Annotated in this window: 55 protein-coding genes and 4 tRNA genes (1 of these 59 only partly in view); 25 read left to right on the top strand and 34 right to left on the bottom strand. The window is 60.3% G+C overall.

Features of this window, described 5'->3' with window-relative positions; translation table 11 throughout:
- The 10 genes from nuoG to ACP7E6_RS11925 form a co-directional block, all read right to left on the bottom strand.
- Positions 1-1,887: the 5' portion of an NADH-quinone oxidoreductase subunit NuoG gene (nuoG, locus tag ACP7E6_RS11970; RefSeq protein ID WP_426229997.1), read on the bottom strand. 195 nt of this gene lie to the left of the window's left edge; the window shows 1,887 of its 2,082 coding nt (coding positions 1-1,887); it begins with the start codon at positions 1,885-1,887; its stop codon lies beyond the left edge, outside the window.
- A gap of 109 nt (positions 1,888-1,996) precedes the next feature.
- Positions 1,997-2,683 carry a hypothetical protein gene (locus ACP7E6_RS11965; RefSeq protein ID WP_426229996.1) on the bottom strand — a complete coding sequence of 229 codons (687 nt, stop codon included), beginning with the start codon at positions 2,681-2,683 and terminating at the stop codon, positions 1,997-1,999.
- A 5-nt stretch (positions 2,684-2,688) separates the two neighbouring features.
- Positions 2,689-3,993: an NADH-quinone oxidoreductase subunit NuoF gene (gene nuoF, locus ACP7E6_RS11960; protein WP_060641218.1), complete on the bottom strand. Its 1,305-nt coding sequence runs from the start codon at positions 3,991-3,993 to the stop codon at positions 2,689-2,691.
- A gap of 12 nt (positions 3,994-4,005) precedes the next feature.
- The gene (locus ACP7E6_RS11955) at positions 4,006-5,130 is read right to left on the bottom strand and encodes an NADH-quinone oxidoreductase subunit E (protein ID WP_426229995.1); all 1,125 of its coding nucleotides are present in this window, start codon (positions 5,128-5,130) and stop codon (positions 4,006-4,008) included.
- A 15-nt stretch (positions 5,131-5,145) separates the two neighbouring features.
- Entirely contained in the window at positions 5,146-5,409 is a 264-nt protein-coding gene (locus ACP7E6_RS11950) for a hypothetical protein (RefSeq protein ID WP_426229994.1), read from the bottom strand.
- On the bottom strand, positions 5,409-6,599 hold the full coding sequence (locus tag ACP7E6_RS11945) for an NADH-quinone oxidoreductase subunit D (protein ID WP_426229993.1): 1,191 nt from the start codon (positions 6,597-6,599) through the stop codon (positions 5,409-5,411). Before ACP7E6_RS11945 ends, ACP7E6_RS11950 begins: the two co-directional genes overlap by 1 nt.
- A gap of 54 nt (positions 6,600-6,653) precedes the next feature.
- Positions 6,654-7,043, bottom strand: coding sequence for a four helix bundle protein (locus tag ACP7E6_RS11940; RefSeq protein ID WP_426230322.1), 390 nt, complete (start codon positions 7,041-7,043; stop codon positions 6,654-6,656).
- A 42-nt stretch (positions 7,044-7,085) separates the two neighbouring features.
- Positions 7,086-7,688, bottom strand: coding sequence for an NADH-quinone oxidoreductase subunit C (locus tag ACP7E6_RS11935; RefSeq protein WP_037107735.1), 603 nt, complete (start codon positions 7,686-7,688; stop codon positions 7,086-7,088).
- Positions 7,689-7,705: 17 nt separating this feature from the next.
- On the bottom strand, positions 7,706-8,284 hold the full coding sequence (locus ACP7E6_RS11930; protein WP_037107732.1) for a NuoB/complex I 20 kDa subunit family protein: 579 nt from the start codon (positions 8,282-8,284) through the stop codon (positions 7,706-7,708).
- On the bottom strand, positions 8,275-8,640 hold the full coding sequence (locus ACP7E6_RS11925) for an NADH-quinone oxidoreductase subunit A (protein WP_037107729.1): 366 nt from the start codon (positions 8,638-8,640) through the stop codon (positions 8,275-8,277). Before ACP7E6_RS11925 ends, ACP7E6_RS11930 begins: the two co-directional genes overlap by 10 nt.
- A gap of 543 nt (positions 8,641-9,183) precedes the next feature.
- Between ACP7E6_RS11925 and ACP7E6_RS11920 the strand changes: the two genes are divergently transcribed.
- Positions 9,184-9,447 (top strand): DUF982 domain-containing protein, encoded by a 264-nt coding sequence (locus ACP7E6_RS11920; protein WP_426229992.1) that lies wholly within the window; start codon positions 9,184-9,186, stop codon positions 9,445-9,447.
- A 214-nt stretch (positions 9,448-9,661) separates the two neighbouring features.
- Positions 9,662-9,886, top strand: coding sequence for a hypothetical protein (locus ACP7E6_RS11915; RefSeq protein WP_426229991.1), 225 nt, complete (start codon positions 9,662-9,664; stop codon positions 9,884-9,886).
- A gap of 87 nt (positions 9,887-9,973) precedes the next feature.
- On the opposite strand, the gene ACP7E6_RS11910 is transcribed toward ACP7E6_RS11915, so the two are convergent.
- Together ACP7E6_RS11910 and ACP7E6_RS11905 are read right to left on the bottom strand one after the other, a co-directional pair.
- Positions 9,974-10,050: transfer RNA gene (locus ACP7E6_RS11910), tRNA-Asp, on the bottom strand.
- Positions 10,051-10,102: 52 nt separating this feature from the next.
- Positions 10,103-10,179, bottom strand: a tRNA-Asp gene (locus tag ACP7E6_RS11905).
- A gap of 405 nt (positions 10,180-10,584) precedes the next feature.
- On the opposite strand from ACP7E6_RS11905, the gene ACP7E6_RS11900 reads away from it, so the two are divergent.
- Both ACP7E6_RS11900 and ACP7E6_RS11895 read left to right on the top strand, forming a co-directional pair.
- Positions 10,585-10,660 (top strand) — tRNA-Val (locus tag ACP7E6_RS11900).
- Between the two features lie 191 nt (positions 10,661-10,851).
- Positions 10,852-11,109, top strand: coding sequence for a hypothetical protein (locus tag ACP7E6_RS11895; RefSeq protein ID WP_426229990.1), 258 nt, complete (start codon positions 10,852-10,854; stop codon positions 11,107-11,109).
- A gap of 90 nt (positions 11,110-11,199) precedes the next feature.
- On the opposite strand, the gene ACP7E6_RS11890 is transcribed toward ACP7E6_RS11895, so the two are convergent.
- The 4 genes from ACP7E6_RS11890 to ACP7E6_RS11875 form a co-directional block, all read right to left on the bottom strand.
- On the bottom strand, positions 11,200-11,574 hold the full coding sequence (locus tag ACP7E6_RS11890) for a CAP-Gly domain protein (protein WP_426229989.1): 375 nt from the start codon (positions 11,572-11,574) through the stop codon (positions 11,200-11,202).
- A 143-nt stretch (positions 11,575-11,717) separates the two neighbouring features.
- The gene (locus ACP7E6_RS11885) at positions 11,718-12,116 is read right to left on the bottom strand and encodes a (R)-mandelonitrile lyase (RefSeq protein ID WP_426229988.1); all 399 of its coding nucleotides are present in this window, start codon (positions 12,114-12,116) and stop codon (positions 11,718-11,720) included.
- A gap of 124 nt (positions 12,117-12,240) precedes the next feature.
- Positions 12,241-15,714 (bottom strand): AAA family ATPase, encoded by a 3,474-nt coding sequence (locus ACP7E6_RS11880; RefSeq protein ID WP_426229987.1) that lies wholly within the window; start codon positions 15,712-15,714, stop codon positions 12,241-12,243.
- Positions 15,714-16,991 (bottom strand): metallophosphoesterase family protein, encoded by a 1,278-nt coding sequence (locus ACP7E6_RS11875; RefSeq protein ID WP_426229986.1) that lies wholly within the window; start codon positions 16,989-16,991, stop codon positions 15,714-15,716. Before ACP7E6_RS11875 ends, ACP7E6_RS11880 begins: the two co-directional genes overlap by 1 nt.
- A 196-nt stretch (positions 16,992-17,187) precedes the next feature.
- Here ACP7E6_RS11875 and ACP7E6_RS11870 point away from each other — a divergent pair, with 196 nt between their 5' ends.
- Entirely contained in the window at positions 17,188-17,658 is a 471-nt protein-coding gene (locus tag ACP7E6_RS11870) for a MarR family winged helix-turn-helix transcriptional regulator (protein WP_426229985.1), read from the top strand.
- 86 nt (positions 17,659-17,744) lie between these two features.
- Here the strand turns inward: ACP7E6_RS11870 and ACP7E6_RS11865 are convergent, their stop codons facing one another.
- From ACP7E6_RS11865 to ACP7E6_RS11835, 7 genes are all read right to left on the bottom strand, one after another.
- Complete coding sequence (locus tag ACP7E6_RS11865) at positions 17,745-19,940, bottom strand: esterase-like activity of phytase family protein (RefSeq protein ID WP_426229984.1); 2,196 nt, start codon at positions 19,938-19,940, stop codon at positions 17,745-17,747.
- 213 nt (positions 19,941-20,153) lie between these two features.
- Positions 20,154-20,426, bottom strand: a complete 273-nt coding sequence (gene hupB, locus ACP7E6_RS11860) for a DNA-binding protein HupB (RefSeq protein WP_037107702.1) — start codon at positions 20,424-20,426, stop codon at positions 20,154-20,156.
- Between the two features lie 230 nt (positions 20,427-20,656).
- Positions 20,657-23,077 (bottom strand): endopeptidase La, encoded by a 2,421-nt coding sequence (gene lon / locus ACP7E6_RS11855; protein WP_426229983.1) that lies wholly within the window; start codon positions 23,075-23,077, stop codon positions 20,657-20,659.
- Positions 23,078-23,546: 469 nt separating this feature from the next.
- A complete protein-coding gene (clpX, locus tag ACP7E6_RS11850; RefSeq protein ID WP_426229982.1) occupies positions 23,547-24,824 on the bottom strand; it encodes an ATP-dependent Clp protease ATP-binding subunit ClpX in 1,278 nt (425 codons plus the stop codon).
- A gap of 299 nt (positions 24,825-25,123) precedes the next feature.
- Positions 25,124-25,756, bottom strand: a complete 633-nt coding sequence (gene clpP, locus ACP7E6_RS11845; protein ID WP_426229981.1) for an ATP-dependent Clp endopeptidase proteolytic subunit ClpP — start codon at positions 25,754-25,756, stop codon at positions 25,124-25,126.
- 270 nt (positions 25,757-26,026) lie between these two features.
- The gene (locus ACP7E6_RS11840) at positions 26,027-27,586 is read right to left on the bottom strand and encodes a phospholipase D family protein (RefSeq protein WP_426229980.1); all 1,560 of its coding nucleotides are present in this window, start codon (positions 27,584-27,586) and stop codon (positions 26,027-26,029) included.
- A gap of 18 nt (positions 27,587-27,604) precedes the next feature.
- Positions 27,605-28,453 (bottom strand): endonuclease/exonuclease/phosphatase family protein, encoded by an 849-nt coding sequence (locus ACP7E6_RS11835; protein ID WP_426123600.1) that lies wholly within the window; start codon positions 28,451-28,453, stop codon positions 27,605-27,607.
- Positions 28,454-28,669: 216 nt separating this feature from the next.
- On the opposite strand from ACP7E6_RS11835, the gene ACP7E6_RS11830 reads away from it, so the two are divergent.
- Positions 28,670-29,917, top strand: a complete 1,248-nt coding sequence (locus ACP7E6_RS11830; RefSeq protein ID WP_426229979.1) for a cytochrome P450 — start codon at positions 28,670-28,672, stop codon at positions 29,915-29,917.
- 39 nt (positions 29,918-29,956) lie between these two features.
- Here ACP7E6_RS11830 and ACP7E6_RS11825 read toward each other — a convergent pair whose 3' ends face one another.
- The 4 genes from ACP7E6_RS11825 to ACP7E6_RS11810 all read right to left on the bottom strand — a co-directional run bounded on the left by ACP7E6_RS11825 (position 29,957) and on the right by ACP7E6_RS11810 (position 33,112).
- Positions 29,957-30,802, bottom strand: a complete 846-nt coding sequence (locus tag ACP7E6_RS11825) for an oxidoreductase (RefSeq protein ID WP_426229978.1) — start codon at positions 30,800-30,802, stop codon at positions 29,957-29,959.
- 69 nt (positions 30,803-30,871) lie between these two features.
- Positions 30,872-31,216, bottom strand: a complete 345-nt coding sequence (locus ACP7E6_RS11820; RefSeq protein ID WP_426229977.1) for a cupin domain-containing protein — start codon at positions 31,214-31,216, stop codon at positions 30,872-30,874.
- Between the two features lie 55 nt (positions 31,217-31,271).
- Positions 31,272-32,552: an O-acetylhomoserine aminocarboxypropyltransferase gene (locus tag ACP7E6_RS11815; protein WP_426229976.1), complete on the bottom strand. Its 1,281-nt coding sequence runs from the start codon at positions 32,550-32,552 to the stop codon at positions 31,272-31,274.
- A 131-nt stretch (positions 32,553-32,683) separates the two neighbouring features.
- Complete coding sequence (locus ACP7E6_RS11810) at positions 32,684-33,112, bottom strand: CoA-binding protein (RefSeq protein WP_426229975.1); 429 nt, start codon at positions 33,110-33,112, stop codon at positions 32,684-32,686.
- A 231-nt stretch (positions 33,113-33,343) separates the two neighbouring features.
- Here ACP7E6_RS11810 and ACP7E6_RS11805 point away from each other — a divergent pair, with 231 nt between their 5' ends.
- Genes ACP7E6_RS11805 through ACP7E6_RS11795 form a run of 3 tightly spaced genes read left to right on the top strand, consistent with a single transcriptional unit; the run spans position 33,344 to position 34,751 of the window.
- Positions 33,344-34,180: an EamA family transporter gene (locus tag ACP7E6_RS11805; RefSeq protein WP_426229974.1), complete on the top strand. Its 837-nt coding sequence runs from the start codon at positions 33,344-33,346 to the stop codon at positions 34,178-34,180.
- A 50-nt stretch (positions 34,181-34,230) separates the two neighbouring features.
- Positions 34,231-34,485, top strand: coding sequence for a type II toxin-antitoxin system Phd/YefM family antitoxin (locus ACP7E6_RS11800; protein ID WP_426229973.1), 255 nt, complete (start codon positions 34,231-34,233; stop codon positions 34,483-34,485).
- Positions 34,482-34,751: a Txe/YoeB family addiction module toxin gene (locus tag ACP7E6_RS11795; protein WP_426229972.1), complete on the top strand. Its 270-nt coding sequence runs from the start codon at positions 34,482-34,484 to the stop codon at positions 34,749-34,751. The genes ACP7E6_RS11800 and ACP7E6_RS11795 overlap by 4 nt, the downstream gene beginning before the upstream one ends.
- Positions 34,752-34,754: 3 nt before the next feature.
- On the opposite strand, the gene ACP7E6_RS11790 is transcribed toward ACP7E6_RS11795, so the two are convergent.
- Complete coding sequence (locus ACP7E6_RS11790) at positions 34,755-35,576, bottom strand: enoyl-CoA hydratase (RefSeq protein ID WP_426229971.1); 822 nt, start codon at positions 35,574-35,576, stop codon at positions 34,755-34,757.
- 163 nt (positions 35,577-35,739) lie between these two features.
- Here ACP7E6_RS11790 and ACP7E6_RS11785 point away from each other — a divergent pair, with 163 nt between their 5' ends.
- From ACP7E6_RS11785 to rpsI, 3 genes are all read left to right on the top strand, one after another.
- On the top strand, positions 35,740-36,171 hold the full coding sequence (locus tag ACP7E6_RS11785) for a PaaI family thioesterase (protein WP_426229970.1): 432 nt from the start codon (positions 35,740-35,742) through the stop codon (positions 36,169-36,171).
- Between the two features lie 226 nt (positions 36,172-36,397).
- Entirely contained in the window at positions 36,398-36,862 is a 465-nt protein-coding gene (gene rplM / locus ACP7E6_RS11780) for a 50S ribosomal protein L13 (RefSeq protein ID WP_060641245.1), read from the top strand.
- A 2-nt stretch (positions 36,863-36,864) separates the two neighbouring features.
- Positions 36,865-37,338 (top strand): 30S ribosomal protein S9, encoded by a 474-nt coding sequence (gene rpsI / locus ACP7E6_RS11775; RefSeq protein ID WP_426229969.1) that lies wholly within the window; start codon positions 36,865-36,867, stop codon positions 37,336-37,338.
- Positions 37,339-37,448: 110 nt separating this feature from the next.
- Here the strand turns inward: rpsI and ACP7E6_RS11770 are convergent, their stop codons facing one another.
- The gene (locus tag ACP7E6_RS11770) at positions 37,449-37,910 is read right to left on the bottom strand and encodes an Lrp/AsnC family transcriptional regulator (RefSeq protein WP_426229968.1); all 462 of its coding nucleotides are present in this window, start codon (positions 37,908-37,910) and stop codon (positions 37,449-37,451) included.
- Between the two features lie 122 nt (positions 37,911-38,032).
- On the opposite strand from ACP7E6_RS11770, the gene ACP7E6_RS11765 reads away from it, so the two are divergent.
- The 4 genes from ACP7E6_RS11765 (at position 38,033) to ACP7E6_RS11750 (ending at position 41,754) form a co-directional block, all read left to right on the top strand.
- Positions 38,033-38,824, top strand: coding sequence for a phenylalanine 4-monooxygenase (locus ACP7E6_RS11765; RefSeq protein ID WP_426229967.1), 792 nt, complete (start codon positions 38,033-38,035; stop codon positions 38,822-38,824).
- A gap of 90 nt (positions 38,825-38,914) precedes the next feature.
- Positions 38,915-39,871: an agmatinase gene (speB, locus tag ACP7E6_RS11760; RefSeq protein WP_426229966.1), complete on the top strand. Its 957-nt coding sequence runs from the start codon at positions 38,915-38,917 to the stop codon at positions 39,869-39,871.
- A 93-nt stretch (positions 39,872-39,964) separates the two neighbouring features.
- On the top strand, positions 39,965-40,897 hold the full coding sequence (argC, locus tag ACP7E6_RS11755; RefSeq protein WP_426229965.1) for an N-acetyl-gamma-glutamyl-phosphate reductase: 933 nt from the start codon (positions 39,965-39,967) through the stop codon (positions 40,895-40,897).
- Positions 40,898-40,962: 65 nt separating this feature from the next.
- Entirely contained in the window at positions 40,963-41,754 is a 792-nt protein-coding gene (locus tag ACP7E6_RS11750) for a sulfite exporter TauE/SafE family protein (RefSeq protein ID WP_426229964.1), read from the top strand.
- Here the strand turns inward: ACP7E6_RS11750 and ACP7E6_RS11745 are convergent, their stop codons facing one another.
- Positions 41,755-42,858 (bottom strand): COX15/CtaA family protein, encoded by a 1,104-nt coding sequence (locus ACP7E6_RS11745; protein WP_426229963.1) that lies wholly within the window; start codon positions 42,856-42,858, stop codon positions 41,755-41,757.
- 177 nt (positions 42,859-43,035) lie between these two features.
- On the opposite strand from ACP7E6_RS11745, the gene ACP7E6_RS11740 reads away from it, so the two are divergent.
- A complete protein-coding gene (locus ACP7E6_RS11740) occupies positions 43,036-43,248 on the top strand; it encodes a DUF2842 domain-containing protein (protein ID WP_060641252.1) in 213 nt (70 codons plus the stop codon).
- A 16-nt stretch (positions 43,249-43,264) separates the two neighbouring features.
- Positions 43,265-44,008, top strand: coding sequence for a metallophosphoesterase family protein (locus ACP7E6_RS11735; RefSeq protein WP_426229962.1), 744 nt, complete (start codon positions 43,265-43,267; stop codon positions 44,006-44,008).
- On the opposite strand, the gene ACP7E6_RS11730 is transcribed toward ACP7E6_RS11735, so the two are convergent.
- Positions 44,005-44,655, bottom strand: coding sequence for a CatB-related O-acetyltransferase (locus ACP7E6_RS11730; RefSeq protein WP_426229961.1), 651 nt, complete (start codon positions 44,653-44,655; stop codon positions 44,005-44,007). The genes ACP7E6_RS11735 and ACP7E6_RS11730 overlap by 4 nt on opposite strands.
- A gap of 321 nt (positions 44,656-44,976) precedes the next feature.
- Between ACP7E6_RS11730 and ACP7E6_RS11725 the strand changes: the two genes are divergently transcribed.
- A complete protein-coding gene (locus ACP7E6_RS11725; protein WP_426230321.1) occupies positions 44,977-46,248 on the top strand; it encodes a GNAT family N-acetyltransferase in 1,272 nt (423 codons plus the stop codon).
- A 15-nt stretch (positions 46,249-46,263) separates the two neighbouring features.
- Here ACP7E6_RS11725 and ACP7E6_RS11720 read toward each other — a convergent pair whose 3' ends face one another.
- Complete coding sequence (locus tag ACP7E6_RS11720) at positions 46,264-48,456, bottom strand: GumC family protein (RefSeq protein WP_426229960.1); 2,193 nt, start codon at positions 48,454-48,456, stop codon at positions 46,264-46,266.
- 230 nt (positions 48,457-48,686) lie between these two features.
- On the opposite strand from ACP7E6_RS11720, the gene ACP7E6_RS11715 reads away from it, so the two are divergent.
- The 5 genes from ACP7E6_RS11715 to ACP7E6_RS11695 all read left to right on the top strand — a co-directional run bounded on the left by ACP7E6_RS11715 (position 48,687) and on the right by ACP7E6_RS11695 (position 54,547).
- Positions 48,687-49,247, top strand: a complete 561-nt coding sequence (locus ACP7E6_RS11715) for a polysaccharide biosynthesis/export family protein (protein ID WP_426230320.1) — start codon at positions 48,687-48,689, stop codon at positions 49,245-49,247.
- Between the two features lie 4 nt (positions 49,248-49,251).
- Positions 49,252-50,427 (top strand): glycosyltransferase family 4 protein, encoded by a 1,176-nt coding sequence (locus tag ACP7E6_RS11710; RefSeq protein ID WP_426229959.1) that lies wholly within the window; start codon positions 49,252-49,254, stop codon positions 50,425-50,427.
- A gap of 57 nt (positions 50,428-50,484) precedes the next feature.
- A complete protein-coding gene (locus ACP7E6_RS11705; RefSeq protein WP_426229958.1) occupies positions 50,485-52,047 on the top strand; it encodes an undecaprenyl-phosphate glucose phosphotransferase in 1,563 nt (520 codons plus the stop codon).
- The gene (locus ACP7E6_RS11700; protein WP_426229957.1) at positions 52,044-53,315 is read left to right on the top strand and encodes an O-antigen ligase family protein; all 1,272 of its coding nucleotides are present in this window, start codon (positions 52,044-52,046) and stop codon (positions 53,313-53,315) included. Before ACP7E6_RS11705 ends, ACP7E6_RS11700 begins: the two co-directional genes overlap by 4 nt.
- Positions 53,316-53,380: 65 nt before the next feature.
- Positions 53,381-54,547 carry a glycosyltransferase family 4 protein gene (locus ACP7E6_RS11695; RefSeq protein ID WP_426229956.1) on the top strand — a complete coding sequence of 389 codons (1,167 nt, stop codon included), beginning with the start codon at positions 53,381-53,383 and terminating at the stop codon, positions 54,545-54,547.
- 115 nt (positions 54,548-54,662) lie between these two features.
- On the opposite strand, the gene ACP7E6_RS11690 is transcribed toward ACP7E6_RS11695, so the two are convergent.
- Entirely contained in the window at positions 54,663-55,340 is a 678-nt protein-coding gene (locus ACP7E6_RS11690) for a hypothetical protein (RefSeq protein ID WP_426229955.1), read from the bottom strand.
- Between the two features lie 205 nt (positions 55,341-55,545).
- On the opposite strand from ACP7E6_RS11690, the gene ACP7E6_RS11685 reads away from it, so the two are divergent.
- Positions 55,546-55,622 (top strand) — tRNA-Pro (locus ACP7E6_RS11685).
- Positions 55,623-55,713: 91 nt separating this feature from the next.
- Here the strand turns inward: ACP7E6_RS11685 and ACP7E6_RS11680 are convergent.
- The coding region (locus ACP7E6_RS11680; protein WP_426229954.1) for a transposase at positions 55,714-55,923 on the bottom strand (210 nt) is incomplete at its 5' end.

Raw genomic sequence — 55,923 nt, 5'->3', positions numbered from 1 at the left:
AGCGAGATGCGGGTGCGCCGCGTAAAGTTTTCCGCGCAATTCACTAAGCGAATCAAATGGCAGCTTCTTGCCGAGCACGTCGGAGAGAGCGCGAATGATCGCCCAGTCCTCCCGGGCGTCGCCCGGCGCAAAGCCTGCACGGTTGCCCATCTGGACGCGGCCTTCGGTATTGACCCAGAGGCCCGACTTCTCGGTATAGGTCGCGCCCGGCAGGATGACGTCGGCGCCGTGTGCACCTTCGTCGCCATGCGAACCGATATAGACGGTGAAGCCGGCGGTCTTGCCGGAGAAATCCATTTCGTCGGCGCCGAGCAGGAAAAGAACGTCCGTTCCGGTCAACATTTCGGCGGCAGTCTTGCCCCCCTCACCCGGCACGAAGCCAAGATCGAGACCGCCGACGCGCGACGCTGCGGTGTGAAGAACCGCAAAACCGTTCCAGTCTGCGGTGACGGCGCCAATGGCACCTGCGAGCTTGGCGGCGGCAGCCAGAACCGAAGCGCCATTCGCCCCGGAGATCGCACCCTGGCCGATGATGATCATCGGACGCTGTGCATTCTTCAGCACGCTGAGGAACTTGCCCTTGCCGGCAACCAGTTCGGCGAGCGTGTCCGTGCCTGCGCCGAGATAATCGTAGGAATAACGCAGTTCCGCCTGTTCGCCGATCACGCCGATCGGGAAATTGGCCATCCGGAAGCGCTTGCGTATCCGAGCGTTCAAAACAGAGGCTTCAAAGCGCGGGTTCGATCCGATGATCAAAAGCGCGTCGGCGCTTTCTATGCCCTGGATCGTCGGGTTGAACAGATAGCTTGCACGGCCGAACGACGGATCGAGCGCTGCGCCGTCCTGACGGCAGTCGATGTTCTTCGAGCCGAGCGAGGAAATCAGTTCCTTCAGCGCGTACATTTCCTCAACGGACGCCAGATCGCCGGCAATCGCGCCGATCCGATCGCCGCTGGTCTTGGCAATGGCTGATTTGATGGCGGCAAACGCTTCATTCCAGCTGGCAGGCTGCAGGCGGCCGTCCTTCTTCACGTAAGGACGGTCGAGACGCTGGGTCTTCAGGCCATCCCAGATGAAGCGGGTCTTGTCGGAAATCCACTCTTCGTTGATCTCTTCATTGACGCGCGGCATGACGCGCATGACTTCGCGTCCACGCGTATCGACGCGGATCGCCGAGCCGACGGCATCCATGACGTCGATCGATTCGGTCTTGCCGAGTTCCCACGGGCGGGCGTTGAAGGCGTAGGGCTTGGAGGTCAAAGCACCGACGGGGCAGAGATCGACGACATTGCCCTGAAGCTCCGAGGTCATCGCCTGCTCGAGATAGGTGGTGATCTCGGCATCTTCTCCACGGCCGATCAGGCCAAGTTCGGCGATGCCTGCGACTTCGGTGGTGAAGCGGACGCAGCGCGTGCAGTGAATGCAGCGGTTCATCACGGTCTTGACCAGCGGGCCGATATACTTGTCTTCGACGGCGCGCTTGTTCTCGTTATAGCGGGTCGAATCGACGCCGAAGGCCATTGCCTGGTCCTGCAGGTCGCATTCGCCACCCTGGTCGCAGATCGGGCAATCGAGCGGATGGTTGATCAGCAGGAATTCCATCACGCCTTCGCGGGCCTTCTTGACCATCGGCGTGGTCGTAAAGACTTCCGGCGTTTCTCCGTTCGGGCCGGGACGCAGGTCGCGCACGCCCATGGCGCAGGAGGCTGCCGGTTTCGGCGGCCCTCCCTTCACCTCTATCAGACACATGCGGCAGTTTCCGGCGACCGAAAGCCGCTCATGGAAACAGAAGCGCGGAACTTCGGCGCCGGCTTCTTCGCACGCCTGAAGCAGCGTGAAATGATCCGGGACCTCGATCTCTTTTCCGTCGACTTTCAGCTTTGCCATCTTCGTACTCAATCCTGTCGTTCATTCGCCAGCCAAAGCGGCGAACAGATATTATAAAGGCACGCAACCCGTTGAACGAAAACCACCGGCCCCCGCCCGAAACTCAATCTCAACCCTTCATCAGGGCCTTTGCCTGCTCGACCCAGCCGTCCCGCGCGATACGGCCGGCAAAACCCAGCTGGTCGTCGAAACGCTGCACGTCCTTATCGCTCCACAAAGCGACATCGGCATAACGCCGCACGCCCATTCCATTCAAAACCTGTTCCAGCTTCGGTCCGATGCCGGAAATCCGCTTCAGATCGTCCGCCTGCGTTTCAACAACGCGGGCAACCTTCTGCCTCTTCGGCTTTTCGGCCTTGACCGGCGCAACCGCAACCGGCTCGGCCGCCGCTGGCTTCGCCTTTGCCGGCCGGGGCTTGGCCGGAGCCTTGCCGGGCGCCTTCGCCTTCACTACCGGCTTAGCCTTTGCCGCTGCAACCGGTTCCACTAAAGGTTCGGCTTCTTCTGCCGCCTTCTTTTCATCCGCCACAACACCGGTCTTCTGCGCCGTTTGCGCCAGCCCCTGCATCGCCCCAAGCATGAAACCGGCGATCTGGCTGGTCATTCCGAAACCGATCGCCGTTGCCGCCGCCATGGCTGCCGCTGGATGCTGCATCAGCGGATGCAGCGCAACCTTGGGCATGTCCTTCAACCACTCGGCCATGCCGAACGGATCATTGCCGGCCGGAGGCACGGTCGAGGGTCCGGCAGGTTCTGCCTGCTTCCCCTTCCCCGTTTCGTGTCCCGGCCTTGCCATATCGGTTACTCCGCCGCAGCCAGCACCGCGCCATGCGATGATGAGTTGCGGGTGTATTCGTCGATGCGCGCTTCCATCTCAGGACGGAAGTTGCGGATCAGGCCCTGGATCGGCCAAGCCGCCGCGTCGCCGAGCGCGCAGATGGTGTGGCCTTCGACCTGCTTGGTAACATCGAACAGCATGTCGATTTCACGCTTCTGGGCGCGGCCCTGAACCATGCGTTCCATGACGCGCATCATCCAGCCGGTGCCTTCGCGGCACGGCGTGCACTGGCCGCAGCTCTCGTGCTTGTAGAAGGCCGCGAGGCGCCAGATGGCCTTGATGATATCGGTGGAGCGATCCATCACGATGATGGCGGCCGTACCGAACGACGACTTGACGTCGCGCATGCCGTCGAAATCCATCGGTGCGTCGATGATATCCTCGGCCTTGACCACCGGACAGGACGAGCCGCCCGGAATGACGGCCAGAAGATTGTCCCAACCGCCACGGATGCCACCACAATGACGTTCGATCATCTCGCGGAACGGCGTGCCCATCGCGTCTTCGAACGTGCACGGCTTGTTGACGTGACCAGACACCATGAACAGCTTGGTGCCGACATTGTTCGGACGGCCGATGGCCGAGAACCAGGAGGCGCCACGGCGCAGGATGGTCGGGGCGACGGCGATCGACTCGACGTTGTTGACCGTCGTCGGGCAGCCATAGAGGCCCATATTGGCCGGGAACGGCGGCTTCAGGCGCGGCTGGCCCTTCTTGCCTTCGAGGCTTTCCAGCAGAGCGGTTTCTTCGCCGCAGATATAGGCGCCGGCGCCGTGATGGACGTAGATGTCCATGTCCCAGCCGAGCTTGTTGTTGATGCCGAGAAGACCGGCGTCATAGCATTCGTCGATCGCCGCCTGCAGCGCTTCGCGCTCGCGGATATATTCGCCGCGCACATAAATATAGGCGACATGCGCGCCCATGGCGAAGCTCGCGATCACGCAGCCTTCGATCAGCGTATGCGGATCGTGGCGCATGATGTCGCGGTCCTTGCAGGTACCGGGCTCGGATTCGTCGGCGTTGACGACGAGATAATGCGGGCGGCCGTCGCTTTCCTTCGGCATGAAGGACCACTTGAGACCGGTCGGGAAGCCAGCGCCACCACGGCCACGAAGGCCGGAAGCCTTCATCTCGTTGATGATCCAGTCGCGGCCCTTTTCCAGGATCTGCTTGGTGCCATCCCAGTGACCACGGCCCATGGCGCCCTTGAGCGACTTGTCATGGATGCCGTAGATATTGGTAAAAATTCGATCTTTATCGTCGAGCATGGTTCACCTAACTTATCGCGGCTTCTTGCCGAAAACTTTGATGTATTCGGCTTCGCCGCCCTTGGCCAGCGCCTCGGCCTGCTTGACCCAGTCGTCACGTTCGATACGGCCCTTGAAGTTCAGATAGCCGTCCACCCATTCGCGCTCGACCAGCTTCCAGCCCGCGACCTGCGCGAAGGTGAAGATACCGAGTTCGTGCAGCGTGCCTTCGATTTTCGGGCCAACGCCGGAGATCAGCTTCAGGTCATCGACAGCATCCGGCTTGGCAATCCCGGCCGGACGGTTCTTGTCTTCGAGCGACGGCTTTGCGGCAGCAGCGGCAGGCTTGACGTCCGCGCCGCCTTCAGCCTTGGTCTCGCCGGAAACCTTGTCGTTGGCAGCGGATTCGGACTTTGCCGTCACCGGCGTCTTCAAGGTCGGATCGGCTTCCGGCGCGTCGGGCCTCGCCCGTCCGGCATTCGACGGCGCTAGGTTGACGGCAGCCTCGTCACTGACCTTTTTGGCGCGTGGTGCTGCCGGCTTTTTTTCCGGTGTCAGCAATGTACTCAGACCGCCAACGGGAGCCGAGAAGATACGGTCGATCTGCGGACCCGGCTTGACGTCGGCACCCTTGCCTGCGTCGAAACGGTCGATGATGTATTCCAGCTGCGGAACCGTCAGGTCTTCATAGGTATCCTTGAAGATCATCACCATCGGTGCGTTGACGCAGGTCCCCTGACACTCGACTTCTTCCCAGGACAGCGTGCCGGCTTCGTTCGGCGTCAGCGGATTGGGATGAATGCGCTTCTTGCACAGGTTGATCAGGTCTTCAGAGCCGCGCAGCATGCACGGCGTCGTGCCGCAGACCTGAACGTGGGCGCGCGTTCCGACCGGCTTCAACTGGAACTGGGTGTAGAAGGTGGCTACCTCAAGGGCGCGGATATACGGCATGGTCAGCATGTCGGCGATGCTTTCGATCGCCGCCTTGGTGACCCAGCCATCCTGCTCCTGCGCCCGCATCAACAGCGGAATGACCGCAGATTGCTCGCGGCCCTTCGGGTATTTATTGATCGTGGCCTTGGCCCATGCGGCATTATCCTTGCTGAACGCAAAGGCCGCTGGCTGGACGTTTTCTTCGGCTAGTCGACGAACGGACATTCTTCCCGCACCTTATCAGTTAATCGAACCGCACCGCGATGTCGTCAGTGTGACGAATTCGCAGGCATAGGCTGACTGGTCTTTTTGCAAAAATACGATGTAGCGCGTGCCGTTCGGCACTGCGGCCCTGATCTCGTAGCCCTGGCTCAGAAGCCTGCCCATGCCGCTGCCCGACGAACCGCTCATCGCAGGTTCATCGGATTTCGGTGCGGTTTCCTGCGCAAAGGCAGGAGCCGCAGCAAGCGTCGATGCCAAAACTGTCAGGGCCATCCCGCGCATCAGCGATCAACCTCGCCGAACACGATATCAAGTGAGCCGAGAATGGCGGAAACGTCCGCCAGCTGGTGGCCGCGACAGATATAATCCATGGCCTGAAGATGGGCGTAACCCGGCGCGCGGATCTTGCAGCGATACGGCTTGTTGGTGCCGTCGGAGATCAGATAGACGCCGAATTCGCCCTTCGGCGCTTCGACAGCCGCGTAAACCTCGCCCGCAGGCACGTGGTAGCCTTCGGTATAGAGCTTGAAATGGTGGATCAGCGCTTCCATCGACCGCTTCATCTCGCCACGCTTGGGCGGCACGATCTTGCCGTCAAGCGACGAAACCGGGCCGATCTTGGCGTCGCCCAAAAGGCGATCGACGCACTGGCGCATGATCTTGGCGGATTCGCGCATCTCGATCATGCGGATCAGGTAGCGATCGAAGCAGTCGCCGTTCTTGCCGATCGGAATGTCGAACTCCATGTCGGCATAGCATTCGTAAGGCTGCGATTTGCGCAGGTCCCAGGCGGCGCCCGAACCGCGCACCATGACGCCGGAAAAGCCCCAGGCCCAGGCATCGTCCAGCGTCACGACGCCGATATCGACGTTGCGCTGCTTGAAGATGCGGTTGCCGGTCAAAAGTTCGTCGATATCGTCGACGGTCTTCAGGAACGGCTCGATCCACTTGCCGATGTCTTCGACCAGTTCGTGCGGCAGGTCCTGATGGACGCCGCCCGGACGGAAATAGGCCGAGTGCATGCGCGCGCCACAGGCCCGCTCGTAAAACACCATCAGCTTTTCGCGCTCTTCAAAACCCCAGAGCGGCGGCGTCAGCGCGCCGACGTCCATGGCCTGCGTCGTGACGTTCAGGAGATGCGAGAGGATACGGCCGATTTCCGAATAGAGAACGCGGATCAGCTGGCCGCGGATCGGAACCTCGGTCGCGGTCAGCTTCTCGACGGCCAGCGCATAGGCATGCTCTTGGTTCATCGGCGCGACATAGTCGAGCCGGTCGAAATAGGGCACAGCCTGCAGATAGGTCTTGGTCTCGATCAGCTTTTCGGTGCCGCGATGCAAAAGGCCGATATGCGGATCCACGCGCTCGACGATCTCGCCGTCCAGTTCCAGCACGAGACGCAAAACGCCGTGCGCCGCCGGATGCTGCGGGCCGAAATTGATGTTAAAATTCCGGACGTTATGTTCGTTCATTTCATCGCGCTCCGCGCTTGCGGTGATTAGTGACCAGTGAGTAGTGATTAGTCATCATCCGCGAACCTGCTCATCGTCTTTCTTGCGCTGGACAGTCCGGATAAGAGCGCCCAGCATTTTTCCATTCTCATCGCACTTGTCCAACAATTCGCTTAAAACGGCCGAACGTATCAGATCGACCCTTCCGGCGATGATCAAGTGCGTCTCTAGCTCTTTCAACGACCCCTGCGCAATCCTTAGAAACTGGACAAACGAGCCTCTGTTTTCCCTTCCGTAGCCTTCAGCAATGTTTGCTGCGACCGATGCGGATGAGCGTCTGATCTGGCTCGTCAGCCCGTATATCTCTTCCCTCGGAAGGGTCTTCGTCACTTCATAACAGGCCACCGATATATCGATCGCCAATTGCCAGACCTTCAAATCACGGTAGGAACTGATTTTCCCAATCGTCACCGAAGACCTTTCTAATCACTACTGACTAATCACTAGTCACTGCTTTGCCTTCTCATCACCCGGCAGAACGTAGTCCGTTCCTTCCCAGGGCGACATGAAGTCGAAGTTTCGGAATTCCTGCTTCAGTTCGACGGGCTCATAGACGACACGCTTGACTTCGTCATTGTAACGAACCTCGACGAAACCGGTCGTCGGGAAGTCCTTGCGCAGCGGATAGCCCTCGAAACCGTAGTCGGTGAGGATGCGGCGCAGGTCCGGATGGCCGGTGAAGAGGATGCCGTACATGTCGTAGGCTTCCCGCTCGAACCAGTCGGCGCCCGGATAGACGGCACAGGCCGACGGCACCGGCTGATCTTCGCCGGTTGCGACCTTCACGCGGATGCGCAGGTTCTGCTTCGGCGACAGCATATGATAGACGACGTCGAAACGGTCCGGACGCTGCGGCCAGTCGACACCGCAAATATCCGTAAAGTTGATGAAACCGCAGCGGGCGTCATCGCGCAGGAACGTCAGGAGCGCGATCAGATTGTCGGCTGTCGACGTCAGCGTCAGTTCGCCATAGCTGATGACGGCATCCGAAATCAACGCACCGCGTGTCTCGCGGATGTAGGTAGCAAGTCCGTTCAGGGCTTCACTCATGTTCAGGTCCCCTGCCCTTACCGTTCGATCGTGCCTGTGCGGCGGATCTTCTTCTGCAGCAGGAGCACACCGTAAAGGAGCGCTTCTGCCGTGGGAGGACAGCCCGGCACATAGATATCGACCGGCACGACGCGGTCACAGCCGCGCACCACCGAATAGGAATAGTGATAGTAACCGCCGCCATTGGCGCAGGAGCCCATCGAGATGACGTAACGCGGCTCAGGCATCTGGTCATAAACCTTGCGCAGAGCCGGAGCCATCTTGTTGGTCAGCGTGCCGGCGACGATCATCACGTCGGACTGACGCGGTGAGGCGCGGGGTGCAAAGCCGAAACGCTCGGCGTCGTAACGCGGCATCGACATCTGCATCATTTCGACGGCGCAGCAGGCCAGACCAAAGGTCATCCACATCAGCGAACCGGTGCGGGCCCAGTTGATCAGCTCGTCCGTCGAGGTGACCAGAAAACCCTTGTCGGCGAGCTCATTGTTGATCTCGCCGAAATATTTGTCATTGCTGCCGATCAGCTGGCCGGTCGAGGGATCGACGATCCCCTTCGGCTTAGGCGCGACGAGCGTCGTGCTGGATGTCAGTTCCATTCCAGCGCTCCCTTCTTCCATTCATAGATAAAGCCGATGGTCAGCACGCCGAGGAACGACATCATCGAGAAGAAGCCGAACCAGCCCATGTCCTTGAACGATACCGCCCAGGGAAACAGGAACGCCACTTCGAGATCGAAGATGATGAAGAGAATCGACACGAGGTAGAATCGGATGTCGAATTTCATGCGGGCGTCGTCGAATGCGTTGAAGCCGCACTCATAGGCCGAAAGCTTTTCGTCGTCAGGCGCCTTGTAGGCAACGGCGAACGGCGCGATCAGCAGCGCCAGCCCGATAACCAGCGATATACCGATGAAAATCGCGATCGGGATGTAGGAGCCGAGAAGGTCTGTCATTGTATCCGTCCCTGCCTGCGAGGCGCGCTGAAGAAGCGCAAAACAAAGGCTCACAGGCCGAAAAATATGTTGCAACGCCAAAGTGGTTAGCGCAGCCAGCGCCGCTGTGCAAGCCTTGAGAACGGTTTTCACCCCCTTGTGTCGCGGGAATGAAGACCGGCCAAAAACTAGCATCTCCGCCGGGTAGGCGCAAATCCCGCAGAATCCCAGCCGCCCCATGCAAGACAGACGGCCAAGCCTCTGAGCGGCAACACCGGGGACATATGGTCGCGCTGGCTAAAATCGATTGAAATCCAAATGCAAAAACGCCGGAAAGTGGACATGGAGGCGTGCCCGCATGCTCACCGGAGCTGCAACAACAGCGCATGGCGCCTATCCGTGTTTTGCATGGGTCGCGATGCAGCCCATCCGGTTCCTTTCTAAAATCAGGGTCGAAAGCATGATACCGAAGGCTATCTTCGGCGAATTTCCCGACCGGCACGGACAAACACAACCTTCGCGCAAGCCCAGTTAGGTAATGTATTCCTAATAGAGGGTGAGCTCATGGATGATATTCCCTGGCATGAGAGTGTTTTACTCGAACTGAACGACCGCCAAGACGTGATCAGCGTCTCCAGCTCGCGGGAAGCCGCCGACCTGCTCCTCAATAACTGGCCGAAGAAACGCGGACCCAGTTACAAGCTTGCCGTCATGACCTGCCTGGATTCCTTTCGCGGCAAACAACCGCCCGAACTTGTCCGGCAGGATCTGATCGCAGCGGCGATCGAAGCGCATATCTATGTGAAGCCGCGCGCCATCAACATTTGACCCCACCGGCCTTCAGAACACGGGAATGACGGCCGGGTATCCGCCACCAAAGATGCCTGCCTCAGCAATTGCCTGCAACGGAACAGAGGAAGGTCTGTCTACCGTGAAAAAGATTGCGCATCATCGCTATCCCCTCTTTGCGGGGATGAGACCACCGGCAGTACGGCGGCACACGCCGGATATCCTTGAAGGCGACAGATGAGTCGGCCCATGCATGCCACACACCGTGCGGATCAGCCTGCTTTGCGAGGGGGAACGCTGTGGCGAAGTCAGACCACTGACTGCCGCTGACCTGCACGACATGCTTTCTTTTCGCTTCGGGCTGGATGAAACAACCTTGCGCTTCGTCTGCAAGCAGATGGAGGAAGGCGGCATCTGCGAACTGCGCGATGAGACCGGCACCTCCGGCTACCTGATCGAAAAAATCCTGCACGCCTGATGCAGCGGAAAAACGGCAAGAACCGACCGGGACCAGAGGTCCCGTCGGCTTTCAAATCAAACTTGCATTTGAAATCTTAGCGGAAAATGGCGCGAGTGACGGGGCTCGAACCCGCGACCTCCGGCGTGACAGGCCGGCACTCTAACCAACTGAGCTACACCCGCGCATTATGTTACAAACATCACCGGACATAAGCAGAAACTGCTAATCTTGAAATGGCGCGAGTGACGGGGCTCGAACCCGCGACCTCCGGCGTGACAGGCCGGCACTCTAACCAACTGAGCTACACCCGCGCATTTCATTTCAAGTCGTCCAGATGCTTTTGCATCCGCTCGAACCGGCTAGGCCGTTTCGATGAGCGGCTAACTACGAGGTTCGTCTTTGGGTGTCAAGCAGGTTTGGAGACAAAACCGTGACAGCCATCGAATTGTTTCCACAGGCATGAAAAAGCACCCACAAAATTCCACACCTCTCTGGGAAGCACTTCCCGCTACAGCATAATTTGCTCGCTCGGCCCTCCCCATTGCTGTCTCTCAACGCCCTGCCGGTTTTCCACATCCGATTTATCGGGCGACGGCCAGCGATCCTGGGGCTTTGCAAAAAAATCGAAAAAATCTTCCATTCCGCTCTTGCGGTTTCCTACCGATACGCATAGATCACGGCCACCGACGCGGCAGACACTGCTTCTGCTTCGCGAAGGGCGATTAGCTCAGTTGGTAGAGCGCCTCGTTTACACCGAGGATGTCGGCGGTTCGAGTCCGTCATCGCCCACCATTACCCTCCTCCTCAATTTCAGCATCTCAACTCGATTTCAAGGGTTTTTGCATGCTTTCTTAAACAGCGGCCTTGAAGGCTCTTGTCATGTGGCAGGCGCGTTGCCATCTGTTTGCCAGCAAATTCGCCGGTCCAGCGCCATAGAATAGAGAGCCGGGACCAGCGATCGGGGCGTGAAGGGGAAATGTCACATGAAGAAAGCAATCCTGGCAGCAACGCTTGCCGCAGGCCTTGCCGCCTGTTCGGCAATGCCGGAGATAAGCCCGATCCCCGGCAGCATCACCTATGGTGGCCAACCGAAGACCAAGCTGACCAAGGCTCCCGTCGGTAGCGTCGTTCATCATCAGTTGAATGACCAATACGGCAAGCCAGCCGAAGAAACCTACATCATCCAGCCAGACCGCTCCTTGCGGCTGGTGCGCAGGCATCAGATCATCGATCCCAACTGACCCGTTCCGCATTAGCGGAAGGCGCTTGTGCCGAGCATCAGAAGAACCGCAGCGCCGCGCGTCATTCGTGACGTGCGGCGCTGCCGTCGATTAGACCTCTTCCTTTTTCCGAACCGGTGCCTTGCGCTTGGGCTCTTCGGGAGCGTCGGGCGCATAGGGTTTTTCACCTTTCGGCGTCGGCGCCAGAAGGTTTTTCAGGGCCGACAGGCGATCCTTCAGCAGGGGGCGAAAGCGCGTGGCACGAAAGGGCATATCGGCTGCGCCATAGCCTTCCGGACCATCGTCATTGCCCCTGTCGATCTCCGCCAATTTCACGCCGATGAATTCGCCGTCGATATAATGCTTGTAGGGACCAACCCAGCGGATCGTATAGATCTGCCCCTTGCGGATGCCCTGATCGATCGAGACGTTCTTGAACTTGTCGTCGATACAGACGACCTTTTGTCCAACATGGAAATTGTACATCGGCGAAACCTTTAAGCGGCAGTCCGTGGGCAGATATCCCCGAGACGCAAACCTTCGCCTCAGATAACTGTGTTCCCCTGTCTATTGCAACGCGGAAACGGCAAGAATCATTGGCCCGGTTTCATGCGGCGCCTGCCAGACGCTTATCTTGCCAGATATTGGTCGTCGCTCACCTGTTCCATCCAATCAACCGCCTTGCCGTCCAGCGCTTCCTGGATGGCGATATGGGTCATGGCCGTTGTTTCCGTGGCGCCGTGCCAGTGTTTTTCACCCGGCGGAAACCACACGGTATCCCCTGCCCTGATGCCGCGAACCGGCTCGCCCCATGTTTGGGCAAGGCCGCTGCCGGCCGTGACGATCAGGGTCTGGCCGAGTGGATGGGTGTGCCAGGCGGTGCGAGCGCCGGGCTCGAAGGTGACCGAGGCGCAGCGCATGCGCGCGGGCTCCGGCGTGTCGTGGATCGGGTCCAGGCGGACGGTGCCGGTAAAATAATCTGCCGGCGGACGAACTGACGGACGTGATCCACAGGTCTTGATTTCCATGGTGATGGCTCCCTGGTGTTTGCCGCCAAGAGAGCGGCGGTCATTGCAAGGGGCAAACATAGTGCACTCAGGCCCAATGTCTCCCCCGTCATCCCGGACTCAGCCACCTTCGCCATTACGACAATCACAGCGCATGGATCGTCACGTCCGGGCAGGCCTTGCGGGCAAGATCGCAGAGATGCTGGTGGTGCGTCAGATAAATCACCTGTCCAACCCCGGCCATGTCGGCCATCAGGGAAAAAGCGTGCTCCGCGCGCCGATCGTCGAAGGTTTCCATGATGTCGTCGGCGATGAAGGGCAGCGATTCGCGGGTTGCGGCGATCTCGTGATAACCGGCCATGCGCAGCGCCAGGTAAAGCTGAAAGCGGGTCCCCTTGGAGAGATCCCGCGCCAGTTTCGATCCGCCGCCGGCGGCATTGGCGATCAGGAATTCCTCGCCCTTCTCTGCCTGGGTCGTCAGTCCCTCGTAATCGCCGCCGCTGATGACGCTGAAGGCAGCAGACGCCCGGCGCATCATCGCGCTGCGGTGACGCTCGCGATAGAGCCTGAGCGCCGTTTCGCCGGCCAGGATGCCCATCCGCAGCCGCAGATAGGCGGTCGCCCGCTCCTCGATCTCGGCCAGCACCGTGCGGCGCTTTTCCTCGATATGGGCGGCAGCATCGCCGCCGCCGATGGCAGCCAGCGCCTTTTCGGCATCACGCCGTTCGGCATGCAACTCGGCCCCGTCCTGGTCGGCTTGTTCAAGCCGGGACTGCAGCGCCGCCAGTTCCAGGCGCAGTCCATCCGCATCGACGGCACTCAGCAGCATTTCCGCCTCGTCGGCGCCGCCGACACCGAGCCGGGCGGCCAGATCGGTCTCCGCCTCGGCAATCCGTTCGCGCAGGCGCTGCCGCGCCTTGACCGTTGCCAGATGGGCTCCAACCTCCAGCAGCGAGCCGCTCTCAAACAGATCAAGCATCCCACGCTTCTGCGCGTCGTGCAGCGCTCGCGCTTCGCCCAACGCGCGCTTTTCGGCATTGCGGGCATCATTTTCATCGGAAAGACGCCGGAACAGCGCTTCCTGCCTTTCGGCATCGGCCAATCGATCGCGAATCGTCTGAATGGCAACGAGCGGTTCGTCCGGTGCTGCGATGGTTAGCTTTTCAGCAAGCGTCCGGACGGTGGCAGAAAAGGCCAGTTGATCCTTGCGCATGCCATCGATTCGATGGTCAAGGTCCGCCCTGCGCTGAATGAGCTTGTCCAGATCCTGAAGGATGGCCAGAACGGGGGCGATCTCTTGCGGTGACAGGGGCGTCGCAGCCTCGGCCAGCCAGGTCGCTGCGATAGCTTCCTGCCAGCGCGCAGTCCACTCCGCCATGTCAGCGTCGGCCGACGCCCAGGCGACCGTGCGTGTGCGCAGGGCGTTCCCTGCCCGCTCCAGTGTTTCCGCAGCCGCGACATGCGCCCGGTGGGCCGCCTGCAAATCGTCGATGATACGCCCGGCAAAGGCGATGGCATCTTCCAGCCGCGCCGGCATGCCATTGGCCACGCCGCTGTCCTGCAACGCCTGGGTCAGGCGCTCCAAGGCCTTGGTTTCATCCACTGCGGCAAGCCGCGCATCCTTTCGTGCCGTACGAAGCTGGTTGCGCACCTCCAGCACTGCCAGCCGTCGCCCAAGCCACGCCACAAGCTGGTTCAGCTTGGTATCCTCGGGCAATCCACAGGCAATGGCCGACGTCGAAATCTCCGAACGAAGGGCCGCAATCGCGGCATGCGCTGCCGCATGCTGCTGTCGGAATGCGACAAGCTTGCCGTTGCGTTCGGCGATCGACAGCGAAAGCCCGCGTGCCTGCGCAAGGTCCTGCGATCGCGCCAGCCTCAGCGCCGCCGCCTCGTCGTCCTTCTTGAGCACCGCTTCGAAAACGCGGGCGCTGTCGCTGTCCAGCTGTGCCGCATGCGCCTGCCACGCACGGTCGCGCTCCTGGCGCAGCGTCAAGGCCGCATCGTCGGCGGCAAAGCCCCCCGTCCGCGTCAGTTCCTGAAGCTTGGCCTCGTCCGCAGCCGTCAGCGCCATCTCTTCGGCGATCCGGTCATCGAGCCGCTTCAACTGTTCCGTCAGCGCCGTCCGCCGCGCCGTCCACTCGGCGATTTCGGTTTCATCGGGAATGGAAACGGCTGCCAGACTGTCCGCATCGAGTTGCGCTGGCGACAGCGTTGCAAGCTTGTCGGTCAGAGTGTCTTCCAGTTCTGCGATCTGGCGGTTGGCCGTTTGTTGCCGCAGCAGGCAATCATTTTGACGCAGCGTCCGCAGCACGTCAGCCAAAAGCGCCGGATCCCCGCCACGCGGGGAACCTTCGGAAGCCAATGCCGCCTGTACCCTGGCAGCCTCTGCGTTTTCCGCCTCAGCAAGCGTCTTTTCCCGCAAGGCAGCGTCCAGCCGCTCGCCCAGCGCGGCGTGTTTTTGGGCAAGATCCTGCAGCCTACCGGTAACGGCGGCCGGCAGGATGAGCGCAGCGGCGTCGGTCCCATCCGCCCGGTCAAGGCGGCCAACGCGCGCAGCAATGTCAGCGACGATCTTGGCACGCTCGTCAAGGCGGTTCGGCATATCGCTGGCAGCCGTCCGGTGGCGGGCCTCCAACCCGGAATTTTCCAGATCGCGGATAGCATCAGCCAACGCCAGCACCGCCTCATCCCGCTGAATGGCGGCGATTTCTGCAGATCTCCGGTCGATATCGGCTTCCAGCTGCGCGAGACGGGCATCGATCCCGGTTTCCTCGCGCTGCAACTGCGGCAAGAGAGCATGCCAGTCGGCCGGTGGCTCCGGCAGGTCGGCGAAACCGGCAAGCTCGGAGCGCAGGCCGCGCAACCGCGCCAGAAGCGGCAGCGCCTCGATGCGGGCGCGGGCATGATCGAGGGCAACGCGCAGTTCCGCCCGCGCCTTCACGGCAATCTCATGCCGCTCGGCAGCCGCGTCCCGCACCTTGCGCAGGCTGGCGAATTCGCGGGCGTTGACGTCGATGGCGTTTTTTTCGTCCTTCAGCGCCTCAAGCTCGGCCTTCAGCTCCGCCAGCTTATGCTTGCGGCCCTGCGGCTTGTAGAACGCGTCTGCCTGCGCCTTCAGCCCAGACAGGATGGCGCTGCTGTCCGGCAGGCCGGAACTTGCCGAAAACAATAGGGCACCTAGTTCGCCCTCGCTCTTCAAGATGCTTTCGCCACCCTTTTCGATACTGTCGTCGTCGAGCGAGAACATCATCTGATAGGTCGCCCGGTCGATCGACCCGAGCGCCGCCGAAAACAGGTTGTCCGGCAGCGGCTGATCGTCAGGCCCCAGCAGCGAATTCTGGTTGCGCTTTACCCGCGAGACGGAATGCACCCTGCCGCCGGTCTCGATGACACCGCCGACCCGCATCGTTGCGTAAGGGTGCAGGAAGCCATAACCGCTCAGCCGCTCGATGCCGAACAGCAGATCGAGGAAGGCGGAGAACAGCGTCGATTTTCCGGCCTCGTTCGGGCCGTAGACGAGGTGGAAATCTGCCTTTCCGGGGCGGGCCTCGCCGAAATCCAGGCTACGTCCGGTAAATTTTCCATAGCGAAGCAGATCGAGACGATTGAGCCGCATCAGCGATCCCCCTCTGCGTCGCCGCCATGCAGATAGGCGAGCACGTCATCGCTGCCGGCAAGCGCCATGGCCTCGGCCAACCGCCCGGCCGCCTGTTCATCGCCGGCCAGGCTTTCGCGCAATTCGCGCGGCAGCTGCAGCAACAGTTCATCGAGCACGGCACCCGCTTCCTGGCGAAAGGCGTGTGAGGCCAACACATCGGTGCGGATCAGGCTGGCCAGTTCCTCCACCGGGTCTGGGCCGCTCAAGGCCGTCCCCGCGTCGATACCCCGGCAATCGATATCGATCTTCTCGACCCAGCACCCGTTGAGCCCGGCGGCAAGATTGGTGATCTCGGCCAGCAGAAAATCGGGGTCGCGGCGAAGTTTCCACGCCAGCGGCGTTGTGCCGGTCAGCGCCACTCTGAGGATAAGATGGTCGGCACCCGCCTGATTTCGCAACGAGGCCAGCGTTTCGCCGACCCTCTCCAGCATCTGGCGCCAATCCTGTGCGCCGCTGAGATCGATGGTCACGCGCTCGAATACCGCCTGTCCGATCTGATGCTCAAGATGGCCCAGCACACCATCATCGCCGACAGTGACCAGCGTCACCGTCTTTGGCCCTGCCTCGTTGATGTCGCGCCCCTGCGGCATGCCTGGCATGACGATCAACGGGCTCTCGGAGTGAACCTGGCGCAGATGGACATGGCCGAGAGCCCAATAGTCAAAACCGTGCCGTGCAAGCTCGGCGACACTGGTCGGCGCATAGGGATCATGGCCTGGGGTACCGGCAAGGCTGGTGTGCAGCATGCCGATATTGACCGCATCGGCGACGGGTGGGTGAAAGGACGGCAACAGGCTGTCGGGCGCGTGCGGATTGGCAAAGCTGATACCGTGGATATGGACTTCCCGTCCATTGCCGAGAGCTTTGGCACGCACCGGCTTTGCCCGGCCGGCAAACACATGCACATTGGCCGGGAATGTCAGCTCGCGCGTCATTGCCGACTGCGAATCATGATTGCCGCGGATCAGGAACACGCCGATCCCGGCCGCTTCCAACCGGCGCAATTCGCTCGAGAGATAGAGTGCCGTGTTCATCGAGGTCTGCGATCCGTCGTAAAGGTCGCCCGCAATCAGCAGCGCATCGACACTCTCTGCGAGGCACAGATCGACAATCCTTGCGAGCGCAGTCCGGGTCGCGCCGCGCACCAGCTCGGCAAGTTCCGGATTTTTCAGTGCAAGACTGCGCAAGGGGGAATCGAGATGAAGGTCGGCGGTATGGACGAAACGAAAGGGCATAACCGACCATGGCCCGGCGTCCGGCCTCGCGTCAATGCCGTGGGTGGCTTGGTCCAATGTCTATTCAGCGCTTTCATCCCTGCAACATTATTGGGGGGATGCGGGACCTTGGCGCATGGGTCCGGAATTAGACTTGACTAGGCTACCAACAATACCGTCATTTGACATGGCCCCTCATAATATCCATATAAACATCATGAAATCCACATTCGAAGTCTCCGACAAGCTCTTTGAGCTCTACCATCGCGTTCACCGCCTCATCAACGAATCGATGACGGAGGAAGGCGTGTCGTTGGCGCGTAGCAAGTTCCTGTTTTTCCTGAGCAAGCTAGGTCCCTGCCGGTCGACCGATATTGCCTGTGCCCTGAATTTTGCGCCGCGAACGGTGACGGAAGCCATCGACGGGCTGGAGCGAGACAAGCTGGTGGTGCGCAAGCCCGATCCGGAAGACCGCCGTGCCAAGATCGTTTCGATCACCGATGTCGGCCGCGTCGTTCTCGAAGCCGCCGAACATCCGCGCAAACAGCTGATCGAGGAAATCTTCTCTGCACTCGACGATCAGCAGCTCGACCAGATGCACGACATCGTCAGCCGGCTGGTGGCCAAGGCAGATGAAATCCGCAAACGCAAGGAAGCGGAAGGAAACGGCGAAACTGCAGCCGAATAGCGCGTCTTTCGCCGACCTCAACAGGTACAAATGGAAAAGGCCGGAACATCATGTTCCGGCCTTTTCCGCTCTCAATACCGACGCAATCACATTGCGTTCATTGTACCGATCGAGAAGAACAGGGTTTCGCCCGAGGAGCCGTCGACACCGTCGTTGTCGGTAACGACATAGCCATTGCCGGCTGCATCGACGGTGAAGCCTTCGACCTTGTCGACGACGTAGCCATTGGTGGCTGACTTCAGGTCGGGAACGAGGTCGCGGACCTCTTCCTTCTTGACGACAGGCAGGTCACCGCCGAGCTTGGCCGGCTTCAGCTCGGCAAGCGCGACGCGGTAGAGCTTCTTGAGCTTGGCGGCATCGCCGACCAGGTTGTCCCGCTCGATGATGTAGGCGTAATCGCCGCTGGCGGTGATTTCGGAAAGACCGACCCAGCCTTCTTCGGTCTTTTCGAGCGGATAGCGCACGGCGCCCCATTCCTTCGAGGACGGCTTGTAGGAAACGAGCTTCACAAAGCCCTTTTCGTCATCGCCCCATTCGCGCTGCATGGCCATCCACAGAACCTGGTCATCGCCTTCGCCAACGCTGGTGATGCCTTCGAAGCCAAAGCGCTTCTCGCCGGCGCGCAGCTCGGCGGGAATGGCGATTTCCTTCTCGATCTCACCCTTCTTGTTCACGTGAATGATGGCGTGACCGACGAGCTTGTCGGCATCGCCTTCATTGGCGAGCCAGAAGCCGCCCTCGCCGTCCGGCGTCAGACCTTCGCTGTCAAGCTTCTGTGCGGCAGCGCCGTTGCGCGTGATGCGCAGGGCATCGACGATTTTCGCCGGCTTTGCGGTTGCGTCGATCGTGAAGATCGTCGGCTGCGAGGCGTAGAACGAATCGTTGACGGCGTAGAGCATGCCCGGCTTGTCCTTGACCGGAGCAAGGCCGGAAAGCGCGCCGAAGCCGATCAGTTCGCCGTCCTTCTCGGTGGAGACGATCTGCGGATAGGCAGCTTCGCCTTCCGCACGCTCATAGATCATGACGTGCGAACGGGCGCCGCCATCTTCGACGAGGTCGGTTTCGTTGGCGGTCACGAACAGGTTGCGGCTCGCAATGGCAACGGCACCTTCAGGGCCGATGCCCGACGGCAGAAGCTGGAGAAGCTCCGGCTCGGCGCCAGTGTCCTTGTAGACGCCGACGACGGACGCACGCTCGGCAAGCACGAACAACAGATTATCGTCGCCGAACTTGGCGGCTTCCAGGCCTTCCGGTTCGACGCCCTTCTTGTTGCGCTTGTCCGGGTAGTGACCAATTTTGGCGATCTCGTGCTCGAAGCCGGCGCCGTTCTCGTAAAGAACCTTGCCAGTCTTGTCGAAGATGGTGAAGCCGCGGGCGCCGCCCTTCCAGTCGCCTTCGTTGGCAACGACGAAGCGGTCGTCGTCCAGCCACTTCACGGCGTCGGGTTCGCGGGCGACATCCTTGATCTCGCCGGTGAACTTCAGTGCACCGTCCTTCTTGGTGTCGATGCCTTCAAGGTTGACGGTACCGGCGGAGAAATGGCTCTTCACGGTGCCGGTCTTGCCGTCGATGATGACGATGTAGTTGTTTTCCTGCAGCGTCAGCGCGATCTCGTCCTGGCCGTTGAAGGCGACGAATTCCGGCTCCGGATCGTCGCCGGCGACATCGGCAAGTCCGGTCAGCGTGACGTGCTTGATCGAGCCGCAATCGACGACGCCATCCTTCAGCGACAGGATCACCAGATCGCCGGCCGGCATCTGCGGGATGTCGCCGTCATTGACCTCTTCGTCGCGCTCGTTTTCGATGGCGATCGCGGCAATCGTCTTGTCCTTGTTGAGGGCGATGGAGTCCGGCTGGCCGCCGAGGTCGCAGGTCGTATCGATCGCCTTGGAAGCGATATCCACCTGCGCCAGGATGCCCGACGGCTTGACGAAGCTTTCGCGCGTGTTGATCGCGACCAGCGCCTTGCCGGCGGCGATGCTCACCGAGGTCGGCTCACCGTCGAAAGCGACGGACCCACCGGCCTTCGGGGACTTGGCATCGGTGATATCGATAAAGCCGATCGCCTTGTTGGGGCTGTCGGAATAGACCAGCGTGTTGCCGTCCTCGCTGGCGGCGATGATTTCGGCCGAGGTGACGGACTTCTTATCAACACCTTCAGGCAAATTGCCGGCGACGGCGAAGGAGGCAATACGATTGAATACGGGTTCTGCGCTGACGGCTGACGCGGTCGAGGCGGCAAGCACGGCAGCGAGTGCTGCGGTGAGCGAAAATGTCTTCACGGGATGTCCCTCCTGATCAATGAATATGGAAGGGGTTTTGAGCGTGCAGTGTAACACCCGCATGACAGCCAAAGCATATTAGAAATCGGTCGCCAACCCGAAGCCAGGCAAAGGCTTCAAACGAAAAGAGGCCCGGGAAAACCCGGGCCTCAAATCAACCTGCTCTCGAACCGTTGGCGTCTTCGCCACGGTGCTGCAGACGAAACATGAAACTTAGTTCACGGCGTCCTTGAGACCCTTGCCGGCCGAGAACTTCGGCACGTTGCGGGCTGGGATATCAACTTCTGCGCCAGTGGACGGGTTACGACCCTTGGATGCTTCGCGGCGGCTGACCGAGAAGTTGCCGAAGCCAACGAGGCGAACGTCGCCGCCGTTCTTCAGTTCTGCCTGGATAACGTCGAAGATTGCATCAACTGCAGAAGATGCATCTGTCTTCGAGAGTCCGGCCTTCTCGGCAACTGCGGACACGAGCTCATTCTTGTTCATGTTTCCACCCCTTTCAATACTGGTTCGAAACGACTCAATTTTCAAGCCGAGGGCAGCATACGCGCCACCCCCGCCTTGGCAAACCCAATCGCTCCGAATCCCATGGAATGCAAGGCTTTGCGAAGGGTTTTACATAAAAAAGACCGGCAAAAATGCCGGTCTTCCACTGTTTCCGCTTCAAATCAGTGCACAACCTGCGGCAGGCACCAGTTCGCGCTCAAGTCAAGTGCCTAGTGGGCAATCAGCGCGCCGGCGTCGTCAGCCGGATCGGTTGCCGCAACAGGCACCGCCTGCTTGGCCGGATCCCACTCGATCGCGACCGGAACCCGCAGCAGTGCATGCTGCAGAACCTCGCCAATATGCGAGACCGGAACGATCTCCATATTGTTCTTCACGTTGTCCGGAATGTCAGCCAGGTCCTTGGCGTTTTCTTCCGGGATCAGCACCTTCTTGATGCCGCCGCGAAGGGCTGCGAGCAGCTTTTCCTTCAGGCCACCGATCGGCAGGACACGGCCGCGCAGGGTGATTTCACCCGTCATCGCCACGTCCTTGTTGACGGCAATACCAGTCATGATCGACACGATTGCCGTTGCCATGGCCACACCTGCGGACGGACCGTCCTTCGGTGTCGCGCCTTCCGGCACGTGCACATGGATATCGCTCTTGTCGAACAAGGGCGGCTCGATGCCGAAGTCGATCGCGCGGGAGCGGACGTAGGATGCCGCAGCCGAAATCGATTCCTTCATCACGTCGCGCAGGTTGCCTGTCACCGTCATGCGGCCCTTGCCGGGCATCATGACGCCTTCGATGGTCAGAAGCTCGCCGCCGACTTCCGTCCAGGCGAGACCGGTGACGACACCGACTTGGTCGGTGCGCTCGGCTTCGCCGTGGCGATAGCGTGGAACACCAAGATAGTCGTTGATGTTCTCGGCTGTCACTTCAACCTTGTCGGTGCGACCCTTGAGGATTTCCGTGACGGCCTTGCGGGCAACCTTCATCAGCTCGCGCTCAAGGCTACGCACACCGGCTTCGCGGGTATAGGTCTGGATGATCGCCGACAAGGCACCGTCGGTGATCGAGAACTCTTTCGACTGAAGCGCGTGGTCGGCAATCGCCTTCGGCAACAGGTGCCGCTTGGCGATTTCCAGCTTTTCTTCTTCCGTGTAGCCGGCGATACGGATCACTTCCATGCGGTCCATCAACGGGGCCGGGATATTGAGCGTGTTCGCCGTGGTGATGAACATCACGTTCGAAAGGTCGTACTCGACCTCCAGATAGTGGTCCATGAACGTCGAGTTCTGTTCCGGATCCAGCACCTCCAGGAGAGCCGACGACGGATCGCCGCGGAAATCCTGGCCCATCTTGTCGATTTCATCGAGCAGGAAGAGCGGGTTGGACTTCTTTGCCTTCTTCATCGACTGGATGACCTTGCCGGGCATCGAGCCGATATAGGTGCGGCGGTGACCGCGGATTTCCGCTTCATCACGAACGCCGCCAAGTGCCATGCGGATATATTCGCGGCCGGTCGCCTTGGCGATCGACTTGGCAAGCGAGGTCTTGCCGACGCCCGGAGGACCGACGAGGCACAGGATCGGCCCCTTGATCTTCTGCGAACGCGCCTGGACCGCCAGATACTCGATAATCCGTTCCTTGACCTTGTCGAGGCCGAAATGATCCAGTTCCAGCACCTTTTCGGCGTGGTTGAGATCGGTCTTGACCTTCGACTTCTTCGACCACGGAATACCGAGCAGCCAATCCAGATAATTGCGCACGACGGTGGCTTCCGCCGACATCGGGCTCATCTGGCGTAGCTTCTTGACTTCCGCATCGGCCTTTTCACGGGCTTCCTTGGACAGCTTGGTCTTGGTGATGCGGTCTTCCAGCTCGGCCATCTCGTCGCGGCCTTCCTCGCCGTCGCCAAGCTCCTTCTGGATCGCCTTCATCTGTTCGTTCAGGTAATATTCGCGCTGGGTCTTTTCCATCTGGCGTTTCACACGCGAACGGATGCGCTTTTCGACCTGCAGAACCGAAATCTCGCCTTCCATGAAGCCGAGCGCCTTTTCAAGACGCAGCTTGACGCTGGTCGTCTCAAGCATTTCCTGCTTTTCGACGATCTTGATGGAGAGATGCGATGCAACGGTATCGGCGAGCTTCGAATAGTCTTCGATCTGGCTGGCAGCGCCGACGACTTCCGGGGAAATCTTCTTGTTGAGCTTCACATAGCTCTCGAATTCGGACACTACCGAACGGCTCAGCGCCTCGACCTCAACCGGATCTTCTTCCGGCTCGGACAGCGGATGGGCCATCGCTTCATAGAATTCCTCGCGGCCGGTATAGCCGTCGATCTCGGCGCGTGCACGGCCTTCGACCAGAACCTTGACGGTCCCGTCGGGTAGCTTTAACAGCTGCAGCACGTTGGCGATGGTGCCGATCTGGTAGATCGCAGCCGGTTCCGGATCGTCGTCGCTGGCATTGATCTGGGTGGCAAGCATGATCTGCTTGTCGGTACCCATGACTTCTTCCAGCGCGCGGATCGATTTTTCACGGCCAACAAAGAGCGGCACGATCATGTGCGGGAATACCACGATGTCGCGCAGCGGCAGCACCGGATAGGTCGCGCTCTCGATTGCCGGAGACGTTTTGCTCGTCATGTCATTTCCTTTCCGTCCCGTTTCCGGGCGCGTTACCCGAAGCGTTCAAGGGCGCTTCCGGTCCTCATTCTTTCCACTGTCAGGTGGAGTGTGTGACGTCTGTTTTCAACCCTTTGCCGACTACCGACCTGGGAGGCGGCGGAGCCGGATAGTAAACGGCATCTGACTGTTGCGGGCCTTGCCGCGAGAGTGAACGCACACGCTTCGTGCCGGGACACATCGACACAGAATCGTTACATAATCGCGTTGTTGTCTGCTTTTAGCAATCGCTGATTCTCTCGAATATTCCTTCGGCGGCTAAGTCCGGTGATCAGGCTTTCAGCAGATGCATATCCGCAATATTTGCAGGGCTGACCTGCACATATTGCTTATGTACACCCTGCCCTTCCGGGACAGACCAAGCCTTTCAGCATATGCCGCATAAAAAAGGCCCGCACATGGCGGGCCTCTTCAAAAGACGCAGGTCCGATCAAGCCGAAACGTTGGCCTTTTCCTCGGAACGTTCCGAGTAGATGTAGAGCGGACGGGCCGAGCCCTTGACCACCTCGTCGGAGATGACCACTTCGCGGACGCCTTCCAGCGTCGGCAGTTCGAACATCGTGTCGAGCAGGATCTTTTCCATGATCGAGCGCAGGCCACGGGCACCGGTCTTGCGGATGATGGCGCGCTTGGCGATTTCGCGCAGCGCATCCTCGTGGAACGTCAGTTCCACATCTTCCATCTCGAACAGGCGCTGGTACTGCTTGATCAGCGCGTTCTTCGGTTCCGACAGAATCTGGATCAGCGCCGGCTCGTCGAGATCCTCGAGCGTTGCCAGAACAGGCAGACGGCCGATGAATTCCGGGATGAGGCCGAACTTGACCAGATCTTCCGGCTCCAGTTCGCGCAGGACTTCGCCGACGCGGCGATCTTCCGGAGACTTCACCGAAGCGCCGAAACCGATCGAGGTTTTTTCGCCGCGTGCCGAAATGATCTTGTCGAGGCCAGCGAATGCGCCGCCGCAGATGAACAGGATATTGGTCGTGTCAACCTGCAGGAATTCCTGCTGCGGATGCTTGCGGCCACCCTGCGGAGGAACGGATGCGACCGTGCCTTCCATGATCTTCAACAATGCCTGCTGCACGCCCTCACCCGAAACGTCCCTGGTGATCGACGGATTGTCGGACTTGCGCGAGATCTTGTCGACTTCGTCGATATAGACGATGCCGCGCTGCGCACGCTCGACATTGTAGTCGGCAGCCTGGAGAAGCTTCAGGATGATGTTTTCGACATCTTCGCCGACATAACCGGCTTCGGTCAGTGTCGTAGCATCAGCCATCGTGAACGGCACATCGATGATGCGGGCCAAGGTCTGGGCAAGATAAGTCTTGCCGCAACCGGTCGGGCCGACGAGCATGATGTTCGATTTTGCAAGCTCGATGTCGCTTCCCTTCGCGGAATGCGCCAGACGCTTGTAGTGATTGTGGACAGCAACCGACAGGATGCGCTTGGCCTGTTGCTGGCCGATAACGTATTCGTCGAGAACCTTGATGATCTCCTGCGGCGTCGGAACGCCATCGCGGGACTTGACCATCGAGGTCTTGTTCTCTTCGCGGATGATGTCCATACACAGTTCGACGCATTCATCGCAGATGAACACTGTCGGTCCGGCAATCAGCTTGCGGACCTCGTGCTGGCTCTTCCCGCAGAAGGAGCAGTATAGGGTATTCTTGGAGTCACCGCCGTTGCTACCGCTGACCTTGCTCATATCACTTTCCTTCCAGCACGCCGGACACCCAGACAAGGTGTAACGGACTACTCAACCCGCTCCGCACATTTCCGCGTTCATTGCGCAAATGACGGCGCTTTCGGGAGTACGAACCAGCTTCAAACAACCATGTTTGATGTCCGGCAGCAACGAATCTCCCACCGAATACCGAAATGCTAGGACTTCAAACTTCAACATAGCATTAACGGTCGATCTTAACGGCTTTGGTCTGCGGATAAAGCCCTATGACGGTTACAAATGTGTCACAAATGCATCTATCCGCATACAAAAGCTTGAATTCACGCGTCGGACGCTGTTTCCATGGCTTCACGCGATGTGATGACCTTGTCGACGACACCCCAGCTCAGCGCTTCGTCCGCAGTCATAAAGTGGTCACGATCCAGCGTTTGTTCAACCTCTTCCAAAGTCCTGCCCGTGTGCTTGACGTAGACTTCGTTGAGGCGGCGCTTCATTTTCAGGATATCGCGGGCATGCCGTTCGATGTCGGATGCCTGGCCCTGGAAGCCGCCGGACGGCTGATGGACCATGATGCGCGCGTTCGGCGTTGCAAAGCGCATGTCCTTGTGGCCGGCGGCCAGAAGCAGCGACCCCATGGAAGCGGCCTGCCCGATGCACAGCGTCGAGACGGCAGGCTTGATGAACTGCATCGTGTCGTAGATCGCCATGCCGGCGGTAACGACGCCACCCGGCGAATTGATGTAGAGGGCGATTTCCTTCTTCGGGTTTTCAGCCTCGAGGAACAGCAACTGGGCGCAGATCAGCGTTGCCATGTGGTCTTCCACAGGACCCGTCAAAAAGATGATGCGCTCTTTCAGGAGACGCGAAAAGATATCGTAGGAGCGCTCGCCGCGATTGGTCTGTTCAACGACCATCGGCACCAGAGCCATAGCGGTATCAACGGGATTTCTCATGTCAAACCTTTGTCTATCTGGCGCGCAAACCCTCTTGCACACCGGGAATCATCGGGAATATCTCTTGTCCATACATAGAGTGTCCAAGTACCCGACTTCAAGTCGCGAAGTCTTCATAACGTTAATACACGTCCCGGAGCGGAACGTTGCCACCGTAGCGTCCGCAGGATCGTTTAGCGAGTTCTAACGGTCAGGATAGGTGCAAACCGCGATTTCCGCTTTTCCACACAGGCTTTGGCGCATTCGGAGTGAAAAATCGGTAAATGCGGATCAAAGTTGCGATTCGATCGGCAGAATACGGATGATCCCGGCCGTCAGCCGCCGCCAGAAACCGGCTTCCGGTTCGCGGCGAAGGACGCGCGCGCCATCGCCTTCACGGTCGTGCCAGCGCAAGCGTCCCTTTTCGAGCGACAGGCGGAAGCTGTTGTCCGGGCTGGTTTCCGCGTCGAAAATCGCCTCGACCTCCCGCACCAGCGCCGGATGGGTGAAGAGCACGCCCATTTCCGTATTCAGAGATGCCGAGCGGGGATCGAAATTCATCGAGCCGACAAAGCCGGTTTTTCCATCGACGGTGAAAGCCTTGGTGTGCAGACTGGCGCCGCGCGAACCGAACAGCGACATCCGCTGGGGATCGCCGATTTCGTGCGTTGCCTTCAGTTCGAACAGGACCGCCCCGCCGCGTAGCAGCGCCTTGCGGTAGTTGGCATAGGCGCCATGGACGGCAGCGACGTCCGTGGCGGCCAGCGAATTGGTCAGCACCTCGACCTTGACCTGCCGCTGAACCAGCCGGGTGATTTCCGCAATCCCTTGCGCACCGGGGATGAAATAGGGGGAAATCACCCGGACACCGTGCTGCGCCGATGTCAGGGCCGGCATCAGTTCGCGCATGACCCAGTTGTTGCGCTTCTGCAGAAATGCTTTTTCCGGCGGATCCGATACCAGCATGGCTGCGCTTGTCCAATGCAGCACCGTCTTGGCGGGCAGCAGGGCGCCGTCCGGTATCATCGTATTGACATGGGCCAGATAATCCCGGCCGCCCGGCGTCGCCGCAATGGTCTCAAGCTTGGCCCTGAAAGCCGGCAGGTAATGGGCGCGCGGCGTGCGCAGCAAGCCGATCGGCACCACGACAGGGCTGTTCCAATAGCGATCGAAGACCGCTGCGGCATCGTCGGCGACAGGGCCCAGCATCCAGACATCGAGATCGCGAAAATTCGACTGTTCATCCGCATCGAAATAGGCGTCGCCGATATTGCGGCCACCGGCGATCACCAGACGGCCGTCGGCGATCCATTGCTTGTTGTGCATCCGCCGCGTGGCGCGGAAGGGCCGCATCATCATTTCCAGCCCGCGCTTCAACCGATCGGTGCGTGCGCGGCTTGGATTGAACAGCCGGACCTCGATATTTTCATGACCATCCAGCGCCAGGCACATGCGGTCGTGCAGGCCGGCATTGATATCGTCGAGGAGAAGCCGCACGCGCACACCGCGATCGGCTGCCGCCAGCACTTCGCGTATCAGCATCCGTCCGGTCAGGTCGTTCTTCCAGTAATAATATTGCAGATCGAGGCTGCGGCCGGCCCTGCGGGCCGATAGGGCCCTCAGCGCGAAGGCAACCATATTATCGGAGATCAGCGAAATTCCGTTCAGGCCGGCGTGCTCGTCCAAAAGCGGCGCGGCCAGCCGGTCGATTTCCGTCTGGCCAGCCTCCGGCTGCAGGGCGGCCGATTCCGGCCCCTGAAGGTGGCGTCCGAAGCGGCCATAGGTGTAGACGGCAACCAACGCCAGAAGGCCGAACACGGAAGCGGACAGAGCGACGATATGGGCACGCATGCTATGACGGCCTGTTGGTCATGATTGAGCGGCGGAAACCGATTCGATCGGGTTTCCCTCGCCAACCGCGGCCTTGAGATCGATATAGGCCTTGATCGGCAGGTGATCGGAAGCGACACGGGAAAGCGGTGTATTGTGTACCTCCACGGCGGTGACCAGATTGTGCGGGCTGCCCATCACCCGGTCGAGCGCCAAAAGCGGAAAGCGCGAGGGGAAACTCGGCACCGCCGTTGCTGCGTGATCAAAGATGGGGCTGAGCGAACTCAGCGCCGAGCGGCGTCCCATGCGCCACTCGTTGAGATCGCCGATCAACAGCGTCGGCCGCTCTTCCGCCTCGCTGATGGCGGCGATGATCGCTTCCGCCTGGCGGGCGCGCGAATGCCTGAGCAGACCGAAATGCGCGGCAATGATGCGCAGCGGACCGGCCTTCAAATCGAGATCGACGACCAGAGCGCCGCGCGGCTCGACACCGGGCAGCTTCAATTGATGAACCTTGGCGACGGCGCCCTCACGCAAAAGAAGCACATTGCCGTGCCAGCCATGCCCCTTGGCGGAGAAGGCGGCGATCGGCACCGCGATCAGGTGACAGTCGCGATGCAGCCGTTCAAGATCGAGCAACCCTGCCCGTTCGCCAAACCGCTGGTCTGCCTCCTGCAGCGCGATGATGTCGGCGCCGATCTCGCTGATCACGTCGGTGGTGCGGCCGGGGTCGAAGCGCTTGTCGGTGCCGACGCATTTGTGAATGTTATAGGAGGCAATCACCGTGTCGCCCCGTTCGCCTGCCGGATCTCTGCCCGCCAGCGACACGCGCTTTCCGCGGATGGCGGCCAGAATGCCCTTTGACAGGCTGGTATGCGACGATGCCATAGTCTCTCTCTGGTCGTTGCCGTTCATCATCCATGACATAGACATGTCCCACCGCAAGGCAAGACAGTATCCGGCATAAGCATGTTTTTCGTGACCTGAGCGACGATTTTACGGGGTAGGAAAATCTGGTAGCCGCAAGACAATTTCCTTGTCGGGCGCGCTGTAGTGACCATAAATCGCGGTGTAGTCCGCCATTTCATCCAGTGAGAATGCAAAATGCCCGCGCCATCAGCCATTTCCATCACGCCTGCGACCCGCACCGCCAGTATCGACGTTCGCGATCCCGGCTTTTACAAAAACCCGCTCGCCACCTACGCTGCCCTGCATGCGCAATGTCCATCGTTCTTTTGGGAAGAGCAGCAGCAATGGTATTTTGCCGGTTATGACCAGGTGAACAGCCTGCTGCGCGATCGCCGCTTTGGCCGGCAGATCCTGCATGTGGCGACCCGCGAGGAGCTGAACTTGCCGGAGCCCAAGCCGCATCTGGCAGATTTCGACCGGCTGGAGGCCCATTCGCTGCTCGAGCTCGAACCGCCGGCGCATACCCGGTTGCGCACGCTGGTCAACCGCGCGTTCGTCTCGCGCCAGATCGAACAGCTGAAGCCCGAGATCGCCGCCCTCTCCCATTCCCTGATCGACGGTTTCGAGAAAGACGGCCAGGTCGAGCTTCTGAAGACCTATGCCGAAATCGTTCCCGTCACGGTGATCGCGCGCATGCTCGGCGTGCCGCTGGATATGGCGCCAAAACTGCTGGACTGGTCGCACCGCATGGTGAAGATGTATGTGTTCAATCCGTCGCTGGAGACCGAGCACGATGCCAACCGGGCCTCGGCCGAGTTCGCCGATTACCTGAAGGGAATCATCGACTGGAAGCGCCAAAATCCGGCCGACGATCTTTTGACCCACATGATCACCACCGAAAAGGACGGCGAGCGGCTGTCCGACGACGAGCTGATCTCGACAGCGGTGCTTCTGCTCAATGCGGGACATGAAGCCACCGTGCATCAGCTCGGCAACGCCGTGCGCACCCTGCTTGAAACCGGCACATCGGTAAAAGACGTGTTTTCCAGCGACACGGCCACCGAGCGAACCATCGAAGAAACGATGCGCTATGCTGCGCCACTACACATTTTCCAGCGATACGCGCTCTCCGACATCGAACTCGACGACGGCATCAGCCTGAAAAAAGGTGACAAGATCGGCCTTCTGCTGGGCGCTGCCAATGTCGATCCGAAGAAATTCTCCGATCCCTTGAGCTTCCAGCCCGAGAGAAACGAAGGCGCCCATGTCTCCTTCGGTGCCGGCGTGCATTTCTGCATCGGCGCACCGCTTGCACGGCTGGAGCTGAAACTGTCGCTGCCGATCCTGTTCGAGCGGCTGCCGGGTCTGAGGCTCGCGGCCGAACCACAGGTCAAGGACAGCTATCACTTCCACGGACTGGAGCGGCTAGACTTGGCATGGTAGAGAAAGCGGCGCGGCTCTCACGCCGCGCCAGATCACTTTTTACTCCGAAAAATCAGCCCCTTCCGTTACATCGGCCCAGGCTTCGAAATCGCGGCGCAGCGTCTCGATCTTGGCCCGGCCGCCGGCCAGCGCCGCCTTGCCCAAAAGCAGGCGTAGCGGCGGATTTTCGGCTTCTACCGCTTTGATGATGGCCTTGACGGCGCGTTCCGGATCGCCCGCCTGCTTGCCGCTGCGTTCGCGGATAACCGAGGCGTTCTTGCCCGCCGTATCGCGATAGTCGTCGATCGTTTGCGGCGCCTCGCTGGCCGAGCGTCCCGCCCAATCGGTTCGAAAACCGCTGGGCTCGACCAGAAGAACCTTGATGCCGAGCGGCGCGGTCTCCAGAGACAAAGCCTCCGACAGGCCTTCGACAGCGAACTTGGTGGCGTTGTAGAAGCCGACTGCAGGTCCGCCGCGAATGCCGCCGATCGACGATATGTTGACGACGGTGCCTGAACGCTGCTTGCGCATCGCAGGCAAGACCGCCCTGGTCATCGCGGCGAGGCCCCAGACGTTGATTTCGAACATGCGGCGGACTTCGTCCAGTTCGCTTTCCTCGACCGAGCCGAAATAGCCGATGCCGGCATTGTTGACGAGCACGTCGATCCGGCCGAAACGGGCAAGGGCTGCCTTGACGGCGGCTTCGACCTCTTCGGGCTTGGTGACGTCGAGCTGCAAGGCCAGAGCCTTGTCTTCGTTGCCCTTGACGAGGTCTTCGACCTGCGCCGGATTGCGGGCAGTGACGACGGTCGGATAGCCCAGCGATAGCGTTTGCTGCGCCAGTTCCCGGCCGAAACCGGTCGAACAGCCGGTGATGAACCAGACGGGTTTATCGGCTTGAGACATTGGATTTCTCCTAACGACGGAAAAGACAGCGCATGCCATCTTTGGGTACGCCCATCGGATATAGGAAGGCTAGACCCGAATGACATAGTCCTTGCGAGTCGTTTCAATGACTTCCCAGGTTCCCTTGAAGCCGGGTCTGAGGATCATGCTGTCGCCGGCCTTGAGATGCGTTTCGGCACCGCCGTCTTCAGTGACGATCGAGATGCCGGACAGGATGTGGAAATACTCCCATTCGTCATAGACGATCCGCCATTTGCCGGGCGTCGCCTCCCAGATGCCGGCATAGATGCCCCCTTCGGTTTCCTCGAAATTCCAGGTGCGGAATTTTGGCGCGCCGGAGATCAGCCTGTCCGGTGCCGGGGCGCCGGCTTCGGGCTCGAGAGACGTAGGATCGAATGTCAGCGCGTGGGTCATGAAATGCTCCGCAACGAAAAAGAGATGGCCGGCGAACCGGCCATCTCTGGATGGATCAGGCTTTCGCCAGCGACTGTTCGAGATCGGCGATGATGTCGGCGACATCCTCGATGCCGACCGACAGGCGCACGACTTCCGGACCAGCGCCGGCTGCCGTCTGCTGTTCCGGCGTCAACTGCCGGTGCGTGGTCGAGGCCGGGTGAATGACCAGCGAGCGGGTGTCGCCGATGTTGGCCAGATGCGAAACCATTTCGAGGCCCTCGACGAAACGCTTTCCGGCCTCGTAACCGTCCTTCAGACCGAAGGTGAAGACGGCACCTGCGCCGCGCTTGGAATATCTCTGCTGCAGCGCATGGTTGGCGTCGCTCTCAAGACCCGCATACTTCACCCAGGCAACCTTGTCATGGGCGCTGAGCCAGGTGGCGACGGCAAGCGCGTTGTCGCAATGGCGCTGCATCCGGAGCGGCAGCGTCTCGATGCCGGTCAGGAGCAGGAAAGCGTTGAACGGCGAGATCGCCGGGCCGAAGTCGCGCAGGCCCAGCACCCGGCAGGCGATGGCGAAGGCGAAATTGCCAAAGGTCGCATGCAGTACCATGCCGGCATATTCCGGGCGCGGCTCCGACAGGATCGGATACTTGCCGGATTTCGACCAGTCGAACGTGCCGCCATCGACGATGACGCCGCCCATCGAATTGCCATGGCCACCCATGAACTTGGTCAGCGAATGCACGATGATATCGGCGCCGTGTTCGATCGGCTGGATCAGGTAGGGTGTGGCCATCGTGTTATCGACGATCAGCGGCAGGCCATGTTTCTTGGCGACGGCGGAAATCGCGGCGATATCGACGAAAGTGCCACCCGGGTTGGCGAGGCTCTCGATGAAGATCGCCTTGGTGCGGTCGTCGATCTGGCTTTCGAAGGAGGCGATATCGTTGGTATCCACCCAGCGAACCTGCCAGTCGAACGACTTGAAGGCGTTGCCGAACTGGTTGACCGAGCCGCCATAGAGCTGCCGGGCCGCCAGGAAATTGTCGCCAGGGCTCATGATCGCATGGAACACCAGAAGCTGCGCCGCATGGCCGGAGGCGACAGCGAGCGCTGCCGTGCCGCCTTCAAGCGCTGCAACGCGCTCTTCCAGCACCGCCTGGGTCGGGTTCATGATTCGGGTGTAGATATTGCCGAATGCCTGCAGGCCAAACAGCGAGGCGGCATGATCGGTGTCGTTGAAGACGAAGCTGGTCGTCTGGTAGATCGGCGTTGCCCGCGCGCCCGTGGTCGGGTCCGGTGTTGCACCGGCGTGGATCGCAAGCGTGTTGAAACCGGGTTTGTTCGTCATGGATATGTCCTCCCTTGATCAAGTTCGGCGCACTATTTCAGAGGCAATACCGTGCGGTCAAAGACTGTTTTGCCTGATTTGCACGGCGGACGAGCAAGGAATTCCAAAACGGCGCCAGCGGACCGGGACAATCAGCCGACCAACCGCGGGTATTCGATCGCCGGACAGCGGTCCATCACCACCTGAATGCCATTTTCCTCTGCCTTTGCCGCAGCTTGGTCGTCGCGCACAGCCAGTTGCGCCCAGATGAATTTGGGCCGGTTTTTCAGGGCAAGGATTTCATCGACAAGAGCGGGCAGCGCATTTGCGGCGCGGAAAACATCGACCATGTCGATCGGCTCGGGAATATCGGCAAGCGTGGCATAGACCTTTTGACCGTGGATCTCCTTGCCGGCCTGGCCCGGATTGACCGGGAAAACCGCATAACCCTTGCGCAGCAGGAACGCCATGACGCGATGGCTCGGCCGCTCGGCATTGGGCGATGCGCCAACCAAGGCAATGGTTTTCGTCGAGCGCAGAATGTCGGTCAGATAATAGTCCGGATACACGTCATGATTCATCGTCGAATTCCGCGCTCTGTAATCTTTGCGCCGATAATTGGGACAGCACTCCTACCTGTCAACCGATCACGTTCGGGTTTGCCTGTAAATTCGCGGAGGACAACAGGCTTTGGGTGACCAAATCTGGCCTTCTGTCAAAATCGCATTGCTTTTCACCAGTCACCGCCGCAAAACTCGATCATCGTGTCTTCCCTTCCATCCTCCGTCTTCTCGCATTCCTGAAGGTTTCCCGTGCCTCTCGACGTCATCGCTCTCGTTCTGGTCGGAGCGCTTCTGCATGCGACCTGGAATGCACTGGTCAAGGCGGGGACGGACAAATCGCTTGACGCCGCGATGATCGCGCTGGGTGCAGCCGTCGTCGCTCTTCCCTTCCTGCCCTTCATGCCCTTGCCGCATCCGGATGCCTGGCTGTTCATCCTGGTCTCCGCGCTGTTTCAGTTCGCCTATTTCCAGCTTGTCGCCGCAGCCTACCGCGCTGGCGATATCGGCCTGGTCTATCCGCTGATGCGCGGCGTCGCTCCCTTGCTGGTGGCGGCGACAAGCGGTGCGATCATCGGCGAAAACCTATCCAGCGGCGCAATCGCCGGCGTGCTGACGATCTCGACCGGCGTGCTGACCCTGGCGTTTGAGGCGCGCAAGGGCGGCACGCGTGCCATTCTGCTGGCGCTTGCCAATGCCGTGGTGATCGCCAGCTATACCTATGTCGACGGGATCGGTGCCCGGGTGGCACTCAACCCGATCTCCTACACGCTGTGGATGGCGCTTTTGCCGCCGGTGCTGCTTTTTTCGTGGGCTTTTGCCAAGCGCGGCTTTGCGCCGGTGCTCTTCCACGTGCGTCATCAATGGTGGCGCGGGCTGATCGGTGGCGGCGGCTCGATCGGCGCCTATGGCCTGGCGCTCTGGGCGATGACCAAGGCACCGGTCGCAACGGTCGCGGCGCTGCGCGAAACATCGATCCTTTTTGCCATCGTCATATCCATCGTCTTCCTGAAAGAACGCGTCAGCCTCTTCCGCATCGCCGCCGCTTGCCTGATCGCGCTCGGGGCACTGATGCTGAAGCTGGCTTGAGTAATCCCGAAAAATGAGATATGTACAAGATTCTGTACAGAGGATCTGTCATGAACGTCATCAGCCTATCCGAACTCCGCGCCAACATGGCCAAGCACTTCGACCGTGTCGAAGAGGACCATGACGAGCTGATCGTGACGCGGCAAAACCGCGAACCGATGGTTGTCATGTCGCTCAGCGACTTCGAAGGATGGAAGGAAACGATGTATCTTTTGGCCAATCCGGCGAATGCGAAGATGCTTCGCGAATCAATTGCAGAGCTGAATGCAGGTCATGGCGTTGAGTATGAGCTGATTGAACCTTGAAAGTCCTTTTTTCAAGCAAGGGCTGGGAACACTATCTGTTCTGGGTTGAGGCAGACAAAATAACGCTGCTAAGGATCAATAAACTTATCGAAGAATGCCGCCGCACTCCTTTTTCCGGGCTCGGAAAACCCGAGCCACTTCGTGGAGAGTTCAAAGGGCTTTGGTCGCGGCGTATCAACGAAGAAGACCGGCTGGTTTACCGGGTCATGGGAATAGCTGGAGCGCAAATGGTCGAAATTGTCGCCTGTCGCTATCACTATAAGTGACCGTCAATCCTTCTTCCACTCCGGCGTCCGCTTGCCGAGAACCGCGTCGATCCCCTCCTTGGCATCCGACTTCAGCATATTGTCCACCATCACCCCTGTGGCAAAATCATAGGCCTCGGTGATGCTCATCTCGGCCTGCTGATAAAACGCCCGCTTTCCGATTCTGAGCGCCTGCGGCGACTTCGAAGCGATGACGGCGGCGTATTTGTTGACGACCTGCCGCAGATATTGTTTCGGCACGATGCGGTTGACGAGGCCGAAGTCCTTGGCGGTGGAGGCGTCGATGGTTTCGCCGGTCAACAGCATTTCCATCGCCTGCTTGGGATGGGCGGCACGCGAGACGGCGACCATCGGTGTCGAGCAGAACAGGCCGATATTGACGCCGGGCGTGCAGAACGTCGAGCTATCCGTGCAGATCGCCAGATCGCAGCTTGCAACCAGTTGACACCCGGCTGCCGTTGCCAGACCGTCGATCTCGGCGATCACCGGCTGCGGCAGCTGGTTGATCTTCAGCATCAGATGGGCGCAAAGCCGCAATGACTGTTCGAAGAAGGCCCTGCCCTCGTCTTCGTCGGTGCGATGCGCGGTCAGTTCTTTCAGATCGTGGCCAGCACTGAACAGCGAACCGGACGCCGCCAGAATGACAACCCGGATGTCTTCGGATTGGGCAACGGCATCCAACTCCGCAGTCAGCGCTTCAAGCAGTGCAATCGACAGCACGTTGGCCGGAGGATTGTTGAGGGTCAGGCGCAGCACATTGCCGGAAACCTCGCGCAGCAGCGGGCCACGGGGTTCTTCCTTGTGCAGGGCAACGATATCCGCCATCTCTCTTCTCCTCTGTCTGATCTTTCGTCCGGCTTGCCGGGATCAGCGTTTGGTACGCCGCCCCAAGCAGCGTTTCAAGCTGCCGTGAAACCGATAGGACTTTCGTCCGGCTTGCTTGAGCCACATGCCGGGTTCTAAAACGCTTCAATTCTGGGAGTGAACCATGCCTTTGGAACCGATCCTCACCGTCGCCGATCTCAACCGTTTCCTCGAAACGGATTTTTCCGAGGTGCATACGGACGGCAAGATCTTCGAGGTCATCGCCACCGCCCCGGGCTCTGCGACGATGCGGCTCGATCCGCAGGAAAAGCACCTGCGCCCCGGCGGCACCGTCTCCGGGCCAACGCTTTTCGCGCTCGCCGATGTCACCGCCTATATCGCGCTGCTTGCCCATATCGGCCCGGTGGCGCTCGCCGTCACTACGAATCTCAACATCAATTTTCTCAGAAAACCCCGGCTCGGGCCGCTGCAATGCACCTGCCGAATCCTCAAACTCGGCAAGCGGCTGGCCGTGCTCGATGCCGCGATTTCAGAGCTTAATAGTGATGAGCTGGTTGCCCAAGGGACCGCGACCTATTCGATTCCGCCCAGATAATTTGTGGTATCAAAATACCCCATACCTAACCACCTGTTTTATAAAGGTATTTTTTCGAACCGACAAAATCGGCAATCTTGACCGCATTTCGTCCTTTGCGTATAAGCCGCACCAGATCGCGGTCCCTTGGGGCCGCTTTCATTTTTGGCTGGCTCAATGCCTGCCAAATTCAAGCAACAAGAAACGCCCGGCGGCAACGCATCGGGTTCAAACGAAAGAGTTTAACATGTCAACCTTCGTTCAGAAGCCTGCAGAGGTGGAGAAGAAGTGGATCCTCATCGACGCCGAAGGCCTCGTTGTTGGTCGCGTCGCTTCCATTATCGCCAACATCCTGCGCGGCAAGAATAAAGTCACCTACACGCCCCACGTTGACGATGGTGACAATGTCATCGTGATCAACGCTGAGAAGGCTGTCCTGACCGGCAAGAAGTACACCGACAAGAAGTACTACTGGCACACCGGTTACCCGGGCGGCATCAAGGAGCGCACCGCGCGCCAGATCATCGAAGGCCGCTTCCCGGAGCGCGTTCTCGAAAAGGCTGTCGAGCGCATGGTTCCCCGTGGCCCGCTTGGCCGTCGCCAGATGAAGAACCTGCGCGTATACGCCGGTACAAATCATCCGCATGAAGCACAGCAGCCGGTGACGCTCGACGTCGCAGCGCTGAACAGCAAGAACACAAGGAGCGCCTAATCGTGGCTGATCTCTCTTCTCTGAAAGACCTCGGCACGGCGACTGAAGCAACAGCTTCGGCTCCGGTTCATGTCCGCAAGGTCGACGCCCAGGGCCGCTCCTATGCGACCGGCAAGCGCAAGAACGCCGTTGCCCGCGTCTGGGTCAAGCCGGGCTCCGGCAAGATCACCGTCAACGGCAAGGAATTTGCTCACTACTTCGCACGTCCGGTTCTGCAGATGATCCTGCGCCAGCCGATCTTCGCTGCTGCCCGTGACGGCCAGTTCGATATCGACGCAACGGTTGCAGGCGGCGGTCTTTCCGGCCAGGCCGGTGCCGTTCGTCACGGCATCTCGAAGGCCCTCACCTACTTCGAACCGGGCCTGCGCACGGTTCTGAAGAAGGGTGGCTTCCTGACCCGCGACAGCCGCGTCGTCGAGCGTAAGAAGTACGGTAAGGCCAAGGCCCGCCGTTCGTTCCAGTTCTCGAAGCGTTAATCGTTTCGAAAATTTCGATTTGGAAAAGGCGGGCTTTGTCCCGCCTTTTCTTTGCCTTGCTGGCGCATGCCGTTACCCCAAAACCGCTGCGCACTTTCGGGCGGCATGCGTTACAAAGGCAGTTCCGTCGAAAACTTCAGTTCGCGCAACACGAAGCTCGACACCACCGTGCGCACATGCGGGTTGCGCATCAGATAGCGCGTCATGAACGCCTCGTAGCTTTCCACGTCGCTCGCCCGGATTTTCAGCATGTAGTCGAAGGCGCCGGAAAGTGCATAACACTCCATGATTTCCGGCCGCTCCAGCACCACAGCGGCAAACGAGGCCACCGCCTCCTCGTGATGATCCTCCAGCGTCACATGCGCGATGACGCAGAGTTTCAGATCGAGCTTTCCCGGATCGAGCAGCGTCACCCGCTTGCGGATGACGCCGTCGGCTTCCAGCTCCTGGATCTTGCGCCATGCCGAACTCTGCGACATGCCTGCCTTCTCGGCCAGTTCCGCCAGCGACAGACTGCCATCGGCCTGGACGAGCTGCAAAAGCTTGCGATGGAAACTCCCAGATTCTTTCATAATTTTAGAAATCCCCGAAAAATCCTGCCAGGATTATGGAGATGTCCAGCACGAAAGGAAGAAAAATCCTCCAATCCGGGGGCATAATTGCGAGGAATCATGCATCTGGGAGGATCGATCCGATGACCAAGCAAAGCAGCTACACCGCCAAACTACCCGGCCCGGACGGGGCCTATCCCTACACCGGCGAAGAGGACGCCATCTGGGGCGAACTCTACGAGCGACAGATGAAGCTGCTCGCCAACATGGCCTGCCAGGAATATCTCGATGGGGTGAAGACCCTTGGGCTGAGCCCGGACAAGGTACCGCAGCTTGCCGATGTCGGCCGCCGCCTGCTTGAGACGACAGGTTTCGGGGTCGAAGGCGTGCCGGCGCTCATTCCGCCATCGCGTTTCTACGAATTGCTGGCGCAGGGCAAATTTCCGCTCGCCACCTTCCTGCGCCGCCGCGAGCATATCGACTATATCGAGGAGCCGGACCTGTTCCATGAGGTCTTCGGCCATTGCCCGCTGCTCACCAACCAGAGCTATGCCAATTTCGTCCGCCATTTCGGCGAATCGGCCGTCCGCCTGGGCAAGGGCTATTCCTGGCACCTGTTCCGCATCTTCTGGTTCACCGTCGAATTCGGCCTGATCAACACGCCGCAGGGGCGCCGTTGCTTTGGCGCGGGCATCGTCTCCTCGCCCAGCGAAGCGAAAGCCGCGATGGACGGCAAGGCCTGCGAATTCCGGCCGTTCGATCTGATGAGTGTGCTCAGAACCCCCTACCGCATCGATATCGTCCAGCCGATCTACTATGTCATCGACAGCTTTGCCGATCTTGAGGCAATCGTCGGGCAGGACATCGGCGGCATGATCGACAAGGCCAAATCGCTAGGCGACTTTGCCCCGGCTTTCGAGGCCAAGGCCTCGTGAGCGGCTGATTATCCTGTTGCGGTTCTCTCGGGGTCTTGCCTTCCAGCCGCCGATTGTCCAACGTCTGGCACCCAACAGACGGAACCGATCATGGCCAACAAGACGATAGACCACGCCATCACCGCCACATCGCTGAAGAGCGCCGCCACCGACCCGACCCATGCCGGCATCCTGTCGTTCATGCGGCGCAGATACACCAAGAGCCTGAAGGGCGTGGATGCCGTCGTCTGGGGCATCCCGTTCGATGCCGCGACGTCCAATCGTCCCGGTGCCCGCTTCGGGCCGCAGGCCATCCGCCGCGCCTCCGCCATCTTCGACAATGATCCGCAATATCCGTTCGACCGCGATCTGTTTGCCGACATGGCGACGATCGATTACGGCGACTGCCTGCTCGACTATGGTAATCACAGCAAGACGCCGCCGACAATCGAGCGCGAAGCCGCAAAAATCCTGAACAGCGGCGCGTTTCTCTTGACGCTCGGCGGCGACCATTTCGTTACCCTGCCGCTGCTGCGCGCCCATGCCGCCGTGCACGGGCCGCTTGCCCTCGTCCAGTTCGACGCCCATCAGGATACCTGGGCCGACGAGAAAGGCCGCATCGACCACGGCTCATTCGTCGGACGTGCGGCGCGCGAAGGCCTGATCGACACCGCAGGCTCGATCCAGCTCGGTATCCGCACGCATGCGCCCGACGATTGCGGCATCCGTATTCTCTATGGCTACGATATCGAGGAGATGAGCGCCGGCGAGATTGCCGATGTGATCCTGCATCATGTCGGCGACCGCCCAGCCTATCTCACCTTCGATATCGACTGCCTGGATCCCGCCTATGCGCCAGGCACCGGAACACCGGTTGCGGGCGGCCCGTCCTCGGCAAAGATCCTGTCGGTGATCCGCAAGCTCGGCGCGCTGGTCATCAAGGGCGCCGATGTCGTCGAGGTGGCTCCGGCCTATGACCATGCCGATATCACTGCCATTGCGGGCTCCACCATCGCGATGTATATGCTCGGCCTTCATGCCGAGCAGCTGGCGGAGCGACGCGGATAACGACTGAACCCGCCCTGTTGTCAAACTGATTCAATTGCATGCCAAAGTGATTCCGAACGCTCGGATAATCCCTTGGCAGGACAGGATAAAACCATGAAACCGAAGATCTTCATCGATGGCGAACACGGCACCACGGGCCTGCAGATCCGCACCCGCATGGCTGGCCGCTCGGATGTTGAGCTGCTGTCCATTCCGGAAGCGGAACGCCGCAATGCCGCTATTCGCGAAGATCTTTTGAACAGCGCCGATGTCGCCATTCTCTGCCTGCCCGACGATGCCTCCAAGCAGGCCGTCACCATGCTCGACGGCAACAACAAGGTGCGCATCATCGATACCTCGACGGCCTATCGCATAGCGCCGGACTGGGCCTATGGCTTTGCCGAAATGGATGCGGCGCAGGCGACGAAAATCCGCGATGCCCGCCTGGTCGCCAATCCCGGCTGCTACCCGACCGGCGCCATCGGCCTGATCCGGCCGTTGCGCCAGGCCGGTATCCTGCCGGAAAATTACCCGATCACGGTCAACGCCGTCTCCGGCTATACCGGCGGCGGCAAGCAGATGATCGCGCAGATGGAGGACCCGGCCAATCCGGATCACATCGATTCGCCGAACTTCCTCTACGGCCTGACGCTCAAGCACAAGCATGTGCCGGAAATGCAGATCCATGGCATGCTCGATCGGGCTCCGATCTTCTCGCCGTCGGTCGGCCGCTTCCCGCAGGGCATGATCGTTCAGGTGCCGCTGTTCCTCGATCAGCTGAAGGACGGCACGACGCTGGAAACCATCCATGCAGCACTGGTTGCCCATTATGCCGGGCAGTCGATCGTCGAGGTCGTGTCGCTCGATGTCAGCGCCAAGCTTCCGCGCGTCGATGCTGTCGAGCTTGCCGGCAAGGATACGATGAAGCTTTTCGTGTTCGGCTCGGAAGGCGGCGATCAGGTCAATCTCGTCGCCCTGCTCGACAATCTCGGCAAGGGTGCCTCGGGCGCTGCGGTGCAGAACATGGATTTGATGCTGTCGGCGTAAGGCCACTCTCACTTCAGGGCGTTCGCCGCCCTGCTCCGCACGCGCGGAAAGGCATTTGATCCGACATGGGCGATACCGGCTTCTTCGCGACGCTTCTGGCAAGGGTCGCCACCGCGCTGCCGGAGCATGGGCTCAATGTGCTGCTTGTCTGCACCTTCATCGCCGGTCTTGCCCGCGGCTTTTCCGGCTTTGGAGCGGCCCTCATCCTGATTCCGATCGGCGGTTCCATCCTTGGCCCGAAGATCATTTCGCCGGTGCTTCTGGTCATCGACACGATCGCCGCTGCCGGCATGCTGCCCGCTGCGTGGCGCGCGGCCAACCGGCGCGAGGTGTTCACCATGGCGTCCGGCGCCCTGATCGGCGTGCCGCTCGGCACTGCGGCCTTAGCACTCGCCGATCCGCTCATCCTGCGCTGGGCGATCACCGTCGTCTCAGCTGTCCTGCTGATCCTGTTGATCTCCGGCTGGCGCTATCACGGCCAGCCTCGCGCGCCGCTGACCGCCGGCGTCGGTGGCATTGCCGGGATTTTCAGCGGCGCGGCGCAGCTTGGCGGCCCGCCGGTCGTCGCCTACTGGCTGAGCGGCGCCAGCGACGTACTGGTCATCCGCTCCAACATCATGCTTTATTTCGCGATTTCCTCAGCGCTGACCGCCATCAGCTATCTCGTCGGCGGCCTGTTCGTCGAGCAGGTCTTTGCGCTAACGCTGGTCATCCTGCCGCTCTATGCCGGCGGATTGTACGTCGGCTCGCGCCTGTTCGGCTTTGCCAAACCGTCGACATTCCGCATCATCTGCTACGTGCTGATCGGTGCTTCTGCCATTCTCGGCATGCCCGCCCTCGATGGGCTTTTGCGCTGATCAGTCCCGGATTTCGATTTCCAGTGGACGCGGATATTCGCCGATGAATGCCCGCCAGTGAGCAACGGCGAGACCGAGCACGATCAGCGCGCCGCCCTGATGGGCGACACCCCAGCCGACCGGCACCTGCAGGATCAACGTGGTGATGCCGATGATCGCCTGGATCGTCACCAGCACGAACAGCAGAACCGAACGGCGCGCATGCGTCGTTTCCGGCGCGTTGCGCAGGGAAGCGATCATGTGCATCAGAACGAAGGCGAACAGCACATAGGCGCCGACGCGGTGGACGAACTGCACGGTCTTCGGATTTTCGAACAGGTTGAGCCAGGCGGGCTGCTGGATGAACAGGTCTGACGGCACGAGTGCGCCGTCCATCAGCGGCCAGGTGTTGTAGGAAAGGCCTGCATCGAGCCCCGCCACCAGCGCGCCGAGATAGATCTGGAACAGTGCCATGCAGGCGATGATCGCAGCCATTTTTCTGGAGCTTTTCGTCGGTGCAGGATCATTGGCATGCGGCGCCAGTCCCCTGCCGATCCAGATGCAGGAGATGAAGATCAGACAGGCGATGATCAGATGGGTGGCCAGCCGGTACTGGCTGACCTCGGTGCGGTCGGCAAGACCGGACGAAACCATCCACCAGCCGATAAAGCCCTGAAACCCGCCCAGCGCCAGAATACCGACCAGCGGCAGTTTCAACCGCGGCTCGATCTGGCCTCGTACCCAGAAGAAGGCCAGCGGCAGCGCGAAAATCAAACCGATCGAGCGGGCCAGCAGCCGGTGCGCCCATTCCCACCAGAAGATGGTCTTGAACCCTTCCACGGTCATGTCGCTGTTGATCTGCTCATACTGCGGGATCTGCTTGTAGAGCTCGAATTCCTCCTGCCACTCGGCAGCGGTGAGCGGCGGAATGACGCCATGGATCGGCTTCCACTGGGTAATCGACAGGCCGGATTCCGTCAGCCGCGTCGCACCACCGACGAGGACCAGCCCGAACAGCACCAGCACCACGATACCCAGCCAGATCCTGATCTGGGTCCGATTGCGGCTGACCGCGTCGATCTCGCGCATAAGACACTGTTCCGTCGCCAAATCCGTGCTTGCCATCAAGGCCTCCGTCTATCGAAATATACAGGCATCGCCGGAAGGCGGCGATTTGTCTGAAGACCTGTGCATCAAAGCCGTTGATTTGCACCAGAGCAGCATGCAAAACAAGGCTTACCCCTTTGCGGCATGCCGTCGCGGCCTAAAGCCCGGCGAAATCTGCCAACCGGAAAGACCTGAATGCCCGTACGCCTGAGAAAACTGATCGGCACCGTCCTGATCATCATCCTCGTCATCGTCTATGCGCTGGCGGCCACCACCTTTGCGTCGCTTCTGCTCGGCACATCGCCGTGGTGGGTGCATCTGGCCTATTTCTTCTTCACCGGCCTGTTGTGGATTCTGCCCGCCATGCTGATCATCAAGTGGATGGAAAAGCCGGCAAAACCGCGCTGAACCGAAAGTAGACCTTATGAAGATCGCAGTGATCGCCGATATTCACGGCAATGACCTTGCCCTTGAAGCCGTACTTGCCGACATCGCGGCGCAGGGCATCGACGACGTGGTTAATCTCGGCGATCACCTGAGCGGCCCGCTCAATGCTGCGCGCACCGCCGATATTTTGATAGCGCGCGATTTCCCGTCGATCCGGGGCAACCACGACCGCTGGCTGATCACGAAAGAACCGGCGGATATGGGCCAATGGGATCGCGCCGCCCATGACAAGTTGCAGCCGCACCATCTCGACTGGCTGCGTACCCTGCCCCCGACGCTCGTTCACCGGCAGGAGCTTTTTCTTTGCCACGGCACGCCGCAGGACGATCTCACCTACTGGCTTGAAGATCTGACGACCGATGGCGTGGTCCATATGTCGGCCCGCCAGCGGATCGAGAGTTACGCCGCCGGCATAGACTATCCCGTCATCCTCTGCGGCCACACCCATATTCCCCGCGCCGTGCACCTGGCCGACGGCAGGATCGTCGTCAATCCCGGCAGCGTCGGCTGCCCCGGTTATGACGACGACGAACCGGTGTTCCACAAGGTCGAAACCGGCTCGCCCGATGCCGCCTACGCCATCCTCTCGAAGGCGGACGGCCATTGGGACGTAACCTTCCGGCGCGTCGCCTACGATCACATGACGATGTCCCGGCTCGCGCATGAGCGTGGAAACAAGGAATGGGCCAACGCGCTCGCCAGCGGCTGGGTCGGCGGTTAAACCGCGTTTTCGAGCGCCTCGATATCAGCGCCGGTGATCGCGGAAATATGGCGAGAAACTTTGTCGACCGGCCAATTCCACCAGGCAATTGCCTGAAGGCGCTCGACGATGTCGTCGCTGAACCGCAGCTTCACCACCCTGCCCGGGTTTCCGGCCACGACGCTGTAGGGCGGCACGTCCTTGGCGACCACGGCGTGAGCGCCGATAATGGCGCCGTCGCCGATCGTCACACCCGGCATGATCGTCGCCTTGGTGCCGATCCAGACATCGTTTCCAACCGTCGTATCGCCACGATAGCCGCTGGCATAACCTGCGGGATTAAAACCATCGCGCCATGCGCCGGGAAAGATGCCGAACGGATAGGTCGAAAAACCCTGCATGGCATGGTTGGCGCCGTTCATGATGAAGGTCACGCCTCGCGCCAGCGCGCAATACCGGCCGATCTCCAGCCGGTCGCCGATGAAATCATAGTGGTAGAGGACGCATTTCTCTTCGAAATGCTCTGGTCCTGCCGGATCATCGTAATAGCTGAAATCGCCGGCTGTGATCAGCGGCGAACGGATGATGTTCTTGAGAAAGCCGATCTGCGGAAATGCGGCGACGGGGGTGACGGCACCGGAATCCGGCGCTCCTTGATGTTCAGGCATGGGATGCTCCACCTTAATGTCCAACGGTCGTGGTGACACAGAGCGGTCGGGAACGCGCGTGAATTGCCGCGAATTGTCCAAACCGTGTTCAGTGGCGCATCGGTCTCTCCATCAAAGCGGACGTCCGGCTTAACAAGGATTTCGGTAAAAATCCACTTTTCTTCCCCTTGCTGCCTCGGGGCCGCGGCTTTTGCTCTTAGTCATTCGGTAACCGCATTTGATAAAACCCGGGGCATGCTGGGCGCCTCCAGCCCAACTTAAACGAAAATAAGGGCCTGCTAGCTTTAGATGCGACCTCATCCCGTTCCCGGACCGCAAGCGATCATGACCGACATGGACCTCAACATGATGCCCGGCAGCAAGGCTCGCCACCGCGTCCGGCAGGGCCGTCGCGACCCGGTACGCGATATTGCGCTTACTGAGGGCCTGACGCTGAGTGTTCACGTCAGCATGCAGGCGCTGGAAACGGACTGGCGCGCGCTGGAGGCTTCCCCCAACACCTCCCTGCATCAGGGTTTCGACTGGTGCGCCGCCTGGGCTGCGACCCATGCCAATCAACTGCTGCTGGTACGTGGCCGGATAGGTCAAAAGACGGTGTTCATTCTGCCGCTCGAACTGGTGCGCGGCGTTTTGTTCCGCACGGCGCGGTTCATCGGCTCGCCACACAGCAACATCAATACCGGGCTGTTCGCCGACGATTTCGATCCGATCACCTGCACGAAGCTGGTCGCAGAGCTGATTGCCGACCTCTCGGCCAAGCTGTCGCGCGTCGCCGATATCGCGACGCTGGAGAAAATGCCGTTCGACTGGCATGGAACGCGCCATCCGCTCGCCTCGCTTCCGGCGGTCCGAAACCAGAATGCCTCATTCCAGCTGCCGCTTCTGGAAAACTTCGAAGCGACATTGGCCCAGCTCAATGCCAAGCGGCGGCGGAAGAAATTTCGCGTTTCGGAAAAGCGGCTGGAAGCGATGGGAGGCTACGAGCATATTGTTGCCAAGACCAGCGCGGAACGGCGGCAGGTACTCGAGCTGTTTTTCGAGCAGAAGGCCATCCGCTTCAAGGCGCTCGGCCTGCCCAACGTTTTCCAGGACGAGGAAACCCAGGCGTTCTTCCATACGCTTGCAGCCGTTGAACCGACGCATGACGGCCAACCGCTCGAATTGAATGCGATCCGCTTGCGGGGCGAAGAGAATGGCCGCATCGTTGCCATTGCCGGCCTGTCGCGCAAGGGCGATCACGTCATCTGCCAATTCGGATCGATCGACGACGATCTCGCCGCAGATGCCAGTCCGGGCGAGCTTCTGTTTTACCTGATCATCCGCAGATGCAACGCCGAAGGCATAAAGCTGTTCGATTTCGGCATCGGCGACCAGGGCTACAAGCGCTCCTGGTGCACGGTCGAGACAATCCAGCGTGATATCGTCCTGCCCTTGACGTTGCGCGGACGTCTTGCGGCATCGGTGCATCGCACCACCGTTTGGCTGAAATCGGCTATCAAGAAGAACAGAAAGGCCTATGCTTGCCTGCAGCGGCTACGCCAGCGCCGGCAGACAGCTGGCCGAGCAGATGCACCGGAAACCGATGGCGACTGAACCGACCGTGGTTGATCAAGCGGCGCGGCGGCCGGAATTTCCAGACTGCGGATAGCCCGTTCCCGTCATCAGCACGATCTCACCAAAGCCCGCCTCGCCGAAACCGGTGATGAGGTCGATGATCTCTTCGTTGCCGACAAAAGGTGCCGAAATGACGATCTTCGTATCGCGCGCGCGCGTCACCCTGCGGACCGCATTGACATCGGCAGGCCCGCATTCGATCAGCACCGTGTCATAGGCATTCGACAGGGCATCGATGATCATCTGCAACCGCTCGATACCGCGCATGGCGAGCACCGGATCGGCATCGCCCTGCGGGATGATATGCGCATCCGACAGCCGGTCGGCATGGATCGTTTCCGTGAAGGGAACTTCGCCGACAAGCAGATTGGTGATCCCGGGGAGATCCGCCGTCTGCGCCATAAGACGTGTCGGGCAGGCCGAGCCGGTCAGGTCGATCAGGACGATCTTGCGTCCCTCCTCGGCGGCCATCCGCGCCAAGGCCACTGCATTCACCGAGCCCTCGTCACCGGCGGGCGAGACGGAGATCGCCACGCGCACGTCGTCAGCGCTCAGATGGTCGGCAACCGAGGCAATCGAAAAATCGTCCTCTTCCGGCTCGGCCATCTCGGGCTCGTCCGGTTCCTCAGCAACTGCCGCCGCAAAGACGGGTTCCTGGACAGCAATGGGCACTGCTTGCGCGGCCGCCGGAGGACGGATAACGGTTTCCCGCACCGGCTGGACGTCGAGTGCCGGAATGGCCAATGGCTCGTCGTCAAACAGTTCGTCTTCCCTGCGGCCGACCGGGCGCAAAGCCCTGCCGCTGAACAGTTCGGAAAGTATGATGACGACGCAACTGACGAGGAAGCTGGCAAAGGCGGCGACAAGAGTGATCGGCAGCACTTTGGGGAAGCTGACTTCGGTCGGCTCGACCGCCTGGGAGATGACGCGCGCGTCGGCCGGGGCGGCATTTTCGCCGCTGCGCGACGTCGCTTCCCGATAGCGCGCCAGATAGGTTTCGAGCAGCTGCCGCTGTGCCGTGGCTTCCCGTTCCAGCGCCCGCAACCCGACTTCATCCTCGCCGGCCTTGGCGGAATTTGCCTTCAGCGTGTTGAGCTGGGCAACCAGCTGCCGCTCGCGCAACTGCGAAACAGTCGCTTCACTTTCGAGGCTGCCAAGGATCTTCTTGGTTTCGCTCAAGATCTGCGCCCGTATCCCCTGCAGCTGGGATTTCAATCCTTTCAGGCGTGGGTGCCCGTCAAGCAGTGTTGTCGACAGATCGGCGATCTGTCCCTGGATGTTGGATTCGGTTTCCTTCAGCCGTTGGATCATCGGCGAGGCGACGACATCGTTCAGCGTATCGACGGCCCTGCCATTGGCCAGCGCCGTGCGGACGTTTTCCGCCCGCGCCTCGGCATTGGCCCGCTCTCCGCGCATGCGGGCAAGTTCGGTCGAAATGTCGTTCAGCTGCTTGGTCGCGAACGTGCCACCGGCTTCGCCGGTCAAAAGCAGATCGCTGGATGCACGATAGCCCGCCACCTTGGCCTCGGCCTCGCGCACCTTTTCGCGCAGATTGGCGATTTCCGGCTCCAGCCAGCGGCTGGCCTCCGAGTTGGAATCAAGCTTGGCGCCGCTTTGCAGCGACAGGAAGACCTTGGCCATCGCATTCGGGATGGCGGCGGCGAGCTTCGGATCTTCCGAGGTGAACTGCATCGCGATTACCCGCGATTTCTCGACCTGATAGACCTGCAGCTTCTTTTGGAATTCCTTCAATACGCGCTCTTCGGGTGGCAGATCGAGCGGGTTCTTCTTGATGCCGAGCATGACAAGCACATCGGAGATCGCCGACGGGTTCGTGGTCGGATCGAACTCCGGCAATTCGTAAAGCTTCATATCGCGGGCGACCTGCTTGATCAGATCGGCCGAGCGCAACACCTGCACCTGGCTGGAAATACCGGATTCGTCGAATTGGCTATCGCCGGTCTGCGGCTGAGCCGGGTTGGCACCGCTGAATTCGGCCTGACGCGATTCGATCAGAAGCCGCGCCTCGCCCTGATATTCCGGGCTCATCAGGTTGGCGCCGACAAAGGCCAGGCCGCCGAATGCCACGGTTGCCAACAGCACCCTGCCCCGCCGGCGCCAGATGGCGCGGAACAGCCCGCCGAGATCGATATCTACGTCCTGATGACCGTCGTTGACGCCCGGCATGCGTTTTACCTCGAACCTTCACACTCCGCGCCACCGTAAACAAACATGGTAACGCAACAGTTAATGCGGTTTGACGGTGCCATTCCACCAAAGCACCCGAACCACGCCACAAGTAGGCTGATCTGAGCGAAATTCTTTTCGGCCTTTACCGGCTATTAACCCTAACGGATTGATAACATCAGGCCATGACATGGTTTCTGGAACGCGAGAGCCCGATGACATCCGCACGTATGAAAACAGGCCCGGCCTTGGCCGTACTTTCGCTGTGCCTTGCAATTTCTGGGTGCAGCAGCTATCAGCCAGCGCCCAAGGCCTTCCATGAAGCAACCATCCAGCCTTATCGCGTCGATAGCGGCGACAAGCTGCGCATCAGCGTGTTCGAACAGGCGGGTCTCACCGGCAGCTATACCGTGGATCAGGCTGGCTACGTCGCCTTCCCGCTGATCGGTGCCGTACCATCACGCGGGCATACCCTGCCCGAAATGGAAAAGGCCATCGCCAGCAAGCTGCGCGAGGGATATTTGCGCGATCCGGACGTGACGATCGAAGTCGATCGCTACCGTTCCGTCTTCATCATGGGCGAAGTCGGCCAGGCCGGGCAATACTCCTATGTGCCGGGCATGACGGTCCAGAACGCCATTGCCGTTGCCGGCGGTTACTCGCCGCGTGCCAACCAGGCCAATGTCGACGTCACCCGCAAGATCAACGGCCGCATCCTCACCGGGCGTGTCTCGATCTCCGACCCGATCATGGCCGGCGACACGATCTATGTGCGTGAGCGGCTGTTCTGAGCGCATGCACGACCCCCAGCCGCTGCGCATCATTCATTGTTTCAGGTCGCCTATCGGTGGAATCTTCCGCCATGTGCGCGATCTGGCGGAAGCGCATTCGCGGCAAGGCCATGAGGTCGGCATGGTCTGCGACAGCACGACGGGCGGAAGCTACGAAGATGCGCTTTTCGACGAGATAAGGCCGTTTCTGGCGCTCGGTCTCGTCCGGCTGCCGATCCGCCGGTCCGTTGGTCCCGCAGACCTCGCCGCCCTCTGGAGAGGCTACAAGGAAATCAGAAGTTTGCGGCCGGATATCCTCCACGGTCACGGCGCCAAAGGTGGCGCTCTGGCCCGGATCATCGGCTCGGCCTTGCGGGTGAACAGGTATTGCGTTGCCCGTCTTTATTCGCCGCACGGCGGCAGCCTGCACTACTGCAAGAAGAAGCCGTCCGGCAAAATCGTGTTCCTGCTCGAGCGTCTACAGGAATGTCTGACCGACGCCATCGTCTTCGTCTGCGATTTCGAGCGCAAGGCCTATGAGGACAAGGTCGGCAGGCCGCGCGTCCGCAGCGAACGCATCTACAACGGCATCGACGACCGCGATTTCGAAACTGTCTATGCCCGCCCCGATGCGGTGGATTTTCTCTATATCGGCATGCTGCGCGATCTGAAGGGGCCCGATCTCTTTATCGATGCCTTTGCCAAAACCGAGCGGAATATCGGCAGGCCGCTATCTGCGATGATGATCGGCGATGGTCCACAAAAGGATGAATACGAACAGATGATGCTGGAACGCGGCCTTGGCCGCCGCATCCAGATGCTGCCGGCGATGAAGGCGCGCGATGCCTTCGCCTTCACCCGCAACGTCGTCGTGCCGTCGCGCGCCGAATCGATGCCGTATATCGTTCTGGAAGCCCTGGCCGCCCGTAAACCGGTGATTGCTTCTCGCGTGGGCGGCATTCCGGAGGTTCTCGGACCCAATAGTGCTGCCCTTGCCAAGGCCGACGATGCGCAGTCACTGGCCGATGTGATGACGGCGGCGATGACGGAAAAGGACTGGGCCGCAAAGGTCATGCCCGATGCCGTCACCTTCAAGGCCGCCTTTGCAACCTCTACGATGTCGGCCAGCATCATGCGGCTCTATCGCCAGCTTGTCCCGGAAAAGACCACCGCACGGGAAACGCCGCCTGGAAACCCGTAAACGTTTCTTAGGGGCTTTCTGCTATCCCGAAGGGACACAACGGCCCGGGCGGATATCATGAACCAGATCGACAAACCGGATTCTTTCGACACCGACGCTTTGCGCAAGAAGATTTCCGATATCCGCTCGACTGTGCCTGGGGAAAAGCGCGACGACGACCCCAAGCGCGAACTCAATCCGCTCGCCCGCCGCATCGCCTCGCAATTCCGCACCGATACCTATTCGCCGAACATGATCATCGGGCTGATCCGTCTGCTCGAAATCACCGCGCTTTTCGCCATCGGCTATGCCGTCCACATGCTCTATGTCGCGCCGCGACTGGACGAATTGCTCGGTTACTGTGCCCTTATCGCTGGCGTTTCCGTTCTGACGGTGGTGTTCCTGCAGCTATGCGACGGGTATCAGGTTCCCATGCTCAGATCCCCGGCCCGGGTCGTGCCGCGCTTGATCGGCTGCTGGACACTGGCTTTCGCTGCCATGACCATGGTGCTCTTTCTGCTCAAGACCGGGGGCACATTCTCACGCTTCTCCTTCGGCATCTGGTATGTGCTTGGAGCGGTATTTCTGATTGCGGAACGGGCTTTCATCGCCTTTTCGATCCGCCGCTGGGCGCGCAATGGCATCATGGAACGCCGCGCCGTCATCGTCGGCGGCGGCCAGCCGGCCAAGGATCTGATCCGTTCGCTTGAACAGCAGACGGACAACGACATCCGCATCTGCGGCATCTTCGATGATCGCGACGAGCGCCGCTCGCCCGGTATCATCGCCGGCTATCCCAAACTGGGCACTGTCGCCGAACTGGTCGATTTTGCCCGCCTTACCCGAATCGATATCCTGATCATCGCGCTGCCGCTTTCGGCGGAGCAGCGAATCCTCGAACTTCTCAAGAAGCTTTGGATCCTGCCTGCGGATATCCGCCTCGCCGCCCATGCCAACAACCTGAGGTTCCGCCCGCGCAGCTATTCGCATGTCGGCCAGGTTCCGATGCTGGATATCTTCGACAAGCCGATCGCAGACTGGGATTCGGTCGCCAAGCGCATCTTCGACGTATTCTTCAGCCTCGTGGCACTGGCCTTGCTCTGGCCGGTCCTTATCGGCGCTGCGATCGCCGTGAAAATCAGCTCCCCCGGCCCGATCATCTTCAAGCAGAAACGTCATGGCTTCAACAACGAGATGATCGACGTCTACAAGTTCCGCTCGATGTATACCGACATGAGCGACCCAACGGCCCGCAACGCCGTCACCAAGGGCGATCCGCGTGTCACCCGCGTCGGCCGTTTCCTGCGCAAATCGTCGATCGACGAATTGCCCCAATTGTTCAACGTGCTGAAGGGCGAGCTGTCGCTGGTCGGACCGCGGCCGCACGCCGTTTTGGCCCAAACCGCCGAACGGACCTATTCCGAGGTCGTGGAGGGCTACTTTGCGCGCCACCGCGTCAAGCCTGGTGTCACCGGCTGGGCGCAGATCAACGGCTGGCGCGGCGAAATCGATCATGACGACAAGATCAAGTTCCGCACCGCTTTCGACCTCTACTACATTGAAAACTGGTCGCTGTGGCTGGACCTGAAAATCCTGTTCCTGACGCCGATCCGGCTGCTCAACACGGAAAATGCCTATTGAGCACGCCAGCCGCCACGTCTGTTACGGGGTTTCGCCCGCAGATAGCTGCCGTCGCCATGCTCGGCTCGGCCATGGTGACCTTCGGCGTCTTCCTGTCCGGCTTCGTCATTGCCGAGCCGGCTCCCTACGAAGTCTTCATGGCGGCACTGATCGGCCTATGGTTTCTTTTCGGCCTTAAAATCTCGCGTTCGGTCGCACCGCTTCTGGCTCTGCTCATCCTGTTCATGACCGGTGGCATTCTGTCACTGACGGTGATGAGCGATCTCGCCACGGCGCCGATGTACATGGCGGTGTCCGGCTTCCTCTGCCTCACGTCGGTCTTTTACGCCGCCATCATCGAAACCCGGCATGAACGGCTGAAGCTGATCTTCGATGCCTGGGTTGCCGCTGGCGTCATCACCTCCCTGCTCGGCATCCTCGGCTATTTCGGCGCAATACCCGGAGCTGCGAATTTCACGCTCTACGACCGCGCCAAAGGCGCGTTCCAGGACCCAAACGTCTTCGGCCCGTTTCTGGTGGCACCGTCGCTCTACCTGATGTACCGGCTGCTGAGCGACCGGATCGCTACGGCCCCGATCAAGGCCATCGCCATCCTGATCATGGCGCTCGGGCTTTTCCTTTCCTTCTCGCGTGCCGCCTGGGCGCTCTACCTGTTTTGCGCCTGCGCGCTTGTTTTCGTCATGCTTCTGAAACAACGCACCGGCGCCTTCCGGCTGAAAATCCTCGTGTTGGCGCTGGGCGGCGCCTTGCTGATGGTCGTGGCACTTGCCGTTGCCCTGCAGATCCCGCAGGTGGCCGACCTGTTTTCAAGCCGCACCCAGCTTGTTCAGGACTATGATGGCGGCCATCTCGGCCGTTTCGACCGCCACAAGATCGGCTTCCTGATGTCGATGGAAAAGCCGCTCGGCATCGGCCCGATGGTGTTCAGTACGATGTTTCCCGAGGACGAGCACAATATCTGGCTCAAATCGCTGACTTCCTACGGCTGGCTGGGATTCGTCTCCTATGTGTCGCTGATGATCTGGACGGTGACGATGGGCTTTCGCTTCCTGTTGCTCGACCGGCCCTGGCAGCCCTATCTGATGATTGCCTGGATCGTGCTGATCGGTCATGCCGCCATCGGCAATGTCATCGATACCGACCACTGGCGGCATTTCTTCCTGCTGCTCGGCATCGTCTGGGGCTGCTGCGCCCTGGAATACCGCCACCGGCGCGGCCTCACCAGAGTGCAGTTACACCGCCCCTCCCCGGCGCCAACGCTGCGTTAACGTCAAGCCTGTACATAGAGGGCAACAGATCGGCTCCATAGCGGGGTCGGCGGCGGAATGTCAGAATGAATATCGACCCCTTTACTCCCGGCGCTGACAGCGGCCTGCGCATCCTGCAGGTGCTTGAGCCCAGCGGCGGTGGATCGGGCCGCCATTTCCTCGATCTCTGCCGTGGCCTGCATGCGCGGGGCCACCATGTCGAAGCGGTCTATTCGCCGATCCGGGCCGAAGACGCCTTCGTGCGCGAATTGAAGTCGCTTGCCCTGCCCGCCGTGCACGCAGTCGCCACGAAGCGATCCCCTGGCCTCTCCGACGTCGCCGCCCATCGCGCCTTGCGGTCCATCATCAACCACGGCACGCCGTTCGACATCGTCCATGGTCATAGCTCGAAGGCCGGCGCGCTGACCCGCCTGCGCCTTCCCGGCGTCCACGCGCCACGGGTCTACACGCCGCATGCTTTCCGCACCATGGACCCGACACTCGGCAGGATCGGGCGGCTGATTTTCGGCAGCATAGAGACCATCCTGGCCAAGCTTTTCACCGATCACCTGATCTGCGTCTCCGACGACGAATATGCCCATGCCCGCTCACTCGGCATGCCGGCGCGAAAACTGTCGGTTATCATCAACGGCGTGACGCCGCCGCCGCTCGACATGGTAAACACCGTGCGCGCCAGCTTCGGCATTTCGTCCGATGCCTTCGTCTTCGGTTTCGTCGGCCGCTTGTCGCCGCAAAAGGCGCCTGAACGTTTGATCGAAGCCTTTCGCAATGCCGCCTCAAGATTGCCCGGCGCCGAACTGATCATGGTCGGTTCAGGCGAACTCGAACAACAGGTCCGCGTCGCCATCGCCGAAAGCGGCGTGCAGAAGCGCATTCGCCTGACCTCGGCCTTCACCGGTCCGCAAGCCGTTCCCGCCTTCGACGTGCTGGTGATGCCGAGCCGCTACGAGGCGATGTCCTATGTCATGCTGGAAGCAGCAGCATCGGGAAAGCCGATCGTCTCCACCGATGTCGGCGGCGCATCGACCGCCATCGACAAGGACAGAAGCGGCCTGATCGTGCCCAATGACGGCGATACAACCAAACTTGCCAACGCCATGGTGGAAAGCGCGAACCCGGAGCGCCATCGCCAGCTCACCGAGGCGGCACTTGGCCGGATGGCGAATTTTTCGATGGGCCAGATGATCGACAAGACCGAGGCAGTCTACAGGCGGCTCGTTGCCGCCCGATAAGGCCAAACGACCTGACGAGGCCGCGATCGCCTACAGGCTTCCGTATCCTCGAGGCCCGTCGATGCCAAACTCCCCATGGCGGGATACGGCAACGGAGGCGACGTAGGGCAAAAAATCACCCCTGCGCGCACCAGCCCTGCTTGCCGCCCGGCATGCGCCGGGCAAGCCCCTCGGAAACCAGCATATCGCCGATCGAGCGTCCCTGCCCGACCGTAACCTGGGCCTCCTGACCGGAGGCGCCGGCCAGGTGAACCTCGCCGGCATTGAGAATTTCCCAGAGCCGTTTCTTCGCCAACGAGCCGAGCTTGCGCTCGTCGTCGCATTTGGCCTGTTTGATTTTCGGCGTCTGGATATCGGCGATCTGTATTTTTCGCCGCCCGTACCAGAACGTGCCGCCATCGACGACGCAGTTTTCCAGCGTTTCGGTGCAGAAATAGAAAGCACCAGGCCTGCGGCCAGAAGTCTTCTGCTCACCAACGGTCTTGAGCGCACCTACATCCACGGCTGCCTGCTCCACCGGACGCGCAGCCGGCATCGCGAGTGCAGGCTGTGCGGAAGACTGGGGTTTCTCAACACGTTTTTCCGGCGCGGACTGTTTCTCAACGGACCGCGGCTTGGCGATCGATGCCGTATAAAACGGCGCCGCCATCGGCAGAATCTGCGCCCGGTGATCGTAAGCCAGAACAGCGCTCACCGACAACACGCCGGCCAGATACCACGGCCACATGCTTGTTTTGGTCTGCTTGCGGCCCGTGCGCCGCTTCTGGCCTTTTCTGACCGCCGTCTTTGCCATCACCGGAATCCCCTGTTCGCCCGCGCATTATCGCGGCAAGGGATTGCCGAAAACTTTAAGGATCTTGAAAATCTGCCGCAGCCCGCATGTTTGCTGCAATTTCCGCCGCAGCGAAAAACGTCACCGCTTTTTCCCGGGATTTACACCGTTTTCTAAAATCAACACTTGCGCGCCAAGTCCCGATTATATACCCCTCTTTTCGGTTCGGAGCGTAGCGCAGCCCGGTAGCGCACTTGACTGGGGGTCAAGGGGTCGTGGGTTCGAATCCCGCCGCTCCGACCATTTTCTCCTTGAAATCCTCGTCAGATCGAACCGCCGCACACAGCGGCGGTTGGCTTGAACGGGTAGAGAACGGCAGCCTTAGGGTCGAGACTCAATCGGCCCACCATATGAAGATGGCGGCGATGTAGCATGTTGCTGTGAAGTTGGTTGCAAGCTTGTCATATCGAGTTGCGACGCGCCTCCAATCCTTGAGGCGGCAGAAGGTGCGTTCGATGATGTTTCTACGTTTGTACGCCACAGGATCGAAAGGCTGGATTCGTTTTCTGGTTGGATTGTTGGGGATCACAGGTTCGGTGCCGCG

The organism is Pararhizobium sp. DWP3-4, from assembly GCF_049898205.1.
GTDB lineage: Bacteria > Pseudomonadota > Alphaproteobacteria > Rhizobiales > Rhizobiaceae > Pararhizobium.
The sequence above is the reverse complement of the archived record's forward strand: the minus strand, read 5'-3'. Positions and strand labels throughout refer to the sequence as shown.

Excerpts from the sequence above, each read along its gene's own strand:
- ACP7E6_RS11965 (WP_426229996.1), bottom strand. The coding sequence starts at position 2,683 with ATGGCAAGGCCGGGACACGAAACGGGGAAGGGGAAGCAGGCAGAACCT.
- nuoF (WP_060641218.1), bottom strand. The coding sequence starts at position 3,993 with ATGCTCGACGATAAAGATCGAATTTTTACCAATATCTACGGCATCCAT.
- ACP7E6_RS11955 (WP_426229995.1), bottom strand. The coding sequence starts at position 5,130 with ATGTCCGTTCGTCGACTAGCCGAAGAAAACGTCCAGCCAGCGGCCTTT.
- ACP7E6_RS11950 (WP_426229994.1), bottom strand. The coding sequence starts at position 5,409 with ATGCGCGGGATGGCCCTGACAGTTTTGGCATCGACGCTTGCTGCGGCT.
- ACP7E6_RS11945 (WP_426229993.1), bottom strand. The coding sequence starts at position 6,599 with ATGAACGAACATAACGTCCGGAATTTTAACATCAATTTCGGCCCGCAG.
- ACP7E6_RS11935 (WP_037107735.1), bottom strand. The coding sequence starts at position 7,688 with ATGAGTGAAGCCCTGAACGGACTTGCTACCTACATCCGCGAGACACGC.
- ACP7E6_RS11930 (WP_037107732.1), bottom strand. The coding sequence starts at position 8,284 with ATGGAACTGACATCCAGCACGACGCTCGTCGCGCCTAAGCCGAAGGGG.
- ACP7E6_RS11925 (WP_037107729.1), bottom strand. The coding sequence starts at position 8,640 with ATGACAGACCTTCTCGGCTCCTACATCCCGATCGCGATTTTCATCGGT.
- ACP7E6_RS11920 (WP_426229992.1), top strand. The coding sequence starts at position 9,184 with ATGGATGATATTCCCTGGCATGAGAGTGTTTTACTCGAACTGAACGAC.
- ACP7E6_RS11915 (WP_426229991.1), top strand. The coding sequence starts at position 9,662 with ATGCCACACACCGTGCGGATCAGCCTGCTTTGCGAGGGGGAACGCTGT.
- ACP7E6_RS11895 (WP_426229990.1), top strand. The coding sequence starts at position 10,852 with ATGAAGAAAGCAATCCTGGCAGCAACGCTTGCCGCAGGCCTTGCCGCC.
- ACP7E6_RS11890 (WP_426229989.1), bottom strand. The coding sequence starts at position 11,574 with ATGTACAATTTCCATGTTGGACAAAAGGTCGTCTGTATCGACGACAAG.
- ACP7E6_RS11885 (WP_426229988.1), bottom strand. The coding sequence starts at position 12,116 with ATGGAAATCAAGACCTGTGGATCACGTCCGTCAGTTCGTCCGCCGGCA.
- ACP7E6_RS11880 (WP_426229987.1), bottom strand. The coding sequence starts at position 15,714 with ATGCGGCTCAATCGTCTCGATCTGCTTCGCTATGGAAAATTTACCGGA.
- ACP7E6_RS11875 (WP_426229986.1), bottom strand. The coding sequence starts at position 16,991 with ATGCCCTTTCGTTTCGTCCATACCGCCGACCTTCATCTCGATTCCCCC.
- ACP7E6_RS11870 (WP_426229985.1), top strand. The coding sequence starts at position 17,188 with ATGAAATCCACATTCGAAGTCTCCGACAAGCTCTTTGAGCTCTACCAT.
- hupB (WP_037107702.1), bottom strand. The coding sequence starts at position 20,426 with ATGAACAAGAATGAGCTCGTGTCCGCAGTTGCCGAGAAGGCCGGACTC.
- lon (WP_426229983.1), bottom strand. The coding sequence starts at position 23,077 with ATGACGAGCAAAACGTCTCCGGCAATCGAGAGCGCGACCTATCCGGTG.
- clpX (WP_426229982.1), bottom strand. The coding sequence starts at position 24,824 with ATGAGCAAGGTCAGCGGTAGCAACGGCGGTGACTCCAAGAATACCCTA.
- clpP (WP_426229981.1), bottom strand. The coding sequence starts at position 25,756 with ATGAGAAATCCCGTTGATACCGCTATGGCTCTGGTGCCGATGGTCGTT.
- ACP7E6_RS11840 (WP_426229980.1), bottom strand. The coding sequence starts at position 27,586 with ATGCGTGCCCATATCGTCGCTCTGTCCGCTTCCGTGTTCGGCCTTCTG.
- ACP7E6_RS11835 (WP_426123600.1), bottom strand. The coding sequence starts at position 28,453 with ATGGCATCGTCGCATACCAGCCTGTCAAAGGGCATTCTGGCCGCCATC.
- ACP7E6_RS11830 (WP_426229979.1), top strand. The coding sequence starts at position 28,670 with ATGCCCGCGCCATCAGCCATTTCCATCACGCCTGCGACCCGCACCGCC.
- ACP7E6_RS11825 (WP_426229978.1), bottom strand. The coding sequence starts at position 30,802 with ATGTCTCAAGCCGATAAACCCGTCTGGTTCATCACCGGCTGTTCGACC.
- ACP7E6_RS11820 (WP_426229977.1), bottom strand. The coding sequence starts at position 31,216 with ATGACCCACGCGCTGACATTCGATCCTACGTCTCTCGAGCCCGAAGCC.
- ACP7E6_RS11815 (WP_426229976.1), bottom strand. The coding sequence starts at position 32,552 with ATGACGAACAAACCCGGTTTCAACACGCTTGCGATCCACGCCGGTGCA.
- ACP7E6_RS11810 (WP_426229975.1), bottom strand. The coding sequence starts at position 33,112 with ATGAATCATGACGTGTATCCGGACTATTATCTGACCGACATTCTGCGC.
- ACP7E6_RS11800 (WP_426229973.1), top strand. The coding sequence starts at position 34,231 with ATGAACGTCATCAGCCTATCCGAACTCCGCGCCAACATGGCCAAGCAC.
- ACP7E6_RS11790 (WP_426229971.1), bottom strand. The coding sequence starts at position 35,576 with ATGGCGGATATCGTTGCCCTGCACAAGGAAGAACCCCGTGGCCCGCTG.
- ACP7E6_RS11785 (WP_426229970.1), top strand. The coding sequence starts at position 35,740 with ATGCCTTTGGAACCGATCCTCACCGTCGCCGATCTCAACCGTTTCCTC.
- rplM (WP_060641245.1), top strand. The coding sequence starts at position 36,398 with ATGTCAACCTTCGTTCAGAAGCCTGCAGAGGTGGAGAAGAAGTGGATC.
- ACP7E6_RS11770 (WP_426229968.1), bottom strand. The coding sequence starts at position 37,910 with ATGAAAGAATCTGGGAGTTTCCATCGCAAGCTTTTGCAGCTCGTCCAG.
- ACP7E6_RS11765 (WP_426229967.1), top strand. The coding sequence starts at position 38,033 with ATGACCAAGCAAAGCAGCTACACCGCCAAACTACCCGGCCCGGACGGG.
- speB (WP_426229966.1), top strand. The coding sequence starts at position 38,915 with ATGGCCAACAAGACGATAGACCACGCCATCACCGCCACATCGCTGAAG.
- argC (WP_426229965.1), top strand. The coding sequence starts at position 39,965 with ATGAAACCGAAGATCTTCATCGATGGCGAACACGGCACCACGGGCCTG.
- ACP7E6_RS11750 (WP_426229964.1), top strand. The coding sequence starts at position 40,963 with ATGGGCGATACCGGCTTCTTCGCGACGCTTCTGGCAAGGGTCGCCACC.
- ACP7E6_RS11745 (WP_426229963.1), bottom strand. The coding sequence starts at position 42,858 with ATGGCAAGCACGGATTTGGCGACGGAACAGTGTCTTATGCGCGAGATC.
- ACP7E6_RS11740 (WP_060641252.1), top strand. The coding sequence starts at position 43,036 with ATGCCCGTACGCCTGAGAAAACTGATCGGCACCGTCCTGATCATCATC.
- ACP7E6_RS11735 (WP_426229962.1), top strand. The coding sequence starts at position 43,265 with ATGAAGATCGCAGTGATCGCCGATATTCACGGCAATGACCTTGCCCTT.
- ACP7E6_RS11730 (WP_426229961.1), bottom strand. The coding sequence starts at position 44,655 with ATGCCTGAACATCAAGGAGCGCCGGATTCCGGTGCCGTCACCCCCGTC.
- ACP7E6_RS11720 (WP_426229960.1), bottom strand. The coding sequence starts at position 48,456 with ATGCCGGGCGTCAACGACGGTCATCAGGACGTAGATATCGATCTCGGC.
- ACP7E6_RS11715 (WP_426230320.1), top strand. The coding sequence starts at position 48,687 with ATGAAAACAGGCCCGGCCTTGGCCGTACTTTCGCTGTGCCTTGCAATT.
- ACP7E6_RS11710 (WP_426229959.1), top strand. The coding sequence starts at position 49,252 with ATGCACGACCCCCAGCCGCTGCGCATCATTCATTGTTTCAGGTCGCCT.
- ACP7E6_RS11705 (WP_426229958.1), top strand. The coding sequence starts at position 50,485 with ATGAACCAGATCGACAAACCGGATTCTTTCGACACCGACGCTTTGCGC.
- ACP7E6_RS11695 (WP_426229956.1), top strand. The coding sequence starts at position 53,381 with ATGAATATCGACCCCTTTACTCCCGGCGCTGACAGCGGCCTGCGCATC.
- ACP7E6_RS11690 (WP_426229955.1), bottom strand. The coding sequence starts at position 55,340 with ATGGCAAAGACGGCGGTCAGAAAAGGCCAGAAGCGGCGCACGGGCCGC.